The organism is Variovorax brevis, assembly GCF_030317105.1.
GTDB lineage: Bacteria > Pseudomonadota > Gammaproteobacteria > Burkholderiales > Burkholderiaceae_C > Variovorax > Variovorax brevis.
In genome coordinates, this window is record NZ_JASZYG010000003.1 from 510,361 (window position 1) to 566,197 (window position 55,837).

At 66.0% G+C, this 55,837-nt stretch carries 51 protein-coding genes, 1 tRNA gene and 1 pseudogene (2 of these 53 running past the window's edge); 25 read left to right on the top strand and 28 right to left on the bottom strand.

Features of this window, described 5'->3' with window-relative positions:
- Both QTI66_RS11170 and QTI66_RS11175 read left to right on the top strand, forming a co-directional pair.
- Positions 1-475, top strand: the 3' end of a protein-coding gene (locus QTI66_RS11170) for a sensor histidine kinase (RefSeq protein WP_286559574.1). 1,061 nt of this gene lie to the left of the window's left edge; 475 of the gene's 1,536 nt are visible here — the last part of the coding sequence; its start codon lies beyond the left edge, outside the window; its stop codon occupies positions 473-475.
- A gap of 66 nt (positions 476-541) precedes the next feature.
- Complete coding sequence (locus QTI66_RS11175; protein ID WP_286559575.1) at positions 542-937, top strand: lysozyme inhibitor LprI family protein; 396 nt, start codon at positions 542-544, stop codon at positions 935-937.
- A 27-nt stretch (positions 938-964) separates the two neighbouring features.
- Here QTI66_RS11175 and QTI66_RS11180 read toward each other — a convergent pair whose 3' ends face one another.
- Genes QTI66_RS11180 through QTI66_RS11190 form a run of 3 tightly spaced genes read right to left on the bottom strand, consistent with a single transcriptional unit; the run spans position 965 to position 3,936 of the window.
- Positions 965-2,458: a tripartite tricarboxylate transporter permease gene (locus QTI66_RS11180; RefSeq protein ID WP_286559576.1), complete on the bottom strand. Its 1,494-nt coding sequence runs from the start codon at positions 2,456-2,458 to the stop codon at positions 965-967.
- 4 nt (positions 2,459-2,462) lie between these two features.
- Positions 2,463-2,936: a tripartite tricarboxylate transporter TctB family protein gene (locus tag QTI66_RS11185; RefSeq protein ID WP_286559577.1), complete on the bottom strand. Its 474-nt coding sequence runs from the start codon at positions 2,934-2,936 to the stop codon at positions 2,463-2,465.
- A 7-nt stretch (positions 2,937-2,943) separates the two neighbouring features.
- Complete coding sequence (locus tag QTI66_RS11190) at positions 2,944-3,936, bottom strand: tripartite tricarboxylate transporter substrate binding protein (protein ID WP_286559578.1); 993 nt, start codon at positions 3,934-3,936, stop codon at positions 2,944-2,946.
- A gap of 227 nt (positions 3,937-4,163) precedes the next feature.
- On the opposite strand from QTI66_RS11190, the pseudogene QTI66_RS11195 reads away from it, so the two are divergent.
- A pseudogene (locus QTI66_RS11195) lies at positions 4,164-5,472 on the top strand (MFS transporter).
- 117 nt (positions 5,473-5,589) lie between these two features.
- Here QTI66_RS11195 and QTI66_RS11200 read toward each other — a convergent pair.
- Entirely contained in the window at positions 5,590-6,222 is a 633-nt protein-coding gene (locus QTI66_RS11200; RefSeq protein ID WP_353506191.1) for a response regulator, read from the bottom strand.
- Between the two features lie 8 nt (positions 6,223-6,230).
- A complete protein-coding gene (locus QTI66_RS11205) occupies positions 6,231-7,583 on the bottom strand; it encodes a cache domain-containing protein (protein WP_286559580.1) in 1,353 nt (450 codons plus the stop codon).
- Between the two features lie 265 nt (positions 7,584-7,848).
- Between QTI66_RS11205 and QTI66_RS11210 the strand changes: the two genes are divergently transcribed.
- From QTI66_RS11210 to QTI66_RS11230, 5 genes are all read left to right on the top strand, one after another.
- The gene (locus QTI66_RS11210; RefSeq protein WP_286559974.1) at positions 7,849-9,015 is read left to right on the top strand and encodes an ABC transporter substrate-binding protein; all 1,167 of its coding nucleotides are present in this window, start codon (positions 7,849-7,851) and stop codon (positions 9,013-9,015) included.
- A 119-nt stretch (positions 9,016-9,134) separates the two neighbouring features.
- The gene (locus QTI66_RS11215) at positions 9,135-10,010 is read left to right on the top strand and encodes a branched-chain amino acid ABC transporter permease (RefSeq protein ID WP_286559581.1); all 876 of its coding nucleotides are present in this window, start codon (positions 9,135-9,137) and stop codon (positions 10,008-10,010) included.
- 25 nt (positions 10,011-10,035) lie between these two features.
- Positions 10,036-11,985 carry a branched-chain amino acid ABC transporter ATP-binding protein/permease gene (locus QTI66_RS11220; RefSeq protein ID WP_286559976.1) on the top strand — a complete coding sequence of 650 codons (1,950 nt, stop codon included), beginning with the start codon at positions 10,036-10,038 and terminating at the stop codon, positions 11,983-11,985.
- An 8-nt stretch (positions 11,986-11,993) separates the two neighbouring features.
- Entirely contained in the window at positions 11,994-12,719 is a 726-nt protein-coding gene (locus QTI66_RS11225; RefSeq protein ID WP_286559582.1) for an ABC transporter ATP-binding protein, read from the top strand.
- A gap of 242 nt (positions 12,720-12,961) precedes the next feature.
- A complete protein-coding gene (locus QTI66_RS11230) occupies positions 12,962-13,867 on the top strand; it encodes a hypothetical protein (protein ID WP_286559977.1) in 906 nt (301 codons plus the stop codon).
- Positions 13,868-14,032: 165 nt separating this feature from the next.
- Here QTI66_RS11230 and QTI66_RS11235 read toward each other — a convergent pair whose 3' ends face one another.
- The 5 genes from QTI66_RS11235 to asd are packed head-to-tail and all read right to left on the bottom strand — an operon-like array spanning position 14,033 to position 17,442.
- Entirely contained in the window at positions 14,033-14,653 is a 621-nt protein-coding gene (locus QTI66_RS11235; protein WP_286559583.1) for an SRPBCC family protein, read from the bottom strand.
- 1 nt (position 14,654) lies between these two features.
- Positions 14,655-15,383 (bottom strand): YceI family protein, encoded by a 729-nt coding sequence (locus tag QTI66_RS11240; RefSeq protein ID WP_286559584.1) that lies wholly within the window; start codon positions 15,381-15,383, stop codon positions 14,655-14,657.
- 1 nt (position 15,384) lies between these two features.
- A complete protein-coding gene (locus tag QTI66_RS11245; protein WP_286559585.1) occupies positions 15,385-15,945 on the bottom strand; it encodes a YceI family protein in 561 nt (186 codons plus the stop codon).
- Complete coding sequence (locus QTI66_RS11250; protein ID WP_286559586.1) at positions 15,942-16,478, bottom strand: cytochrome b; 537 nt, start codon at positions 16,476-16,478, stop codon at positions 15,942-15,944. Before QTI66_RS11250 ends, QTI66_RS11245 begins: the two co-directional genes overlap by 4 nt.
- A 43-nt stretch (positions 16,479-16,521) precedes the next feature.
- On the bottom strand, positions 16,522-17,442 hold the full coding sequence (gene asd / locus QTI66_RS11255; RefSeq protein ID WP_286559587.1) for an archaetidylserine decarboxylase: 921 nt from the start codon (positions 17,440-17,442) through the stop codon (positions 16,522-16,524).
- A 53-nt stretch (positions 17,443-17,495) separates the two neighbouring features.
- On the opposite strand from asd, the gene QTI66_RS11260 reads away from it, so the two are divergent.
- The gene (locus QTI66_RS11260; protein ID WP_286559588.1) at positions 17,496-19,151 is read left to right on the top strand and encodes an aminotransferase class III-fold pyridoxal phosphate-dependent enzyme; all 1,656 of its coding nucleotides are present in this window, start codon (positions 17,496-17,498) and stop codon (positions 19,149-19,151) included.
- A gap of 32 nt (positions 19,152-19,183) precedes the next feature.
- Here QTI66_RS11260 and QTI66_RS11265 read toward each other — a convergent pair whose 3' ends face one another.
- Positions 19,184-19,792, bottom strand: a complete 609-nt coding sequence (locus QTI66_RS11265; RefSeq protein WP_286559589.1) for a hypothetical protein — start codon at positions 19,790-19,792, stop codon at positions 19,184-19,186.
- 159 nt (positions 19,793-19,951) lie between these two features.
- On the opposite strand from QTI66_RS11265, the gene QTI66_RS11270 reads away from it, so the two are divergent.
- The gene (locus QTI66_RS11270; RefSeq protein WP_286559590.1) at positions 19,952-21,199 is read left to right on the top strand and encodes a glycosyltransferase family 4 protein; all 1,248 of its coding nucleotides are present in this window, start codon (positions 19,952-19,954) and stop codon (positions 21,197-21,199) included.
- Positions 21,200-21,219: 20 nt separating this feature from the next.
- Here the strand turns inward: QTI66_RS11270 and lplT are convergent, their stop codons facing one another.
- Positions 21,220-22,512, bottom strand: a complete 1,293-nt coding sequence (lplT, locus tag QTI66_RS11275) for a lysophospholipid transporter LplT (protein WP_286559591.1) — start codon at positions 22,510-22,512, stop codon at positions 21,220-21,222.
- Between the two features lie 93 nt (positions 22,513-22,605).
- On the opposite strand from lplT, the gene QTI66_RS11280 reads away from it, so the two are divergent.
- Together QTI66_RS11280 and QTI66_RS11285 are read left to right on the top strand one after the other, a co-directional pair.
- Positions 22,606-23,490, top strand: a complete 885-nt coding sequence (locus QTI66_RS11280) for a UDP-2,3-diacylglucosamine diphosphatase (protein ID WP_286559592.1) — start codon at positions 22,606-22,608, stop codon at positions 23,488-23,490.
- Positions 23,487-24,701: a glycosyltransferase gene (locus QTI66_RS11285; RefSeq protein ID WP_286559593.1), complete on the top strand. Its 1,215-nt coding sequence runs from the start codon at positions 23,487-23,489 to the stop codon at positions 24,699-24,701. The genes QTI66_RS11280 and QTI66_RS11285 overlap by 4 nt, the downstream gene beginning before the upstream one ends.
- 16 nt (positions 24,702-24,717) lie before the next feature.
- Here the strand turns inward: QTI66_RS11285 and QTI66_RS11290 are convergent, their stop codons facing one another.
- On the bottom strand, positions 24,718-25,077 hold the full coding sequence (locus tag QTI66_RS11290) for a c-type cytochrome (protein WP_286559594.1): 360 nt from the start codon (positions 25,075-25,077) through the stop codon (positions 24,718-24,720).
- Between the two features lie 131 nt (positions 25,078-25,208).
- Positions 25,209-25,652, bottom strand: a complete 444-nt coding sequence (locus tag QTI66_RS11295; RefSeq protein ID WP_286559595.1) for a hypothetical protein — start codon at positions 25,650-25,652, stop codon at positions 25,209-25,211.
- Between the two features lie 315 nt (positions 25,653-25,967).
- Between QTI66_RS11295 and QTI66_RS11300 the strand changes: the two genes are divergently transcribed.
- Together QTI66_RS11300 and gnd are read left to right on the top strand one after the other, a co-directional pair.
- Entirely contained in the window at positions 25,968-26,942 is a 975-nt protein-coding gene (locus QTI66_RS11300; RefSeq protein ID WP_286559596.1) for a tripartite tricarboxylate transporter substrate binding protein, read from the top strand.
- 190 nt (positions 26,943-27,132) lie between these two features.
- Entirely contained in the window at positions 27,133-28,575 is a 1,443-nt protein-coding gene (gene gnd, locus QTI66_RS11305; protein ID WP_286559597.1) for a decarboxylating NADP(+)-dependent phosphogluconate dehydrogenase, read from the top strand.
- 22 nt (positions 28,576-28,597) lie between these two features.
- Here gnd and QTI66_RS11310 read toward each other — a convergent pair whose 3' ends face one another.
- Entirely contained in the window at positions 28,598-28,981 is a 384-nt protein-coding gene (locus tag QTI66_RS11310; RefSeq protein ID WP_286559598.1) for an AraC family ligand binding domain-containing protein, read from the bottom strand.
- 107 nt (positions 28,982-29,088) lie between these two features.
- On the opposite strand from QTI66_RS11310, the gene QTI66_RS11315 reads away from it, so the two are divergent.
- Both QTI66_RS11315 and QTI66_RS11320 read left to right on the top strand, forming a co-directional pair.
- Positions 29,089-31,155: a carbon starvation CstA family protein gene (locus QTI66_RS11315; protein ID WP_286559599.1), complete on the top strand. Its 2,067-nt coding sequence runs from the start codon at positions 29,089-29,091 to the stop codon at positions 31,153-31,155.
- On the top strand, positions 31,152-31,370 hold the full coding sequence (locus QTI66_RS11320) for a YbdD/YjiX family protein (protein WP_444814983.1): 219 nt from the start codon (positions 31,152-31,154) through the stop codon (positions 31,368-31,370). The genes QTI66_RS11315 and QTI66_RS11320 overlap by 4 nt, the downstream gene beginning before the upstream one ends.
- Positions 31,371-31,403: 33 nt before the next feature.
- Here QTI66_RS11320 and QTI66_RS11325 read toward each other — a convergent pair whose 3' ends face one another.
- The gene (locus QTI66_RS11325; RefSeq protein WP_286559600.1) at positions 31,404-32,228 is read right to left on the bottom strand and encodes a transglutaminase-like domain-containing protein; all 825 of its coding nucleotides are present in this window, start codon (positions 32,226-32,228) and stop codon (positions 31,404-31,406) included.
- Positions 32,229-32,376: 148 nt separating this feature from the next.
- Between QTI66_RS11325 and QTI66_RS11330 the strand changes: the two genes are divergently transcribed.
- From QTI66_RS11330 to QTI66_RS11355, 6 genes are all read left to right on the top strand, one after another.
- Positions 32,377-33,588 (top strand): helix-turn-helix domain-containing protein, encoded by a 1,212-nt coding sequence (locus QTI66_RS11330; protein WP_286559601.1) that lies wholly within the window; start codon positions 32,377-32,379, stop codon positions 33,586-33,588.
- A 57-nt stretch (positions 33,589-33,645) separates the two neighbouring features.
- Positions 33,646-34,326, top strand: a complete 681-nt coding sequence (locus QTI66_RS11335) for a Vgb family protein (RefSeq protein ID WP_286559602.1) — start codon at positions 33,646-33,648, stop codon at positions 34,324-34,326.
- 17 nt (positions 34,327-34,343) lie between these two features.
- Positions 34,344-35,111: a DUF899 domain-containing protein gene (locus tag QTI66_RS11340; RefSeq protein WP_286559603.1), complete on the top strand. Its 768-nt coding sequence runs from the start codon at positions 34,344-34,346 to the stop codon at positions 35,109-35,111.
- A 33-nt stretch (positions 35,112-35,144) separates the two neighbouring features.
- Entirely contained in the window at positions 35,145-35,780 is a 636-nt protein-coding gene (locus tag QTI66_RS11345; protein WP_286559604.1) for a hypothetical protein, read from the top strand.
- 291 nt (positions 35,781-36,071) lie between these two features.
- Positions 36,072-36,857, top strand: coding sequence for an aldo/keto reductase (locus QTI66_RS11350; RefSeq protein WP_286559605.1), 786 nt, complete (start codon positions 36,072-36,074; stop codon positions 36,855-36,857).
- Positions 36,854-38,392 carry a GMC oxidoreductase gene (locus QTI66_RS11355; RefSeq protein ID WP_286559606.1) on the top strand — a complete coding sequence of 513 codons (1,539 nt, stop codon included), beginning with the start codon at positions 36,854-36,856 and terminating at the stop codon, positions 38,390-38,392. The genes QTI66_RS11350 and QTI66_RS11355 overlap by 4 nt, the downstream gene beginning before the upstream one ends.
- 44 nt (positions 38,393-38,436) lie before the next feature.
- Here the strand turns inward: QTI66_RS11355 and QTI66_RS11360 are convergent, their stop codons facing one another.
- Positions 38,437-40,713: a Kelch repeat-containing protein gene (locus QTI66_RS11360; protein ID WP_286559607.1), complete on the bottom strand. Its 2,277-nt coding sequence runs from the start codon at positions 40,711-40,713 to the stop codon at positions 38,437-38,439.
- 201 nt (positions 40,714-40,914) lie between these two features.
- Positions 40,915-41,445, bottom strand: coding sequence for an RNA 2',3'-cyclic phosphodiesterase (gene thpR, locus QTI66_RS11365; protein WP_286559608.1), 531 nt, complete (start codon positions 41,443-41,445; stop codon positions 40,915-40,917).
- A 258-nt stretch (positions 41,446-41,703) separates the two neighbouring features.
- Between thpR and QTI66_RS11370 the strand changes: the two genes are divergently transcribed.
- Positions 41,704-41,777, top strand: a tRNA-Gly gene (locus tag QTI66_RS11370).
- A 71-nt stretch (positions 41,778-41,848) separates the two neighbouring features.
- Here the strand turns inward: QTI66_RS11370 and QTI66_RS11375 are convergent.
- Positions 41,849-43,678 carry a histidine kinase gene (locus QTI66_RS11375; protein WP_286559609.1) on the bottom strand — a complete coding sequence of 610 codons (1,830 nt, stop codon included), beginning with the start codon at positions 43,676-43,678 and terminating at the stop codon, positions 41,849-41,851.
- A 281-nt stretch (positions 43,679-43,959) separates the two neighbouring features.
- On the opposite strand from QTI66_RS11375, the gene oxlT reads away from it, so the two are divergent.
- A complete protein-coding gene (gene oxlT, locus QTI66_RS11380) occupies positions 43,960-45,288 on the top strand; it encodes an oxalate/formate MFS antiporter (RefSeq protein WP_286559610.1) in 1,329 nt (442 codons plus the stop codon).
- A gap of 61 nt (positions 45,289-45,349) precedes the next feature.
- Here the strand turns inward: oxlT and QTI66_RS11385 are convergent, their stop codons facing one another.
- The 3 genes from QTI66_RS11385 to QTI66_RS11395 all read right to left on the bottom strand — a co-directional run bounded on the left by QTI66_RS11385 (position 45,350) and on the right by QTI66_RS11395 (position 48,769).
- On the bottom strand, positions 45,350-46,093 hold the full coding sequence (locus tag QTI66_RS11385; protein WP_286559611.1) for a response regulator transcription factor: 744 nt from the start codon (positions 46,091-46,093) through the stop codon (positions 45,350-45,352).
- Between the two features lie 109 nt (positions 46,094-46,202).
- Positions 46,203-47,537 carry an MFS transporter gene (locus QTI66_RS11390; RefSeq protein WP_286559612.1) on the bottom strand — a complete coding sequence of 445 codons (1,335 nt, stop codon included), beginning with the start codon at positions 47,535-47,537 and terminating at the stop codon, positions 46,203-46,205.
- Between the two features lie 56 nt (positions 47,538-47,593).
- Entirely contained in the window at positions 47,594-48,769 is a 1,176-nt protein-coding gene (locus tag QTI66_RS11395) for a M20 aminoacylase family protein (protein WP_286559613.1), read from the bottom strand.
- A 172-nt stretch (positions 48,770-48,941) separates the two neighbouring features.
- Here QTI66_RS11395 and QTI66_RS11400 point away from each other — a divergent pair, with 172 nt between their 5' ends.
- Positions 48,942-49,826 carry a LysR family transcriptional regulator gene (locus QTI66_RS11400; protein ID WP_286559614.1) on the top strand — a complete coding sequence of 295 codons (885 nt, stop codon included), beginning with the start codon at positions 48,942-48,944 and terminating at the stop codon, positions 49,824-49,826.
- A 7-nt stretch (positions 49,827-49,833) separates the two neighbouring features.
- Here the strand turns inward: QTI66_RS11400 and QTI66_RS11405 are convergent, their stop codons facing one another.
- The 6 genes from QTI66_RS11405 to QTI66_RS11430 form a co-directional block, all read right to left on the bottom strand.
- Positions 49,834-50,370 (bottom strand): OsmC family protein, encoded by a 537-nt coding sequence (locus tag QTI66_RS11405; protein ID WP_286559615.1) that lies wholly within the window; start codon positions 50,368-50,370, stop codon positions 49,834-49,836.
- A 12-nt stretch (positions 50,371-50,382) separates the two neighbouring features.
- A complete protein-coding gene (locus tag QTI66_RS11410; protein ID WP_286559981.1) occupies positions 50,383-50,850 on the bottom strand; it encodes a nuclear transport factor 2 family protein in 468 nt (155 codons plus the stop codon).
- 34 nt (positions 50,851-50,884) lie between these two features.
- On the bottom strand, positions 50,885-51,448 hold the full coding sequence (locus tag QTI66_RS11415) for an NADPH-dependent FMN reductase (protein ID WP_286559616.1): 564 nt from the start codon (positions 51,446-51,448) through the stop codon (positions 50,885-50,887).
- A gap of 111 nt (positions 51,449-51,559) precedes the next feature.
- Positions 51,560-51,745: a hypothetical protein gene (locus QTI66_RS11420; protein ID WP_286559617.1), complete on the bottom strand. Its 186-nt coding sequence runs from the start codon at positions 51,743-51,745 to the stop codon at positions 51,560-51,562.
- Between the two features lie 40 nt (positions 51,746-51,785).
- A complete protein-coding gene (locus QTI66_RS11425; RefSeq protein ID WP_286559618.1) occupies positions 51,786-52,568 on the bottom strand; it encodes a hypothetical protein in 783 nt (260 codons plus the stop codon).
- A 53-nt stretch (positions 52,569-52,621) separates the two neighbouring features.
- Positions 52,622-55,837, bottom strand: the 3' portion of a protein-coding gene (locus tag QTI66_RS11430; protein ID WP_286559619.1) for an error-prone DNA polymerase. 135 nt of this gene lie beyond the right edge of the window; the window shows 3,216 of its 3,351 coding nt (coding positions 136-3,351); its start codon lies beyond the right edge, outside the window; it ends in the stop codon at positions 52,622-52,624.

The window sequence follows — 55,837 nt, forward strand, 5'->3', positions numbered from 1 at the left end:
AGACCTCGGATGGGTCGACGCACGTGGCGACACGCAGGACGATGAAGCCGAAGGCGACATCGAGGACCCGGTGGCCCCCGTGGCGGCCGACGCTGCCGAATTGCATGAAGCGCTCTCGAACCTGGTGCACAACGCCATCAAGTACACGCCCGAGGGTGGCCGCGTCACCGTGACGGTCCGTCTCGCGGATGACGCTGCCGAAGCGGAAGTCTGCGACACCGGCCCCGGCATTGCACAGGGCCGCCGCGACGCGGTCTTCGAGCGCTTTGCGCAGGGCGCTGCGAGCGACGCAGACGACGCTCGCGGTGCAGGATTGGGACTTGCCATCGCCCGGGCGTATGCGCGGCGCCATGGCGGCGACATCACGCTCGATGACGCGCCCGGCATCGACGGTGTGCGCGGCGGCCTGCGCGCCACCCTGCGCATCCCGCGCGATGCCACACGCCCCATGGCACCGACACGGCGCAACGGGTAGTCTTGAGAGTTGCAAAAGCCAGTTCGGGAATGCCTGCCGCACCCACGACAACCCCGGGAATCCACCATGCGCCTGATCGTCCTGCCCCTCTTGCTGCTATCGCTTGCAACACCCGCCCTTGCGCAGATGTTCGGACCGGAGTACGCCACTTGCAGCAACGGAAACACCGCGCAGATCGTCGACTGCGTCGGCAAGCTGACCAAGACCTGGGACCGGCGGCTCAACACCGCCTACCAGGCGCTGATGCAACGTGTCGACCCGGGCCAGAAAGACCCGTTGAAGGCGGCCCAGCGCCTGTGGATCCAGTACCGCGACGCGAACTGCAAGGTCTACGCTTCGGGCGAAGGAAGCATCCATCAAGTCGAGGCGGCCGAGTGCCTGCACGCGATGACGCAGCAACGCACTTGCGAGTTGGAGGCCACCAGCCTCGGCGAAGGCAAGCCCGGCGCGGGCTGCAAATAGCGCGCCAACAACGCGGCAAGGAAGCGCCTACGCCGGCTGAGGCGATCGTCGCAGCATCCGCCGTATCAGGGGCGCGGTCCACACCAGCACCGACACCAACGCCAGCCCCGCCGCAATCGGCCGCGACACGAAACCCATCAGGTTGCCGTCGGACTTGATCATCGAGGTGATGAAGTTCTCCTCCAGCATGCCGCCCAGCACCACGCCGAGGATGGCCGGCGCAATGGGGAACTTGTTCTCCTCCAGCACGTAGGCGATCACGCCCGCCACCAGCATCACGACAATGTCGAACAGCGAGTTGTTGATGGCAAAGGCCCCGACGATGCAGAACATCAGGATCAGCGGCATCAGCACGTTGCGCGGCACCAGCAGGATGCGCTTGGATGCCTTGATGCACAGGATGCCCAGCGGAATCATGATGATGTTGGCAATGATGAACAGCATGAACACCGCGTAGATGTTCTGCGGATTCGTGGTGAACAGCGTCGGCCCCGGGTTCAGGTTCTTCATGTAGAGCACGCCGATCACGATGGCCGTGATCGAGTCGCCCGGAATGCCGAACACCAGCGCCGGAATCCACGCGCCGGCCAGCGCGCTGTTGTTGGCCGAGCCCGATTCGACGATGCCTTCGACATGGCCGGTGCCGAACTTCTCCGGCTCCTTCGAGAACTTCTTGCTCATCGCGTACGACATCCACGCCGCGATGTCCGCGCCCGCGCCCGGCAGCGCACCGACCGCCGTGCCGAGCACGCTGCCGCGCAGGATCTGCACCGGGTACTTCTTCGCCAGCGCCCATTGCCCTGCAAGCACGCTGCCCACCTTCGACACGACGAGTTCGGGCGGCGGCAGCGTGTCGACCGCATAGCGGATCACTTCGGAGATCGCGAACATGCCGATCATCATCGGGATCATGCCGATGCCGCCCGTCATGTCGGCATTGCCGAAGCTGAAGCGCGGAAAGCCCGCTGGATTGCCCAGCCCCACGCAGGCCACGAGCAGCCCCAGCAGCAGCGTGACCAGCCCCTTGAGCGGACGGTCCGAGGTGATGAACACCGCGCACGTGAGTCCGAGCAACACCAGCCAGAAATACTCGTACGAACTGAAGTTGAGCGCGAAGTCCGCCAGTGCCGGCGCGGCCACGATCAGCACCACCGTGCCGAACAGGCCACCGACGGCAGAGAACACCAATCCCGCGCCCAGAGCCTGTTCAGCCATCCCCTTGCGCGTCATCGCAAAGGCCTCGTCCGTGTAGGCAGCCGATGCGGGCGTTCCCGGAATGCGCAGCAGGCAACCCGGAATGTCGCCCGAGAAGATCGCCATCGCCGTCGACGTGACCATCGCCGCGATGGCCGGAATCGGCGGCATGAAGAAGGTGATGGGCACCAGCAGCGCCACCGCCATCGTCGCCGAGAGTCCCGGCACCGCGCCCACGAACAGGCCGTAGAGCGAAGCAGCCACCATCACCACCAGCGTGTACGGGTCGAACACCATCGAGAAGGCTTGCGCCAGCGCAGAGGACATGGGGCTACCAGGCGTAGGGAGTGAACACGCCCCAAGGCAGCGGCACGCGCAGCAGCTTGTAGAACGCGACATGGATGACGAAGGTGGCGATCACCGCGATCAGCACCGAGCGTCCCGGCGGGACCGCCAGCGCCCACATGAGTGCGGCCAGCACCAACGTCGACGTGATGAAGAAGCCGAGCTTGTCGGCCGCGAGCACATAGAACGCGATGCCGGCGACGACCAGCACCGCGGCGGCCACGTGCCGGGGCGATCGCACCCACGCGTCGAAGTGCAGCCACGGCATCACCGAGCGGTCGCGCCAGCCGCGGATCATCAGCAGCAAGCCGCAGACGCACAGGCCGAATGCGATCAACCCCGGAAAGATCGCCGGCCCGACCTGCTGCCCGGGAATCTTCGGATAGCCCTGCACCACCCACAGGACGGCGCTGCCGAGCAGCAGCAACAGCAGTCCGAAGACTGCGTCGTTGATCTTCATCGTCCGCTTACTTGGCGATGCCCACGGCCTTCATCGTCGCGCCCAGCTCGGCGTCCGACTTGGCCATGAACTTGCCGAAGTCATCCGGCCCGGCGTAGACCACGCCGAAGCCGCGCGACGCCATGAACTCGGTGTACTCCTTGCTCGCAGCCACCTTCTGGACGGCGGCGCTCAGCTTGTCGCGTGCGTCCGCGGGAATGCCCTTGGGCGCCACGATGCCGCGCCATGCCGCCATGGTCCAGTCGCTGCCGATGGCGGCCTTGAGCGTGGGCACGTTGGGATACAGCGCCGCAGGCTTGTCGTTCATGATCGCCAGGCTCTTGACCTTGCCCGCGTCGATGAGCGAGCGCGCCTCGGGCAGCGACACCGGCGCGATCTCGATGCCACCGGCCACCATGTCCTGCAGGCCCGGCGCGGCGCCGTTGCTCGGGACCCAGGGCACCGCGGCGGGATCGATCTTCTGGTCACGCAGCAGCCCGGCGATGGCCAGGTGCCAGATGCCGCCCTGCCCCGTGCCCGAGGCCTTGAGCTTGCCGGGGTTCGCCTTGATGGCGGCGAGCAGGTCGTTCACCGTCTTGTAGGGTGCGTCCGCCCGAACCTGCACGCCGGCCGGGTCGGCGTTGACCAGGCCGATGGGCGTGTAAGAGGCGCCGGTCAGCTCCGTCAGGCCCTGCCAGTGCATCATGCCGATCTCGACCGTCGCCAGGCCAATGGTGTAGCCGTCGGGCGCTGCCGAAGCGATGGCCGCGTGGCCGACGACACCACTGCCGCCGGTGCGGTTCACCACGGTGAAGGGTTGGCCCATTTCCTTTTCGAGCAGGCTCGCGATGATGCGAGCGGTGGCGTCGGTGCCGCCGCCGGCGCCCCAGGGCACGATCAGGGTCACGGGGCGGGCTGGATAGCCTTGCGCGGCCGCGGGAAGCGCCGTCGCCAACAAGGCCAGGCTGCCCAGCGCGGCACCCACGTGGTTGATGAAGGAACGGCGTGAACGGACGCGCATGCTTGTCTCCTGTCGATGTGTTGTGAAGCCGAAGTGGTCAGACCACCTGCTTTTTTCGCACGGTTCACGTTCGGAGACATTAGGGCGAACCAAGGGTTGCGGCCGCGTGCCGGCTGTGTTCGGGAAGCGGGCGCGCCCCAATCGGCGCACAATGCCTTCGCCCGGCGTGCATGAACGTGACGCCGGCTTGAGCCATCAGTCCGCGCACATCCTCTACTGGAGACAGCATGAGTACAACAACCATTGCGACTGGCGGCCCGACACCTTCTGCCGATACGTCCAGGATCGGCGCTGTGCTTCGGGTCACGAGCGGCAACTTCCTCGAGCAGTTCGACTTCTTCCTGTTCGGTTTCTACGCAACCTACATCTCCAAGGCCTTCTTCCCTGCGAGCAGCGAGTTCGCCTCGCTGATGCTGACTTTCGCGGTCTTTGGCGCAGGCTTCCTGATGCGGCCACTGGGCGCGATCATCCTGGGGGCGTACATCGACGAGGTGGGCCGCCGCAAGGGTCTCATCGTCACGCTGGGCATCATGGCCTGCGGCACGGTGCTCATCGCCTTCGTGCCCGGCTACGCCAGCATCGGGCTGATTGCGCCTGCGCTGGTGCTGCTGGGGCGACTGCTGCAGGGCTTTTCGGCGGGGGCTGAACTGGGCGGCGTCTCGGTGTATCTCTCGGAGATGGCGACGCCGGGCCACAAGGGGTTCTACACCTCGTGGCAATCGGCCAGCCAGCAGGTCGCCATCGTGCTGGCCGCAGCGCTCGGCTTTGCGCTCAACGAGATGATGGCACCCGACGCACTGGCCGACTGGGGCTGGCGCATTCCGTTCTTCGTGGGCTGCATGATCATTCCGTGCATCTTCGTGCTGCGCCGCTCGCTGCAGGAAAACCGACGCCTTCAAGGCGCGGGCGCACCACCCGAGCACGCGCGAGGTGTTCCAGTCCATGACGCGCAACTGGCGCGTCGTGCTGGCCGGGATGCTGCTGGTCGCCATGACGACGACGACCTTCTACCTGATCACCGTCTACACGCCGACCTTCGGCAAATCGGTGCTGCACCTGAGCGCACGCGACAGCCTGATCGTGACATTGCTGGTCGCCGTCACCAACTTCATCTGGCTGCCCATCGGCGGAAGCATTTCGGACCGCATCGGCCGAAAGCCGGTGCTGCTCGCCATCACCGTGCTGGCGATCCTCACCGCTTACCCCACCATGCACTGGCTGGCGGCGGCGCCGAGCTTCGGCCGCATGCTCGACGTGCTGCTGTGGTTCTCGTTTCTGTTCGGCATGTACAACGGCGCCATGGTCGTGGCGCTGACCGAGGTGATGCCGGTCGAAGTGCGCGTGGTCAGCTTCTCGCTGGCCTACAGCCTGGCGACCGCCATCTTCGGCGGCTTCACGCCGGCGATCTCGACCTGGCTGATCGAGTCCAGCGGCGACAAGGCGGCACCGGCCTGGTGGATGAGCTTTGCCGCAGTCTGCGGGCTGATCGCGACGCTGACCCTGTACCGCAAAGGCCGCAAGCCTTCAACGGTTTGACTTTCTCCTTCCCCTCCCGGGGGAAGGTCGGGATGGGGGCACGGGGCCTTCCCAGCCGCCACAGCTTCTCAAATGCCCGGAGCCCCCATCCCTGCCTTCCCCCGGAGGGGGAAGGAGTCAGAGCGTGATCCAGCCGTTGGTCACGGCGATCTTCAGCAAATCGCTCGCCGTGTCCACGCCCAGCTTGCGACGCAGGCTGAAGCGGTGCGTCTCCACCGTGCGCACGCTGATGTCGAGTTCCCGGGCCACCAGCTTGTTGCTGCGGCCGTTGGCCAGCAGCACCAGCACCTCGTGCTCCCGCGCCGTGAGCTGGGGCGCAGGCGTCATGGCCTCCTTCAGCACATGCCGCACCTGCGGGCTGAAATATTCCCCGCCGGTGCACACCGAGCTGATGGCGTCCAGGATTTCCTCGGTGGGCGACTCCTTCAGCACATAGCCGCGCGCACCGGCGCGGATGGCGCTCAGCACGTACTCGCGGTTGTCGTACATGCTGAGCATCAGCACGCGAATCGAAGGGTGACGCGCGCGCAAGGTCGTGGCGAGCTCGATCCCGTTCATGCCGCGCATGCCGACGTCGATGAGCATGAGGTCCGGCGGATTGGCCTGCGCCAGCTCCAGCGCCTCGGCGCCGCTGGACGCCTCGCCGATGACCTCCAAGTGCGTCACCACGGCCAGGCGGGCGCGCAGGCCGTCGCGCACCAGCGAATGGTCGTCGACGATGGCCAGGCGAATGGGGGGAGGAAAAGACATATCCATGTTCAGGCGGTGCCGGTCAAGGGAAAGCTGGCCGTCAGCGACGTGAAGCCAGGGGTTGAAACCATGTGAAAACTGCCGGCGTTGCGCTCGACACGCTCGCGCATGTTGGTCAGGCCGATGCCCCGGTCCTTGCTGTGTTCAACGCGCTGCACGTCGAAGCCGCGGCCGTTGTCGATGACACGCAGTTCCAGCCTCTCGCCCGAACTGCCCAGGTAGATCTCGACCCGGCTGGCATCGGCATGGCGCTCCACGTTGCGAAGCGCCTCCTGCGCCACGCGGAACAGGCTCACGGCCTGGAGTTCGGGCAGGTCTTTCTGCACGTTGGCTGACACGCTCACCTTCAGGCCCTTGCGCTGCGCGAGTTCGTTGCCGATGTGCTCGAGCGCCGCCGGCAGGCCCAGGTCGTCCAGCAGTGCCGGCCGCAGATCGTGCGAGATGCGCCGCACCTCGCCGATGGCTTGCGACAGCGCACTGATCTCTCGGTCGATGGCCGTCACCGGCGTCGGGCCCGGATGCGCCAGGCGGTGGCCGACCAGTTCGAACTGGTACTTGATGGAGACCAACAGTTGGCAGATGTGGTCGTGCAACTCACGCGAGACGCGCGTGCGCTCTTCTTCCTGCGAGGTCACGACGCGGTGCGCCAGTGCCTTGAGCTTGCGGTCGGCCTGCCGCTGCTCCGTGATGTTGAGGGCAAGGCCGCCCGCAAACACCCCCAGCACTGCAACGACCGCAACGCCCGCCATTCCCAGCAGCGTCATGCGCACGCTCTTGAGCAGCGTGCCGCGCAACCTGGCCGCCGCAGCGTCGACGTCGTCCAGGTAGATGCCGGTGCCCAGCATCCAGCCCCAGCGCGGCAACTCGACCGAATAGCCGAGCTTCCGCTCCGTGCGCCCGGTCGAGGGCTTGGGCCACTGGTAGCGCGTGAATCCGCCACCCTCGTGCGCACGGGCAATCAGTTCGCGGATCATGTAGACGCCATCTGAATCCTTGCGGTTCCAGAGGTTCTGGCCGACGAGGTCGGGCTGGCGCGGATGCACCAGGGTCTGGCCTTCCTTGTCATACACGAAGAAGTAGCCGTCGTCCCCGAAGTTCATGTCCGCCAGGATGGCCTTGGCCTGCTCCTTGGCCGCCTCATCGTCGCGCCCGGCCCGGTACAGGTTGTCGATCGACGTCAGCGCCAGTGCGACGTAGTTGCGCAGTTCCTCGCGCTTGGTGTTGAGCAGCACTTCTTCCAGCACCTCGGCCTGGCGCCGCTCGAGGTGGTCGGTCTCCACGGCCAGCAACGCGCCGATGGTGGCAATGGCCAACAGCAGTGGCGCCACTGCGAGCAACAGGATCTTGGCCTTCGGTTTCATGGCCGCGATTGTGATGTGGCGCGCAAGAAATCGCTGGACGCGACACGAATCCGCGTTTTCCCGTATGCAGTACTACGCAGTCGCGCCTGGCACTGATGCGAATGGGCGAGCACTGCCGTGCCACACACAATCATTGCGACGTCCCGGTCGGCATTCACTCAGGCCATGGCGTCTCGAGTTCCATCACCGCAGGAGACAACCCTTGACAAGTTTCACCCAAAAGATTTCCACCGCTGTCGTCCTGGTAGCCCTCAGCACCCTGGCCATGGCAGCCGATCCCATCAAGATCGGCGTCGACGGCCCCTTCACCGGCGGCTCGTCTTCCATGGGCGTGAGCATGCGCGACGGCGTGCGCCTGGCCACCGAGGAAATCAACAAGTCGGGCGGCGTGCTCGGCCGCCAGATCCAGCTCGTTGAACGCGACGACGAAGCCAAGAACGAACGCGGCGTGCAGATCGCCCAGGAATTCATCAACAAGGAAAAGGTGGTCGCCACCGTCGGCTACATCAACACCGGCGTAGCCCTGGCTTCGCAACGTTTCTTCCAGGAAGCGAAGATCCCGGTGATGAACAACGTGGCGACGGGCTCCATCGTCACGCACCAGTTCGACAAGGACCCGGACAACTACATCTTCCGCAACGCCGCGCATGACAGCATCCAGGCGCCGATGATCGTGCAGGAAGCCGTGACGCGCCGGGGCTACAAGAAGGTCGCCATCCTGGCCGACTCCACCAACTACGGCCAGCTCGGCCGCGAAGACCTGGAGAAGGCGCTGAAGAACAAGGGCATCACCGCGGTGGCGGTCGAGAAGTTCAACATCAAGGACGTCGACATGACGCCCCAGTTGCTCAAGGCCAAGGAAGCCGGCGCCGAAGTGGTGCTCACCTACGGCATCGGCCCCGAGCTGGCGCAGATCGCCAACGGCATGACCAAGCTGGGCTGGAAGGTGCCGATGGTGGGCAGCTGGACGCTGGCCATGGCCAACTTCATCGACAACGCCGGCCCGGGCGGTGAAGGCGCGAGCATGCCGCAGACCTTCATCCAGGAGCCGACCACTCCCAAGCGCAAGGAGTTCATCGACAACTACCTGAAGACCTTCAAGCCGAAGAACAACCGCATGGATTCGCCGGTGTCGGCTGCGCAAGGCTACGACTCGGTGTACCTGCTGGCCGCGGCGATCAAGCAGGCCGGCAGCACGGACGGCCCGAAGATCAAGGCCGCACTGGAAGACCTGAAGACGCCCGTGGACGGCGTGGTGACGACCTACAACAAGCCCTTCTCCAAGGACGACCATGACGCCATCACCGCGAACATTCCGGTGTTCGGCGTGGTGAAGGACTCACGCGTCGTGTTCGCCAACGCCACCGACCAGAAGGATGCGTCGAAGGTCCGCGTGAAGGATTCGGCGGCCAACGCTGCCCTGATGAAGTAACAGCACTTCCGCACAAGAGCGCCAATACAGCGCCCTGATGGCGCCGCCCCGGCAAGGAATCCCTCCCCTTGTTCGCGGCGGCGCCTTTTATCGCCCACGCTTCGCGACCACGAGCTCCCATGCAAATCCTTACCCAACTCATCTTCAGCGGCATTGCGCTGGGCATGATCTACGCCGTCATCGCGTTCGGCTACCAGCTCACCTTTGCCACGTCGGACACCCTCAACTTCGGACAGGGCGACGCGCTCATGCTCGGCGCGCTGGTCGGCCTCACATTGGTCGGATTGGGCGTCAACTATTGGCTCATGATCCCGCTGGTGTGCCTGTTCGGCGCCTTCCAGGGCGCGGTGGTGGAACGCATCGGCGTGCGCCCCGCCATCAAGATCAAGTCGGAATTCGGCTGGATCATGTCAACGATTGCGCTGGGCATCATCTTCAAGAACGTGGCGGAAAACGTGTGGGGTCGCGACGACCTGAAGTTCCCCTCGCCGTTGCCCGAGTCGCCGCTCAAGTTTCTCAACGCCAACGTGCTGCCGATGGAAATCCTGGTGGTGGGCGGTGCGTTGCTGATGATGCTGGCCGTCGAGTTCTTCAACCGAAAGACGATCTACGGCAAGGCCGTGGTCGCAACCTTCAACGACCGCGATGCCGCCAAGCTCATGGGCATCAACACGGGGCTGGTCATCACCTTCTCCTACGCGCTCTCATCGGCGACGGCTGCTTTCGCGGGCGTGCTGATCGCGCCGCTGACGCTCACGGGCGCCACCATGGGCGCAGTGCTCGGCCTCAAGGCTTTCGCCGTCGCCATCATCGGCGGGCTGACCAGCGGCATGGGCATCGTGGTGGGCGGGATCATCCTGGGCATCGCCGAGACGACCACCGGCTTTTACCTGAGCACCGGCTACAAGGACGTGCCGGGCCTCGTGCTGCTGCTCATCGTGCTGGCCGTGCGCCCGCAGGGCCTGTTCGGCAAGACCGCAATCAAGAAGGTCTGAGCCCCCGGTCATGAATTCCCAAAAAATGAAGACGAGTCATCTCCTGTTGTCCATCGCGGGGCTGGCAGCGCTGCTGCTGTTCCCGGTCGGCGTCGACAACGCGTACTACATCCACCTGCTCGAGACCATCATGATCTACGCGATCCTGCTGTTTGGTCTCGACATCGTCGTGGGCTACACCGGCCAGGTGTCGCTGGGCCATGCCGGTCTGTTCGGCATCGGCGCGTACACGTCGGGCGTGCTGGTGTTCAAGCTGGGCGCGCCCTTGATGGTCGCGCTCATCGCGGCCATTGGCGTCACCGCCCTGTTCGGCGCACTGCTTGCGCTGCCCGCACTGCGCGTCACAGGTCCTTACCTTGCGATGGTCACGCTGGCCTTCGGCACCATCATCCAGATCCTCATCAACGAGATGAGCTTCCTCACGGAAGGACCGATGGGCATCAAGCTCACCAAGCCGCCGCTCTTCGGTCACAAGCTGGACGAGCGCGAGTTCTTCTGGCTGGTGGCCGTGCTGCTGGTCTTGTCGCTGGTGGTCGTGCACCGCGTGCTGCGCTCGCACCTGGGCCGCGCCTTCGAGGCGCTTCGCGGCAGCCCGGTGGCGTCGGACTGCATGGGCGTTTCGGTGTATCGCTACAAGGTCTACGCCTTCGTGATCAGTGCCGGATTTGCCGGGCTGGCGGGCAGCCTGTACGCGTACTCCGAGCAGTACATCTCGCCGAACACCTACAACTTCGAGCTCACGGTGCTCTTCCTGCTGGCCGTCATCATGGGCGGGCGCAAGAGCCGCATCGGCTCGATGCTCGGTGCCGCCATCATCGTGCTGCTGCCCAAGCTGCTGGACGACGTCGAGATGTTCCGCTACGTGTCGGTGGCACTTGCCGTGGTGGTGATGATCTCGGCCGTGGTCGCCATCAAGCGCCAACGTGCGACGCCTGCGCAGATGGCGATTCCGGTCGTCGGCAGCATCGCGCTGGCGGGCCTCTCCTTCTGGCTCAACACGATGACCGACTGGCGCCTGTCGATCTTCGGCGTGATCATGCTCTTCGTCGTCTACTACCTTCAGGATGGCGTCGTCGGCTTCGTGCGCAACGCCCTCAACTTCAAGCGGCCCAAGGCAGAGGTCGTGGTGACAAGCGACGCCATGGCGCCCTCGGCCGCCGTGTCGACCGCTGCCCACGCGGGCGCAGGCGGCGAAGTGCTGCAAGCCTCGGGCGTGCTGATGCAGTTTGGCGGCCTGAAGGCGCTGAACAACGTCGACCTGACGATCCAGCGCGGCACCATCCACGGGCTGATCGGGCCCAACGGCTCGGGCAAGAGCACGATGATGAACGTGCTCACCGGCATCTACGTGCCGACGGCCGGCTCGCTCACCTTTGCCGGCCGCTCGCTGGTCGGGCGCACGTCGTCGGACATCGCGTTGTCGGGCATCGCCCGCACCTTCCAGAACGTGCAGCTCTTCGGCGAAATGACGGCACTGCAGAACGTGCAGGTCGGCCTGCACCACACCTTCAACAGCAATCTCCTCGATGTGGCGGTGCACACGCCACGCTACAAGCGCGAGCGCGATGCGGCCGTCGCGCGTGGCATGGGCCTGCTGAAGTTCGTCGGCCTTGAAGAGTTCGCGGCGGAGGAAGCGCGCAACCTGCCCTACGGCAAGCAGCGCCTGCTGGAGATCGCCCGCGCCCTCGCGCTCGACCCGCAACTGCTCCTGCTCGATGAACCGGCTGCAGGCCTCACGGCGCCGGACATCAAGGAACTGATCGCGATCATCCGCAAGATCCGCGACCACGGCATCACCGTGATCCTGATCGAGCATCACATGGACGTGGTGATGAGCATGTGCGACACGGTCTCGGTGCTCGACTTCGGGCAGAAGATCGCCGAAGGCGAGCCGGCGAAGGTGCAGGCCGACGAGAAGGTCATCGAAGCCTATCTGGGTGGCCAGGAAGAAGGAGCGGTGGCGCAAGCCGCGTGAGAACAACGATGCTGACCATCCACAATCTATTCGCCGGCTACGGCAAGGTGCAGGTGCTGCACGGCATCTCGATCGACGTGCCCAAGGGCAAGGTCGTGACGCTGATCGGCTCCAACGGCGCCGGCAAGACGACGACCATGCGGGCCGTGTCGGGAATGATCGCGCCGACGGCCGGCGAGATCACGCTCAACGGCAAGCGCATCGACGGCCTCGAGTCGTATCACATTGCCAAGCAGGGCCTGGCCCATTCACCCGAAGGCCGCCGCGTGTTCGCGACCATGACGGTCACCGACAACCTCACGCTCGGGGCCTTTCCCCGCCTGACCGGCAGCCGACCGCGCGGCGATGTGGCGGCCGACCTCGAACGGGCGCTGGAGCTTTTTCCGCGGCTCAAGGAGCGCCGCACGCAGTTGGCCGGCACGCTCTCGGGCGGCGAGCAGCAGATGCTCGCCATGGCGCGCGCCGTCATGCTCAACCCCGAAGTGGTGCTGCTCGATGAACCATCGATGGGCCTTGCGCCCATTCTGGTGGCGGAAGTGTTCCGCATCATCGAACGGCTCAAGAGCGAAGGCGTGACGATGCTGCTGGTCGAGCAGTTCGCAGCCGCGGCGCTCGGCGTGGCCGACTACGGCTACGTGCTGGAGAACGGGCGCATCTCCTTGCATGGCCCGGCCGGAAAGCTGCGCAGCGACCCTGCGGTGAAGGCTGCCTACCTGGGCGGCAGCGGGCACTGAAGGCGCAGTTGTTGCGCTGACGGGCTGCCACGTCAGCCCGCAAGACGTTGGGGCTGGCAAGCTTGACCCCACCGATTGGTAGAAAATTCCAGTCGGCACGAAGCTTGCCAGTAGGATGCCTTTTTGCCATCCAACTCCCTCACACCACTCGAATGTCGGCAAGACCTTGGCCCGGGCCGGCGACGGTGATCCGTCGACGATTGATCGCACTTCTGGGCCCGGCGGCCTGCGCGCTGGCACCCATGGCCGCCACCGCCCAGGAGCAGGGAGGCGCTGGCTTGAACATCATCGGCCCGCGCGTGCGGGACCACGCCAACAGCGTGCTGTCGCTCATGGCGTATTCGGTGGTCCCTGACCTCGCGTCCAGCAGCTTGTCCATCACCAATGCCAACACGGACGACCCCGGCGTCGTGATGTCCCAACTGGGTGGCGGCTTCACGATCAGCAAGTCCTTTCCGCTCTACCTCGAAGGCGCGGTGGCGTGGAGCCGCTACGACCCCACCTTCGTCGCCACCAACGGAACCGAATCGCGCTCCATTCCCACGCGCTGGAATTCGTTGAGCGGAACGGCCGGCATCGGGTGGGATTTTCCGATTACCTCCGAACTCGCCTTTCGCCCGATCTTCGACTTTTCGCTGGGCAAGGTCGCCAGCGACCTGACGGTCGCCAAGGCCATCGTCGAGCGCATCACCGACCGCGATATCAACTTCCTCAACGGCGGCACGCTCAATGCTTATGGCCTGGGCGGCGCCGTGATGCTCGACTGGGAGCACTACCGCGAGGACTACGAGGTCGACGTGGAACTGCGCTACTCGGACATCGAGTTGCGCAGCTTTGGCGGCACGACGGATGCGGTGAAGGGGAAGGCCTCCGCGCGCACCGCCAACATCTGGGCACGCTATCGGGCACCCACCGGCATGTACGCACTGGACCGCCCGATTCGCTACGTTCTCGAGTTCTCGCATTCCAGGTACCTGGGCAGCGAGACCAACGTCCTGGGCTTCGACTACCTGACGACACTGGGCACCGGGCTGGAACTCGACACCAGCGCCCACAAGGTGTACGTGACGCGCCTGCGTGCCGTGGTGCGCTATGTCTTTGGCAACAACGTCTCGGGCTTTTCGCTCGGGCTGGCCGCGAGTTTCTAGTGTGCTGTCCCGCAAATAGCTGCGCTAAATGAAATCGATGCATTTCGTGTCAGGGCAAGGCGCAAACCACAGCGATACCAGCAGGTATCGCGAGGATTTGCAACGCCGCCATGGCGCGAAAGGCGCGATTTCATGCGCAGTTATTTGTGGGACAGCACACCAGCTTCAGGGATTGGGCGAACGCGCGGGCACGGGATCCACGCCCTTGGCCAGCGCATCGCGGCGCATGATTTCCGTGACCAGCGCCGTGAACTGCTTGGCCAGCATGTTGCGTACGACGATGGGCCCGATGACCGGCGGCACGGGAAAGTCCGGCACCAACCGCCCCGAATAGGTCAGCCTGACGCCACCGCCCGGCACATGCTCAAGGGCGTAGCGCCCTTCGAACTCCTTGAGGTTGCCACCCACCGCACGCGCCACGATGCGGCGCGGTGGCGTCTCCGTCACTTCCATCTTCACATCTACTGGCTGCCGGAAAAACAGGAAGCTGAACTGCCCTGCCTGGTCGACGAGCACCTTGTCACCCTCGCGCTGCACCACGCGCGAGCTGCTCATGTCGGGAATGAACTCGGCCAGGTGGTCGTAGTCGCTGATGGCGTTCCACGCCGTGAGCAGTTCGACCGCCATGTCGGCGGTGGCCGTGACGGTGATGAGTTCGCCCCGTCCGGCCGTCTCGATCTGGATCTGCTGCGCCGACGCGCCCACTGCGATCCAGGGCAGGCTTGCCAACGCAAGACTGCATGCGGCAGCCCGCAGGCAGCGCAGCAGGCCCGTGAGCTGCGTCATTTCAATCCGACAGCCGGCCCGCACGGATTGCGAAGCGCATGCCCAGCCGGTCCTGCACCTGCACCGCTCCACCCAGGATGGAGAAGGGCACGATGTCGAAATCGGACTGGTTGAGCTCGAACATGCCTGACACGCGCATGCCGTCTGGCTGCGAATCGACCTGCACTGGAACGTCGAGCGTGCGCCGCACGCCATGGAGCGTGATGGCCACTTTCAGCACCGAGCCGGCGGGCGCCGCTTCCATGCCGCTCACCTCGACAAGCGCAAACGGAAAGCGCTGAACCTCCAGCACCTTGTCGAGCATGTTGGAACGCGTGCCCTCGATGTCGTTGGCGCCCGGCTGGGTGTCGAAGCCCGCCTCGGCGCGCAGCGCGGGTTCGTCGACCGTGAGATCGGCCAGAGGCACGAACAGGTTCGCGCGCCCTTCACCCGGCGAAACATAGCCTTGCACTGCGCGGCTGGCCACGATGTGATCGTGCCCGAAGCGCGCGAGCGATCCGCCGCGACGTGCCGTGATGGTCACCAGCGACTGGGCCGGGTCGATGCGCAACACGGTCTTGCCTTGTGCGACTGCCTGCTGGTAGGCCTGCAGCGGAAAACCCTCGGGCACCTGGCTCGCGGCGAGGCGGGAAAAGCTGCCGCCCGCCCTCTCACCGCCCGGCTGCGCGCAACCCGCCAACACCATCGCCACAAGGAACGCAAGGCCTGCCCGGCGCAGCAGCGTGGCCATGTCAGCCGACCTTGCGCAAGCGCACGCGGAACTTCACCGTGACGTCGGGGCCGATGACATCCGTCGCCAGCCACTCGCCGGTGCCGATGCCAAAGGCCGTGCGCTTGACGACGAACTGCCCATCCATCGTCGCGCCGTCGCCGTCGGCCTTCCAGGTGAAGGGCACCTCGACCGCTTGCTGCACGCCCTTGAGCGCGAGCGTGCCGCGGGCGACATAGCCGGACGCAGCGGCGCGGATGTCCGTCGCATGAAACTCCGCCTGCGGATGCTTCGCGAAGTCGAACCACTCGGGGCCGGCAATCGCCTTGTTGATGTCCGCACTGGACATGTCCGCACTCGCTGTCCGGATCGTGACGTCCAGCCTGCCGCCGGCGGGCTTGTCCGGGTCAAAGCCGAGTTGCACGTTGAACTCCTTGAAGACGCCCGGTGCCGGCGCCTTTTCGAAGGTGGCCGCAAAGTCGAGGCGGCTGGCGGCAGCGTCCATCTTCCAGTCGGCCGCATGCGCGCTTTGCAGTGCGGCGGCGAGCGCGAGGAGGAGGCAGGAGAATTTCTTCATCATCATCGATGGGGTGCCCTGAACGGCAGCATGCGGACCAGCACATTGTCCCGCTGGATGAAGTGATGCCGCAGCGCGGCGCCCACGTGAACCACGAGCAGCAGCGCCAGCGCGATGCCCAGCGAGAGGTGCACCAGCGCCGCCACGTCGGCCGTGTGCTTGTCGGCGGCGACGATGGCCGGCAACGGAACCTGCCGGAAGATCCGGAACGGAATGCCGGCCGCAGAATTGATGACCCAACCGGCCACCGGAATGCCGATCATCAGGACATAGAGCAACACATGGCTGGCATGCGCCGCAGCGCGCTCCCAGGCGGGCATGCCCGCGGGCAGCGGCGGCGCGGGGTGCATCAGGCGCCAGGCCAATCGCGCAAGCACCAGCACCAGCACCACCATGCCGGTCGATTTGTGCCACATGAAAAGGTTGAGCTTGGTGGGAGACAGCGGCCAGGTGGACGCGAGCCAGCCAAGGCCGAACTGCACGAAGATCAGCAAGGCGACAAGCCAGTGAAAGAACTTCGCCGTCGCTCCCCAGGACAAATCCCCATCCGCCGGCCGGCCCGGCACGGGCGCGAGGGAATCGTCATGAGGGGATTGGAATCGCATCGGTGCGAGTGTTGCAGCTTGCTGCGGTCTTGCACAGAGGCGGCAGGTTCATCAGCGCCTGGCCCATGCGGATGGTCTGCCCGGGCGCAACGCCGTCGGCCAGCGTGAAGCCGGCAGGCGCGAACACGATGATCGTCGAGCCGTGCTCGAACCACCCCATCTCCTCGCCCTTGCGATAAGAGGCGTCGCAGTCGATGCGCTTCGGGCCGCGATAGCGCAGGTGCAGCAGAAGATCCAGGCAATGCAGCCGCAGGCTGGCCACGAGAATCGCGGCGACCGGCACCAGTGCGATCCGATGCCCGCCGGCCAGCAGACGCGTCTCGATCAACGCACGCTCGTTGCGGCAGAACAGGCGCTCGACGCGCTTGAGCGCGATGGGGTTGACGTTCCACGTGTCGCCCGAGATGTAGGTCACGCGCTCCACGCGGCTGTCGTGCGGCGCATGAAAGCGGTGGTACATGCTCGACGTCAGTCGCAGCGTGGCATAGCACCCGTCGCGAAAAGGCTCCATGGCCTTCTCATCGCCAAAGAGATCGGCCACCGCATACGGAAAGCCCTTGGCCTGGAACACCTGCGCACCGTCGACCTTGCCGCAGGCGCCGACGATGGCGTCGCAGGGACTGGCCAGCACGCCGGGGGTGTCGTCAATCGCCCGCGCGCCGGCCTTCAATTCGCGGGTGAAGCAGTCGTGCAGGCTGTCGAAGCGCGCCTTCTTCGCGTCGCTCAGGTCGAGTTCGGCGAACAGGCGCCAGACCGCTATCGACAGGTCGCGCACCAAGGGCTGGCGGATTTTGCTGAACCAGCCCATGAACCGGGTGAGCGCCATGCGCGGCACGCGGTTGGTGAGCAGGAAGTTCAGGTCTTCCTGCTGCAGCAGGGCATCTCGGAGTCGTTTCATCACATCGTCAAGGAAGGGGGTTACACACGGGCATCCTGAACGACACGAGTGCCATGCAAGAAGCCTTCACTTTTTCCGCCGTCGCGGTCGCTGCCGCGGCCACCCTCGCGGCACTGCCGCTCGGTCTGCGCCGTCTCGAACTCTCGCGCGCCAAGCATCCGTCGCTGACCGGTCACGCGCGCATTGCGAAGCGACTGGCCGCGCTGTTGCCGGGCTACGAATACAGCGAGGAGCGCTTCTTTGCATCCGACGGCGCACCTGCCGACGTGGTCGCGTGGCGGCGCGATGGCCTTGCATCCCTGGCGGCGCACGCACGGGCGCACTACCCGCAGTCGCTGGCTGCCAGCGCCTGCGCGCGCGAGGGCCTGCCGGACCTTGCCTTCACCAGCGCCTACCGCGTGCCCTTCCCCTACAGCCCTTACCTGCGCGCGCACCTGCAAACGGGCGCTTTCCTGCGTGCCTCGCGCGGCGTCATGGTCGAGGACCTCGATGGCAACGCCTTCTACGACCTCACCGGCTCGTACGGCGTCAACGTGTTCGGCTATGACTTCTACAAGGAATGCATCGCCGAGGGCGCAGCGCTGGTGCAGTCGCTCGGCCCCGTGCTGGGCGCCTACCATCCCTGCGTCCATTCGAACGTTGCGCGGCTGCGCGCCATTTCCAGCATGGACGCGGTGTCCTTCCACATGTCGGGCACCGAAGCCGTGATGCAGGCGGTGCGCCTGGCGCGCTATCACACGGGGCGCAGCCGGCTGGTGCGATTCAGCGGCGCCTACCACGGCTGGTGGGGCGACGTGCAGCCCGGCCCCGGCAACCCGGTGCCGGCACGCGACACCTTCACGCTGCGGGAGATGGACGAGCGCAGCCTGCGCGTGCTTCGCAAGCGCCGCGACATCGCCTGCGTGCTGGTCAATCCCCTGCAGGCACTGCACCCGAACGCTGGCGCGCCGGGCGATTCCTCGCTCACCGACAGCAGCCGCCGCGCCGCCTTCGACCGCGATGCCTACGTGCGCTGGCTGAAGGCATTGCGCGAGGTCTGTACCGCGCGTGGCATCGCGCTGATCTTCGACGAGGTCTTCGTGGGCTTCCGGCTCGCACCCGGCGGCGCGCAGGAATACTTCGGCGTGCGCGCCGACATGGTGACCTATGGCAAGACGCTCGGCGGCGGCCTGCCGGTGGGCGTGGTCTGCGGACGCGCCGACCTGATGAAGCGCTTTCGCGAGGACCGGCCGGCCGACATCTGCTTTGCACGCGGCACTTTCAATTCGCACCCCTATGTGATGGGCGCGATGCACGCTTTCCTGAACCGGATCGAGCGCCCCGAAGTGCTCGCGCTCTACGACGGCTTGGACGCTCGATGGAACGAGCGCGCCGAGCGGCTCAACCGGCGCCTGCGCGAGGCGGGCTTGCCGGTGCAGGTGGCGAATCTCTCGTCGATCTGGACGGTGCTCTACACCGCGCCTTCGCGCTACAACTGGATGCTCCAGTTCTACCTGCGGCGCGAAGGGCTGGCCCTGAGTTGGGTCGGCACCGGCCGGCTGATCTTCAGCCTCGACTACACGGACGCCGATTTCGATGCGGTGGTTGAACGCTTCGTGGCCGCCGCGCGCGCCATGCAGGCCGATGGCTGGTGGTGGCACGACGCCGCGCTGACCGACAAGGCGATCAGGCGCACCATGCTGCGCGAGATGATCGCGCAGCGCTGGTGAGGTGACGGTGCGGCGCAGTCGGTGTGCCGCCCTCATGCATGCAGGTCGCGGCCCGAGCGGTCGATGAGTTCGCCGCGCATCAGGTACAGAGGTGCGCGGTAGTACAGCAGGATGTCGTGGAACGGATCGGTCAGGATCTTGGTCATCCACACCAGGCCCGTCTGCACGTCCTTGAGCAGGAAGAGATGGATGGTGCGAAACAGCAGGCCGCCTGCACCGAGCACCAGCCACGCCATGCCGAGCTGCCGCACGTAGCCTTCGAAGTCGCTGGTCGGCGTCATCATGCCCAGCAGCGAACGGTCGAAGTACAGCACCAGCGGCACCGCCGCCCACAGCGCCATCAGCACCACCTTTCGCTGCAGGTTGTAGCCCACCTTGATTTCTTCCTTGTGCTCGTGCGTCGCCTTGTTGACGTGGTCGTAGCCCTTGGGCTCGAAGAAGAAGTGGCCTGCCTGGCGACTGGTCATCGACACCAGCCACCCGATCAACGCCGAGATGACCGGGTCGATGAAGAGAAATGCGTAGGCAACCACGAAACTGATCGCGCTCACGAGGTGCAGCGACTGGTTGATGCGGCTGTGGTGGTAGTAGCGATGGTCGTCCCAGCGCTGGACCTTCAGGGCATGGAAGAAATCTTTCACGTGGCTCTCCTTGACGCGCGGATGGCGGGCATGCGCCGCGCGTGACGGCATGGTGACGACGCGCCATGAAACGCCGGTGACATGGCGCGGGCGCAACGCCATCGAAGTGTCGCGGCGCTGTCACCGCGCTGCCGCAATGGCGCGTCAGCATCCCCGCCCATGGCCTCTTCGCCCTCGCCCATCGTGGTCCACGACATGCGTGCTGCGCGGCGCTCGCTGCGCATCGCCGTCGTGACCGAGACCTATCCGCCCGAAGTCAACGGCGTGGCAGTGACCCTGCAGCGCGTGGTCGAAGGCCTGCGTGCAAGGCAACACGACATCCAGTTGGTGCGCCCTTGCCAGTCCGGCGAGAACCTTTCGCCGCGGCTCGATAACCGGCTGGACCAGGACGTGCTGTTGCGCGGCTTTCCGATCCCGCGCTATCCGGAACTGAAGATGGGCGTGCCCTCCAAAAAGGCGCTGGTCTCGCTGTGGAGCCGCCAGCGGCCCGACCTGGTCTATGTCGCCACCGAAGGCCCGCTCGGATGGTCGGCGCTGCAGGCGGCGGCCCGGCTGAAGCTGCCGGTGTGCTCGGACTTCCGCACCAACTTTCACAGCTACAGCCAGCACTACGGCATCGGTTGGCTGCAAAAGCCCATCATGGCTTACCTGCGCAAGTTCCATAACCGCACGGCCTTCACCATGGTGCCGAGCGAACAGTTGCGCCAGGAACTCGCGGATGCCGGTTTTGCACGCGTGGTGCTGGTGGCGCGCGGCGTCGACACCGCGATTTTCGATCCGGTGCGGCGCTGCGAACCTTTGCGCGCCGCATGGGGCGCCGGGCACGACACGGTGGTCGCGCTGTTCGTGGGACGCCTTGCCCGCGAGAAGAACCTCGGCGCGCTGGCCGCCGCCTTCCTCGCGATGCGGCAGGCACGGCCGGACAGCCGGCTCGTGGTGGTCGGCGATGGACCGGCGCGCCAGGCGCTGGCCGCGCTCGTGCCGGATGCGATCTTCACCGGCACACGCTCGGGCGAGGACCTGGCCGCGCACTACGCGTCGGCCGACGCCTTCCTGTTCCCGAGCATGACCGAAACCTTCGGCAACGTGACCATCGAAGCCATGGCCAGCGGACTGGCCGTGGTGGCTTTTGACCATGCAGCAGCCGGCCAGTTGATCCGCAGCGGCGGCAACGGCCTGCTCGCTTCCTTTGGCGACGAGGCCGATTTCGTGCGGCAGGCTGTGCATGTCGCGACCGACCGGGAGCACGCGGCGCGCATGGCACGCCAGGCCAGGGCCACGGCGTGCGAGCTCGGCTGGGACCGCATCGTGTCGCAGGTCGAGTCGGTGTTCGCGGCAACGCTCGACGCCGGCATGCCCGTGCATGCGGGCGTCGTGCCGGAGCCTGTCGTGGCAGGCGTTCCTTAAGAGCCTGCCAAGTCGCAGGTTCAGGCATCGGGCGTCACCCCCGCCCGCCGCGGCTTGGCGCCCTCCAGCCGCATGAGCAGCGCCATGGCCGCTGCAATCGCCAAGCCGAATCCCCACATCAGCGCAACGATCGGCACGTCGCAGGCCGTCAAGACCGCATAGCCTCCCACCATCACGAGGATGCTGAGGTTTTCGTTGAACCCCTGGATCGCGATGGAGCGGCCTGCGCTCAGCAGCGCATGGCCGCGATGCTGCAGCAAGGCGTTCAACGGCACCACCAGCACGCCACCCACCGCGCCGACCAGCGCCAGCAGAGGCAGCGCCAGCACCAGCGAAGGCGTCGATGCAATGACCGGCATCAACAGGCCCAGCACGATGCCCGCAGGCAGCACGCGCTTGGCCCGCGAGAGGCGGATGCGCCGCCCGGCCCAGGTGGCACCCGCGATGACGCCGATGGCCACTGCCGCCTGCAGGTAAGCAGCGTGCTCCAGATCCAGCGCCAGCACTTCGGCGGCCCAGCGCAGCACGACAAATTGCAGGGTCGCGCCGACGCCCCAGAAGATGGTGGTCACCGCGAGCGACAGGCCGCCGTCGCGGTCGCGCCACAGCAGGCGATTGCCGCTGTCGAATTCGCGCAGGAGCGCCCGCACATCCAGGCGGGTCGCCGGATAGCGCGAGCCGCTGTCGGGCACGCCCAGGTTCATGAGTCCGGACAGCGCATAGACCAGCACCAGGACCACCATCGACAGCGTGAGATCCGTCGCGGCGCTTCCCAGGACGAGACACTCGAGCCAGGCCTGCAACGCAAGACTGGCACTCGAGGTGCGAAGACCATCGGCCACCAGCAGGCCGCCGAAGATCGTCCCCAGCAGCGCCGCACAAACGACCGACACCTCGATCCACGCATTGGCCGCAACGAGCCGATGCGCGCCCACCATCTCGGTGACGAGTCCGTACTTGGCCGGCGCGTAGGCCGCGGCGCCAAAGCCGATCACCGCGAACGCGGCGACGGGATGCAGCCCCGCCATCAACCCGGCCACGCCGCAGAGCTTGACGGTGTTCATCCACACCATGAGCCGTGCCTTTGGCATGGCGTCGGCCAGCGGGCCGATCAGCGGCGCAAGAAAGACGTATGACAGCGTGAACGCAAACTTGAGCAGGGGCGCCCACCAGCCCGGCAACCCGCGCGCCTGGAGCAGTGCGATGGCGACGATGAGCGATGCGTTGTCGGCCAGCGCCGAAGCCGCCTGGACGGCAATCAGCAGGCGAAAGCGTGGCGGCATGGGGCGAGGTGCATCGGCGCCGATGGTCATGACAAGCGATGACGCCTGTGTGACGCGCCATGTCACTCAAGCTTCATCGCAGCGCCACGCAGGCGTCACGCTCGCAACGGACCATGACAAGCCATGCAACGCGACGATGCTTTCCTGCGCGCATGGCGCGACACCGACGGCCCTCCTCCCGACGACATGGCCGAGGAGGACGCCGTCTCGCGCCCGCCTCAACGCTTTCGCACGCTGTGGATTTCGGACACGCACCTGGGCACGCCCGGATGCCAGGCCGTCGCGCTGCTCGACTTCCTCAAGCACACCGAGTGCGAGACGCTCTTTCTTGTCGGCGACGTGATCGACGGCTGGCAGCTTCGACGCCAGTGGTACTGGCCGCAGACCCACAACGACGTGGTGCAGAAGCTCCTGCGCAAGGCGCGCAAGGGAACGCGGGTCATCTTCGTGCCGGGCAACCACGACGAGTTTGCGCGCAAGTATCTCAACCACAACTTCGGCGGCATCGAAGTTGCCGAGGAATGGATCCACGCGCTGGCGGATGGCCGCAAGCTGTGGGTGATCCATGGCGACCTGTTCGACGGCGTGATCCAGTGCGCCAAGTGGCTGGCGCACGTGGGCGACTCGCTCTACGAGTTCACGCTCAAGCTGAACCGCCACCTGAACTCGCTGCGCGCCCGCATGGGCCTGCCCTATTGGTCCCTGTCGAACTACCTCAAGCTCAAGGTCAAGCGGGCCGTGAGCTACGTGGGCGATTTCGAGAACGCGGTGGCGCGCGAGGCGCGCAAGCGTGGCTTGCAGGGCGTGGTGTGCGGGCACATTCACCATGCGGAGCTGCGCGACATCGACGGCATCCTCTACGCCAACGATGGCGATTGGGTGGAAAGCCTCACCGCGCTGGCCGAACACGCCGACGGCACGCTGGAAATCCTGCACTGGGCACAGCACATGCCGGTGGCCACGCGCGCCGGACGCGCCGCGACGCAGCCCGCGCCGGTGGCCGCATGACGCGCGAAGCCGCCCGCCCTACGCCGCGCCCAACCCGTACCGTCGATCTCGTCTACTTCAATGCCGGTGGCGGGCATCGGGCGTCCGCGCTTGCGCTCGAAGCCGCCATACACCGCCACGGCTTGCCGTGGACCGTGCGCCTGGTCAACCTGCGCGAAGTGCTGGACCCTCGCGACGGCTTTCGCAAGCTGACGGGCATGGACCCGGAAGACGTCTACAACAAGCGCCTGGCGCGCGGATGGACGCTGGGACTTTCGCAGGAACTCAAGCTGCTCCAGCGCCTGATTCGCTGGAGCCACGCGCCGCTGCTGCGACAACTGCAGCAGCGCTGGCTGGCCACCGAGCCGGACATGGTGGTGTCGCTGATTCCCAACTTCAACCGCGCGCTGTGCGAGTCGCTGGCAACGACCCTGCCGGGCGTTCCCTTCGTGACGGTCCTGACCGACCTGGCGGACCATCCGCCGAACTTCTGGATCGAGCGCGAACAGGTGCAGCACTTTGTCTGCGGGACGGCGCGCGCCGTGCAGCAGGCGCGTGCCGCGGGCCATGACGACGACCACATCCATGCGACGTCCGGAATGTTGATCCGCACCGGCTTCTACGACCTGCCGCCTGTGGACCGGGCGGCCGAGCGTGTGCGGCTGGGGCTGGACCCGGAACGGCCCACCGGCCTGGTTCTCTTCGGCGGACAGGGCTCGCGGGCGATGCTGGGCATTGCACAACGCTTGCCCGACACGCCGCTGATCCTTGCGTGCGGCCACAACCAGAAGCTCGCCGAGGCCTTGCGCGCACTGCCCGCGCGCGCGCCTCGCCTGGTGCTGGGATTCACGCCCGAAGTGCCCCGCTACATGCAGTTGGCGGATTTCTTCATCGGCAAGCCCGGCCCCGGAAGCGTGAGCGAGGCGGTGCAGATGCAGTTGCCCGTGATCGTTGTGCGCAATCGCTACACGATGCCGCAGGAGCGCTACAACGCCGAGTGGGTGCGAGAGCACGGCGTGGGCGTGGTGTGCAGCAGCTTTACCCGCGTTGCCGCCGCGGCGCAGGACGTGATCGAGGGGCTGGACGGCTATCGCGCAGCCACCCGCAGGATCCACAACCGTGCGGTGTTTGAACTTCCCGGCATCCTCGAGGGCATCCTCGCCAGGGCGCAAGCACTCACCAGCGTGCAGGCGGCGATTGCGCTGCCTGCGCACGTCAATTTCGTGCCCTGACGGGCGAAGCGCCATCTCAAGGCGGCGGGGGCCGGTCACCCTGCGCGATCGACCCGTCGGCCCGCCCCGCAAAGTAGAGATGGATGCCTTCGATGTTCGCCTCGACCAGCGGATTGCCGCGATAGGGCGGCATGCCGCGCGGCGGATTGCCGTCGAGCACCATGCGCACGAAGGACTCGCGGCTTTGCGTTCGCGCGTAATCCACGATGGACGGCGCGGCATGGCCGTCGTGGCCGGCGCCGTGGCAGCGCTCGCAGTTGACGGTGCGCAGCGCCTGCCACGCGGCGGCGATTCGCGGGTCGTCCATGGGGCGCCGGGCGCTTTGCGCGGTCGCCATGTCGACGGTCGCGAACCCGCCGAGCAGCGCGACGATCAAGCTCGCCGCGCAAGCGTGCGTCGTGCGCCATCTGCTTGCTGCGCGGATGGCGCCGACTGCATCTGATCCTCCTCCCATCCTCCCCATTCTTTGATTCCTCCCATCCTCCCGCTCGCTCGGCCCCGCATCCGTCACTGGCGGTTCGCGTTGGCAATCTGGCCGACGAACTTCCAGCCTTCGTCGGAGCCATAGATGTAGGTGAACCCGGTCGGGCCATCGATGAACACGGTCAGGGGGCGCTCCACCGGCGCCTGCACTTCGGCGGGAATGGGAGGCGGCTTCAAGCCGGTCCTGATGAATCCCGTGCTTGTGCCCGCACTGGCGCTTTGCGCGCCTGGCGCAGCGGCGTCCCACCCTGCATGCAGGCGCCAGCCGCCGTCCTGCGAATAGACCAGCGCCGAGGGCTTGCCGCCAGGGCCGCTGAGCAACAAGGTGAGCGGCGCGCCCTGCGCCTGCGTCGGGGCGCCCGTCGTTTGCGCCAGGGCGGTGGAGGCACCACCCGCCAGCACGCCGGCAACAACCACGGCTGCCGGCACCTGCCAGAACGAGTGGAACGTCTTGGAAAACTTCATCATCGACTCCGATTGAATTGAATGGCTTGGGGATGTCCGACGGGCGTCGATCGGGGGTCATTCACATGGCGCCATCGATTCGCTTCGAACTGGGTTGAATCGTAGGCAGCAACACTTTTTACCGATGTGACATTGCGCACTCAAAAAATGTGAGCTGACGGTTTCTCTCCTCAAATGGGGGGAGTTTTTTTCGTGTCACGACCCTGCGAATCCGGCGGTCATATGGGTTTTCATCTGGAGGGAACAATGAATTGGTCACGTCTGGCCGTGCGACTCGCGTTTAAATGGCGACTTCACAAAAACTCCAGGAGGCAAGACATGACCCGGTTCAAAAAGCTCGGTGCGCTGCTCACCGCGTTGGTGCTCACGGCAGGCGCCGCGCACGCACAGATGGGCAAGCAGATCAACCTGATGGTCCCCTACCCCGCCGGCGGTCCGTCGGATTCCGCCGCACGCATCGTGAGCACGCCGCTGGGCACCGCGCTGAAGGAACAGGTCATCGTCGAGAACCTGGGCGGCGCGAGCGGCTCGATCGCGGCGCAAAAGGTGCTGGCTGCACCGGCGGACGGGCGCTACATCTTCCAGGGCAGTCCCAACGAGGTGATCCTCGCCGCGCTGGCCAACGCGGCCATCAAGATCAAGGCGGAAGACTTCCGCCTGGTGCACCCCATGACCGACGCCACGATGGTGTTCGTTGCGCGCAAGGACCTGCCCGCCAACAACGTCGACGAGTTGATCGCGCTGGCGCGCAAGTCCACCGACAAGCCGTTGAGTTACGGCAGCGTGGGCATCGGCTCGCTCTACCACTTCATCCTGGAAGACGTGCAGAAGCGCACCAACATCAAGCTGAGCCACGTGCCGTACAAGGGCAATGCGCCACTGCTGCAAGACTTGGGCGGCGGGCAGGTTGACTTCGCAGTGCTGGTCTACAGCTCGGCGATGGGCGCGCTGGCCGAGCAGGGGCGCCTGAAGATCATCGGCCAGCTCGGCGCCACGCGTTCGCCCTTCCTGAAGGACGTGGCCACGGCGGCTGAAGGCAAGGAACTCCCCAAGTTCGAATACAAGATCTGGAGCGGATTCTTCGTGCCCAAGGCGACACCGGACGCCATCGTCGACAAACTGCATGCGGGCATCCAGGCCACGCTGAAGGATGAATCCGTTCGCTCGCAGCTCGCCGTGCAGATGCAGACCGCTTCGCCGCAAATGTCCGTTGCGGAAGCAGCAAAGTTCTTCGAAGCCGAAGCCGCGCGCTATCGCGCGATCGCCAAGGCGATCAACCTGCAACCGCAGTAAGAAGAAGACGCGCCCGGCCACGCTGCTGGCCGGGCTGCGCGACCCCCGTCTGCAGGCGCGGCTGCCCGGCTTGGGGGCCGCGCCGCCTCCTCTCCCGGATTCCCTCCCGTGTGCGCCGCATAACGCGTTGCCGGCAAAATGCGCGCCTGTACGCAACAACGGGCCGATGGCCCACACGCCAAGGGACATCATGAGCACCAACAGCAGCACCGCTGAGAAGAAGAGCGACTTCGGCCTGATCGGCCTGGCCGTGATGGGCCAGAACCTGGTGCTGAACGTGGAAAGCCGCGGCTTCCAGGTCAGCGTCTACAACCGCACCACCGCCACCACCGACGCGTTCGTGGCGGCGCATCCCGGCAAGAAGCTGGTTGGCTGCGACACGCTCGAAAGCTTTGTTCAAAGCCTGGCCAAGCCACGCAAGATCCAGATCATGGTGAAGGCCGGCGCACCGGTCGACCAGGTCATCGAACAACTCATCCCGCTGCTGGAAAAAGACGACATCGTCATCGACGGCGGCAACAGCCTCTACACCGACACCGAGCGCCGCGACGCGTACATGACGAGCAAGGGCCTGCGCTTCATCGGCGCGGGCGTGTCGGGCGGCGAGGAAGGCGCACGCAAGGGGCCGGCCATCATGCCGGGCGGGCCGGCGTCGACGTGGGAAGTGATGAAGCCGATCTTCGAGAGCATCGCGGCCAAGGTCGACGGCCAGCCTTGCGTGATCCACATCGGACCGGGCGGCGCGGGCCACTACGTGAAGATGATCCACAACGGTATCGAGTACGGCGACATGCAGTTGATCTGCGAGGCCTACAGCCTGTTCAAGGCAGCGGGCTTCACGAAAGACGAGATGGCCGCGATCTTCAACGAGTGGAATGAAGGCGAACTGCAGAGCTACCTGATCCAGATCACCGGCAAGGCGCTGGAGCAGAAGGATCCGGAGACGGGCCAGCCGCTGGTCGAGCTGATCCTCGACAAGGCCGGGCAAAAGGGCACGGGCCAATGGACGCTGCTGAACGCCGCCGAGAACGCGGTGGTCATCAGCACCATCAACGCCGCCGTCGAGGCGCGCGTGCTCTCGTCGCAGAAGAAGCAGCGCGTGGCGGCGAGCACGCAGTTGCAGGGGCCGGTGCCCGCGCTCGACAAGGTGAAGAAGGAACTGGTCGCCAAGGTGCACGACGCGCTCTATGCGTCGAAGGTGGTCAGCTACACGCAGGGCTTCGACCTCATCAAGACAATGGGCGAGAAGAAGAACTGGGAGCTCGATTTCGGCGGCATCGCGTCGATCTGGCGCGGCGGCTGCATCATCCGCGCGCGCTTCCTGAATCGCATCACCGAGGCTTATCGCAGCGATCCGCAACTGGCCAATTTGATGCTGGCGCCGTATTTCAAGGACTTGCTGAATCGCACGCAGCAGAACTGGCGCGAGGTCGTGGCGCTGGCGGTGAGCAACGGCGTCCCCGTGCCGGCCTTCAGCGCGTCATTGGGTTACTACGACAGTTATCGCTCGGCGCGCCTGTCGGCGAACCTGCTGCAGGCGCAGCGCGATTTCTTCGGTGCGCATACTTACGAGCGCACGGACAAGCCCGAGGGGCAGTTCTTCCACACGGACTGGCCCGAAGTCATCGAATGACTTGGCTCGCCCCCAGGCTTGCTCACTTCGTGTAGCCTCCAACCCCCTGCCGGGGGCAACACCAGCGGCCCGGCAAAGCCGGTTCCGCGGTGTTTCTGGAATGGGGGCCTTTGGTAGCGCCCCAGGGCTCGGTCCGGCGGGCCGCCCAGTAGGTCGCTCCGCTGCTGCCGTAGCGTTCAGCATGCGGCATCTGGTGATCGAGCTTGAACGTGTCGCCGGGGACGAGATGCCGGGTGTCGTCTCCCACGGTGAGCCACATCTCTCCGCGTACCACCAGCGCCTCCACCGCGAAGGGATGCGAGTGGTTGGGAACCACCGTGTCGGCGGCCCCGTCGCGCACCAGCACTTCGGGGAAGCCCTTTGCCTGCATCGCCGCCTCATATTCCTCGAACGTCGTGGTCGTCAAGATGCGCCTCCGTCGGTAGTGCAACGAATGGTAAGCCCGCCGACCACTGCTTGTGAACCGGGAGTCGGCAGCGCAAACTCCGGCCGACTGAAACAGTGGAGAGCAGCATGCAAGTGATTCGGCGGCATCTGATCTGGCTCATCGTTGCAGTGGTCGGCGCGTGCGCGCTCGGCACCGTGGCGCTCTCGCGCGGCGAGAGCATCAACGCACTGTGGATCGTGGTGGCGGCCATCTGCGTCTACCTGATCGCCTACCGCTATTACAGCCTGTTCATCGCCAACACGGTGCTGGGCGTGGACCCGAAGCGCAAGACGCCAGCGCACCGGCACAACGACGGGCTGGACTACGTGCCCACCGACCGCAACGTGCTCTTCGGTCACCACTTCGCGGCCATCGCAGGCGCCGGCCCGCTGGTCGGCCCGGTGCTGGCGGCGCAGATGGGTTACCTGCCCGGACTGCTGTGGATCCTGGCGGGCGTGGTGTTCGCGGGCGCGGTGCAGGACTTCATCATCCTGTTCATTTCCACGCGGCGTGACGGGCGCTCGCTGGGCGACCTGATCAAGCAGGAGATGGGCATCGTGCCGGGCCTGATCGCCCTCTTCGGCACCTTCATGATCATGATCATCATCCTGGCGGTGCTGGCGCTCATCGTGGTCAAGGCGCTGGCCGAATCGCCTTGGGGCACGTTCACGGTGGCGGCGACGATTCCGGTTGCCATCTTCATGGGCGTGTACCTGCGCTTCATCCGGCCCGGCAAGATCGGCGAGATCTCGGTGATCGGCTTCGTGCTGCTGATGCTGGCCATCTACGGCGGCCAGGAAGTGAGCCACAGCGCGTATTGGGCACCGCTCTTCACCTTCGACGGCAAGATGCTCACGTGGATGCTGATCGGCTATGGCTTCATCGCCGCCACGCTCCCCGTGTGGCTGCTGCTGGCTCCGCGCGACTACCTGTCCACCTTTTTGAAGATCGGCACGATCGTGGCGCTGGCGATCGGCATCGTCTTCGTGGCGCCTTCGCTGCAGATGCCGGCCATCACGCAGTTTGCGCAAGGCAACGGGCCAGTGTGGTCGGGCAGCTTGTTCCCCTTCCTCTTCATCACCATCGCCTGCGGCGCGGTGTCGGGCTTCCATGCGCTGATCTCCTCGGGCACCACGCCCAAGATGGTCGACAACGAAAGCCACATGCGCCTCATCGGCTACGGCGGCATGCTGGCCGAATCTTTCGTGGCGGTGATGGCGCTGGTGGCGGCTTCGTGCATCGAGCCCGGCATCTACTTCGCGATGAACAGCCCGGCGGCGCTGGTGGGATCGACGCCGGAAGCCGTTGCGCAGGCCATTTCGTCATGGGGCTTCGCGCTGACGCCCGACATGATCGCGCAGACGGCCAAGGACGTCGGCGAGACGACGATCCTCGGACGCGCGGGCGGCGCGCCGACATTGGCCGTGGGCATGGCGCACATCCTTCACCAGGCACTCGGCGGGCCGGCGATGATGGCCTTCTGGTATCACTTCGCGATCCTGTTCGAGGCGCTGTTCATCCTGACGGCTGTGGACGCCGGCACGCGTGCGGGACGCTTCATGCTGCAAGACCTGCTCGGCAGTTTCGTGCCGGCGCTGGCACGCACCGAATCGCTGCCGGCCAACCTGGTGGCGACGGCCTTGACGGTGTCGGCCTGGGGCTACTTCCTGTACCAGGGCGTGGTGGATCCCCTGGGCGGCATCAACACCTTGTGGCCGCTGTTCGGCATTTCCAACCAGATGCTTGCTGCAGTCGCCCTGCTGCTGGCCACCGCGGTGCTGTTCCGCATGAAGCGCGAGCGCTATGCGTGGGTCGCGATGGTGCCGGCGGCGTGGCTGCTGGTGTGCACGTTGACGGCGGGATGGCAGAAGATCTTCTCCGCGGACCCGAAGGTGGGCTTCCTTTCGCATGCGACCCGGTACGCCGACGCACTGGCGCAAGACAAGCTGCTGGCGCCCGCGAAGACCGCCGGCGAAATGTCGCGCATCGTCTTCAACGACCGGCTCGACGCGGCGCTGTGCGGGCTGTTCATCTTCGTGGTGCTCAGCGTGCTGGTCTACAGCGTGAAGACCTCACTGGCGGCGCGCGCCGCCAGCCGGCCCACCACGCGCGAGACGCCTTTCGAGCCTGCGCCATCGGGAGCCACCTCATGATGGGCTCCCGCGTCGCGGCCTTGCCAGAGGCCGGGCGCTATCTTGCGCGCACGCTGGCGCAGTCGCTGCGACTGATGGTGGGTGTGCCGGACTACGACACCTACCTGGCGCACATGAAGGTGACGCATCCGGATCGTGAGCCCATGAGCTACGAGGCTTTCTTTCGGGAGCGGCAGCAGGCGCGGTATGGGGGTGGCAGCGGGCGCTGTTGCTAGAGGAGGCCGATTGAAGCGACAGCAGGCGCTGCTTCAGTGCGCCATCTCCGCAGGCACCACTTCATCCGTCCACACCCTGAACGCCTCCAGCGTGTTCGGCCCAAAGGTGGTCGATAGCGCCACGTCACACGCGTCGCGCCCGCGCGCAATCAGCACCCTTCCAATGCGCGGCGTGTTGTTGCGCGCGTCGAAGGTGTACCAGCGGTCGCCCAGGTAGGCCTCGAACCATCCCGCAAAATCCATCGTTCCCCAAGGCGGCGGCGTGCCCGTATCACCAAGGTAGCCGGTGCAGTAGCGCGCAGGAATGTTCATGCAGCGGCACAGCGCGATTGCCAGGTGGGCGTAGTCGCGGCAAACGCCCTTCCCCTCGTTGTAGGCTTGCAAAGCGGTGCGCGTGCGTCGCGCATGCTTGTAGCCGAACTCGATGTGCCGGTGCACGAAGTCGCAGATGGCCTGCACGCGGGCCCAGCCGGTGGGCCCCGATCCGAAGCGCTGCCATGCGATTTCGGAAAGCTCGTCCGTTTCGCAGTAGCGGCTGCCCAGCAGATAGAGCAAGGCTTCTTCCGGCAGGTATTCGACCGGCACCTGCACCGCCCAGGGCGCCACCACGTCCGGCTTGCCGCTGTCGTTGACCAGCGCATCCGTACTCAGCGTGAAGCGGCCTTGCGGCGCGACGATGCGGCTGCACCAGTTGCCAAAAAGGTCGCGGTACGCGGTGACGGGCACCGAAGGACTGGTCACCAGATAGTCCGGACGCACCAAATCGGACGCCCTCGAGTAATGGACGTTCAAGGTCAACACCATGGGCGTCGGCTGCTGGAGCTGATACGCCATTTCGAAACCGACGCGTATCTGCATGATCGCTCCTGTGGGGGTGGGCTGTGTGCACGCAAGCGACGTGCCACGGCAAGCACCCAGCATACAGTTCGCATATGCAAGTGTTCGTAATGTTTACTCTGATGCTCCTGAAAGCCTTCTTCGCTTTCGAGGCCTGTGCAAGGCGTCGATGGATTCACTGATCGCCGCCGCCGCACGTGCGTTGGCCCTCGGAGACGCGCTCGCCGCCCTCAAGCACGTCAGCCTGCGCGAAGATCCGCCTGCGCTGGCCGTTCGCGGCATCGCCATGGCGCAGTTGGGCGAACACCCGCGCGCCCGCGAACTCCTTCGACGCGCCGCACGCGGATTCGGCACGCACGAAGAGCTCTCCCGCGCCCGCTGTGTCGTCGCCGAGGCCGAAGTGGCCCTGGCCATGCGCGACCTCGGCGGCTCGCCGCGCACCTTGGCGGCCGCGGCGGCCACGCTGGAGGCGCACGCCGATCGTCCCAACGCCCTGCAGGCCCAGTTGATCGCCGTGCGCCGGCTGCTCCTGCTCGGCCGCCTAGAGGAGGCGGCGGCCGCCCTCGCTCATCTCGACGCGCGGGGCTTGCCGCCCGCATTGATGGCGGTCGCCGAACTGGCCACAGCCGAGGTGGCGGCGCGTACCCTGCGCACGGGCCCGGCCGAGGCGGCGCTTGCCCGCGCCCAGGATGCGGCCGAACGCGCGCGTGTGCCCGCGCTGCTGGCCGAGGTGGCCGAATCGCGCGCCGCGCTGGAGCGCCCCGCCGCACGGCGCGTGCACGCCGACCGCCAGCAGGCGCTGCGTCTCGCCGAGGTCGAGGAACTCATGGCTTCGGGCGCACTGGTGGTGGACGCCTGCCGTCACGGCCTGCGCGCCGGTGCCCAATGGCTGCCATTGGTTCGCCGTCCGGTGCTCTTCTCGCTGGCGTACGCGCTCGCCCAGGCGTGGCCCGGCGACGTCGATCGCGATGCGCTCATCGGGCACGCGTTCCGCACCCGCGACCCCGATGAGACGCATCGGGCGCGCCTGCGCGTCGAGATCGGCCGTTTGCGCGCACTCGCTGCGCCGCTGGCGCGCATCGAAGCGAGCGCGCGCGGCTTCATGCTGACGCCGCTCGGGAACGACGAGGTTGTCGTTCTGGTGCCGCCCTTCGACGGCGACCAGGCGTCGCTGCTGGCCCTCTTGGCCGACGGCGCGGCCTGGTCCACTTCGGCCCTTGCGCTGGCGTTGGGCGCCAGCCAGCGCACGGTCCAGCGCGCGCTCGTCGAATTGGAAGCCGGGGCACGGGTGCGCTCCATCGGGCGCGCACGTGCGCAGCGCTGGCTGGCACCGCCGCTGGCCGGATTCACGACGAACTTGTTACTCCCCACGGCGCTGTAGCTCGCGTAGATTGAGTCCCACGGCGCCAGATCCGGCGCGCCAACAGGAGCTCAATCGATGACCGCCACCAAGACAGACAAGCCGCCAACGGCACCGCGCGCACGCCCGGCCGAGATCGTGCGCGAATACGGTCCCTTCGCCGCCAACGCGCCCGTTGCCGGCGTGACCCACGACGGCCAGCGCGTGTGGGCCGCCACGGGTTCGAAGCTGATCGCCATCAACCCGGAAAGCGGCCAGGTGGAGCGCTCGCTCGACTGCGCCGGCGATGCAGGCACCGCCTTCGACGGCAAGCACCTCTATCAAATCGCCGAAGCGCGCATCGACAAGATCGACCCTGCCACCGGCCATGTGCTCGCGTCGATTCCGGCGCCTGGCAAAGGCAACGACTCGGGCATGGCCTGGGCCGACGGGAGCCTGTGGGTCGGCCAGCACCGCGACCGCAAGATCCACAAGATCGACCCCGAGACCGGTGCCATCCTCCGCACCATCGAATCGAACCGCTTCGTCACTGGCGTGACCTGGGTCGACGGCCAGCTCTGGCACGGCACCTGGGAAGGCAACGAGAGCGAAATCCGCCGCATCAACCCCGACGACGGCGCCGTGCTCGAACGTCTTGAGATGCCGCAGGGCGTGGGCGTCAGCGGCCTCGAATCCGACGGCGCCGATCTTTTCTATGCCGGTGGCGGCGACAGCGGCAAGGTCCGCGCCGTGCGCCGCTTCAAGGGAGAAAAGTCATGACCACCCAGGAGAACACCATGAACGCCACGAACCACACCGTCGTCTCCCAGGAACGATGGATCACCCAGCGCAAGTCGCTGCTGGCCAGGGAAAAGGAATTGACGCAGCTGCGCGACCAGGTCGCCCGCGAGCGCCGCGCGCTGCCGTGGACGTACATCGAGAAAGACTACGTCTTCGATGCGCCCGAAGGAAAGCGCACCCTCTCCGACTTGTTCGAAGGCCGCCACCAGTTGCTGGTGCAGCACTTCATGCTCGGGCGGGACTGGACGCAAGGATGTGCAAGCTGCTCCTTCATGGCCGACCACATCCAGGGAATGAAGGTGCACCTGGAGCACCGCGACGTGTCGGTGATGGCCGTCTCGCGCGGGCCGCTGGCTGCCATCGAGCGCTTTCGCGAGCGCATGGGCTGGCAGTTCAAGTGGGTGTCCTCGGCCGGCAACGACTTCAACTTCGACTTCGACGTGAGCTTCACACCGGAGGATCAGGCCGCCGGCGAGGTCTACTACAACTTCGACACGCGCCCCTACATGCACGAGGAATTGCCCGGCATCAGCGTCTTCTACAAGGACGACGCGGGCAGCATCTTCCACACCTATTCAACCTATGGCCGCGGCGTGGAAGTGATGATGGGCACCTACAACCTGCTGGACCTCATGCCCGAGGGCCGCGGCGAACGCGACGTGCCGCACAAGATGGAGTGGGTGCGGCATCACGACCGCTACGAGCCTGAGCCATTGGTGAAGGCCCAGCCTGCAGCCGCTTCGTGCTGCGCTGCGCAGGCCTGAACCTTCCCTGCTGCCGCACCGCGAGCCGTCGCCATGACGAACCTCTGGCCGTGGATCGCCGTCGCCGGGCTGGGGGCCTTTCATGGGCTCAGCCCGGCCAGCGGATGGATGTTCGCTGCGGCCTGGGGCGTGCGTGCACGGGATGGGGCGCAGGCCTTGCGGGCGCTGCTGCCCATTGCCGTTGGGCACGCGGCGTCGGTCGGGGTCGTGGCGTGTGCATTTGCGCAGGGCATGTCGATGGACCGCACGCTCGTGCAGTTGCTGGCCGGCGCGCTGCTCGTGGGTGCGGCGGCCTGGCGTTTTCTTCGACGCGGCGTCGTGCCGCGACACGCATGCATCAGCGCGCCGGCCGGCCACGCCGGCATCGCGCTGTGGTCCTTCCTGATGGCCACAGCGCACGGCGCCGGGATGATGCTCGTGCCGGCGCTGGTGCCGCTGTGTCTTTCCGACAATCCTGCGCGCGAGATCACGGCTTCGGGTTCGCTGACGCTGGCCTTGGCCGCGGTCGGCGTGCACACCGCCGCCATGTTGATCGTCACCGGCGCCATCGCCGCGGGCGTGTGCCGCGGCTTCACGATGCACCCGCGCCTTGGCAGCGCACCGGTGCTGCGCCGGGCGTGGACGGCGCTCTTGGCCGTGACGGGCGTGCTGTTGATGGCGCTTCGATAAGCCCCCTGCCTGCACCGCGGTCCTGAACGGCCGCCACTTCCGAATCCGCAGCACGCCCCCGCCCCAAGTGTGATGCATGCCACAGAGAGTGGCAACAAAGTAACCATAAAGGTTGCATTTGCCCCATTTGCTGCTACAAACAACAACAAATGTTTCCCATCGCGATCAGGGACGCGGCACGGGCAAAAGCGCCCCTCGTCCTTGAGCGCGGTGCACACGCAACAGCACTGCCGGCGAGTGAGTTGCGTGGACGACCGAGGGTAAAAAAGCTTGAGACAAGTATCCGTTCCCATGTCCGACATTCGCGTTTCGCGTTTCATCTTCGGCACGGCGAGCCTCTTCAATGCTGGCAATGCAATTCGGCGCCGCCGGATTCTGGAATCCGCGATCGACAACGGATTCACCCATTTCGACACCGCGCCCTATTACGGATTCGGCATGGCCGAGCGGGATCTGGCGCCCGTGCTGAAGACCCATCCGGGCGTCAGTTTCACGACAAAAGTCGGCCTGTATTCGCCCGGCGGAGAGAACCAGCCCTATTGGGCCGTTTTTGCGCGCAAGGCTGCCGGGCGGCTGGCGCCTTCTGTTTCGCGGCCTGCCCTCGATTTTTCAATTCGCCGCGCACAAACGGCGCTTGAAGGCAGCCTGCGCCGCACTGGTCGCAATGCCGTCGACATTTATCTCTTGCACGACCCGACATTCGAACTGGTCAATACAGACGAATGGCTGCGATGGCTCGAAGCCTGCACCCAAAGCGGCAAGGTGCGCCATTTCGGCCTGGCTCTGACGGCCGACATGCTCCGGCCCTTTCTCCAGGCGCACTCCGGGCTGTGCCGCATCTTGCAGGTGCTCGACAGCCTCGACGGGCGCGAGGCCGACATCCTGGGGCAATTCGGGAAGCCCCTGCAAATCACCTATGGCTATGTATCTGACGCCTTCAAACGAGGAGGAGACATGACCGTGACGCAAATCCTGAAAAAGGCAATGGCGCGCTGTCCGCACAGCGCCATCATCGTCAGCACCACCAGGCCGGAGCGCATGGCGCAGTACGCGAGCATTCCCGAAGCGACGGCATGATTGCGGACCTGGCCGGATCTGGAACCGTCGCCCGCAAGGCAGACATCGTCGTCGTGGGCGGCGGAACGGCAGGGCTCGCAACGAGCGCCCTGCTGGCTCGAAGCGGAAAGTTTTCCGTGATCTGCCTCGAGTCCGGCGGCATGAAGCAGGATGCGGAAGAGCATCCCCTGAACGAGGTCGTCCACACGCGGTCGCATTACCCGGGCGCTGTGCATGGACGCTTTCGATGCATTGGCGGAACCTCGACGCGCTGGGGCGGTGCGCTGATCCCTTTCCTCGGTGCCGATCTGGTGGACGGTGATTGGCCGATGACGTGGGAGGATCTCGCGCCCTTCGTTGACAAGGTCGAAAGCCTGTTCGGCCTGGAGTCAGGGCCCTATGTGCAATCGGACTTTCCGGTCGAGATCGGTGCGTCGCACGTGCCTCGCCTGGCCAAATGGCCTGCGTTCAAGAAGAGGAATGTCTTCAACCAGTTTGCCGCCGAATGCGAGAGCGATCGGGGGCCGGAAATCTGGCTCCACGCGACCGTCACGGAGATGTCGGTCGCGCAAGGAAAGCTTCAAAACATTCGAGCCCGGGCCGAAGACGGTTCGGTCATCACTGTCGAAGCCAATTCCTTCATCATCGCCGCGGGCGCAATTGAAACGACGCGCCTGGCCTTGCTGCTCGATCACCAGAACGAGCACATCATTTCAAAAGCAAGCCCGACGCTGGGCCGCTATTTCAGCGATCACCTCTCGGTGGAAGTTGCCGAGCTCAAGCCCATTGCGCTTCGCTCCCTGAACCGGATCGTGGGTTTCCGGTTCGAGAAGAACGGCACGATGCGCAACCTGCGGTTTGAATTGGCCGAGCAGAGTCCGGCCAGGGCCGATTTACCGCCCTGCTTTGCGCACATCGGATTTCGCACCGAGCAGAGCGGCGGCTTTGTTGCGCTGCGGGAATTCTTTCGGCATGTCCAGCGATTGAAGTTGCCACCGCCGCGTGTCTTTGCAAGGATGGCCGTTGCCATTCCCTGGCTTTCACGGGCTGTCTGGTGGCGCGTCGTGGAAAAGCGCTTGCTCTTTCCTTCGGCGGCGCCGCTGGTGGCGCACATGGTGATTGCGCAGGAGTCGCACATCCACAACCGGATCACCCTGTCTGGCGCGCACCGCGACGTGTTCGGCGTTCCGCGGGCGCAGGTCGAGTGGTCCGTGACTGAGAAGGACGTGGCCAACCTCACCAAGGCCGTCGATGCCTTCGAGGCGATGTGGAAGAACTCCGGCCTTGCGCATCTTGCGCACTGGGTGCGCAGACCCAGTGGCGACGCGGAAATGGATCTCGCCAAAGGCGGCGGCATCTACCACCCGACAGGCTCGACACGCATGGGCGCCACCGCATGCAAGGGCGTGGTCGATTGCGACCTCAGGGTGCATGCGGTGCCGAATGTGCAACTGCTGTCGACGTCGGTGTTGCCGACGGGCGGTGGCGCAAATCCGACGATGACGTTGATGCTGCTGGCAATGCGGTGCGTGGAAGGGTTCGAGAAGGGCGTGTGACACGTTGCATGGGATCGGCGCGGCGCGTGAAGCCTGGGCGCCACCTAACGCGACGCGTCGAACAACTCGGTGCTGGCGAGTGAACCATCTTCACCCTGGCCTCCGACGACCAGCAGCCGGCCATCAGGCAACAGCGTGGCCGTGTGCGCCCTGCGCCCCTCAGCCATGTCGGCCGCGGCCAGCCATTGCTTGCTGGCGGGGTCGAAGATTTCCACAGACGAGAGGGTCGTCGAATTCAGGCCCGTGCCGCCGGCCACCACCACCTGGCCGTTGGGCAGCGTCGTGGCTGTGTGCGAAGCGCGACGCTTCTTCATGACTTGCACCGGTTGCCAGCCCACAGCCTGTGAGACGAACAACTCGGCCTCATCGGTCGGGAACTGGGCAACTGCGCCGCCGCCGGCAACCAGTACAGACCCGTCCAGGAGCAAGGACGCCGTGTGGCCTCCGCGGGGTCGGCTCATGGGCGGCATGAGCGTCCATGTATCGGCAATCGGGTCATACACCTCCGCTGAGGCCAACACCCGATCCCTATCTTCTCCACCTGCTACAAGGACGCGACCGTCCTGAAGAAGGACTGCCGTGTGATCGGCCCTGGCCTCGTTCATCGAAGCAACACGAGCCCAGGTGCCGTCGCCTGGGTTATAGACCTCCGCAGTGGCGTTGGCCCCGCCCGCCACAAGAACCCGACCGTCGTTGAGCAAGGTTGCCGTGTGACCCGTTCGGGCCAGTGTCATGGGGGCGACCGGACTCCATTGCGTGTCAAAGACCTCGACCGAGTCCAGAACACTGCCGCTGTCTGCAACGCCACCCACGACGAGCACGCGGCCGTCCTGGAGCGTGGTGGACGTGTGAGCGAAACGGCGCACCGTCATTGACGCAGAGGCCGCCCAGATGCCTGCCAAGCCCCTGATTTCCACCAGGTTGAGAACGCTGTGGGGAAAAAGGAAGCCTCCTGCCACAAGCACCGTGCCGTCAGGGCGCAAGGACGCCGTGTGTACCGTTCGAGCCTGGTTCAGACTGCCTCCGGTCATCCACGTACCGACTTCCGTCACCGTCAGGGTCAGCGTGGTCTGGGCTTGCCCCGCCGCATTGGACGCCGTCACGGTGTACGCGGTTGCACGTTGTGGGGTCGTCGGCGCACCGGTGATGGCACCCGTGACGGGATCAAGGCCAAGGCCGTCAGGCAGGTCCGGGCTCACCGCGAACAGCGTCGGCGCCCCGCCCGTCAGCGTCGGCACGTTGGGAACGATCGGCTGCCCCACCACGTACACGGCGTCGTTGTACGCAACCGAGGCCGGAGGCACGACCGCGATGGGGGGCTCCGTTACGGAAGTTTGCTCAACCGCGATCGAGATGATCGTTTGAACGCTGCCGACGGAATTGGCGCCTGTCACCGCGTACTGCGTCGCTGGCTGAGCCGCGGCGGGGGTTCCGTCGATGACTCCCGTCCGGGGATCCAGGGACAGGCCGGCCGGGAGGCTTGGGACAACGGTGAACAGCGTGATTTCTCCGCCGCTGGTAACAGGTGCGTTGGGAGGGATCTCGAGGCCCACCTCGTAGGTCGCAGAGGCCTGGGAGTATTTCAGGCTTTCCGGGGCGAGGACGTGATCGGCCACCTCGATCTGGATGCGTCCGACCGTCGACCCCCTGGAATTCGTAGCCTTGACGGCATACACGGACGCGACAGACGGAGAAGCCGGCGTCCCGCTGATGACACCCGTTCGAGGGTCGAGAACGAGGCCAGCCGGAAGGGTGGGCTCGACAGTGTATGTATCCACTTGCCCCAGAACCCGGGGCTTGTTGGGGATGATGGCTTGGCCGACCACATACACCACGGAGTCGTTGGCATACCTGAGCGCCAGCGGGCGCCCGGTGATCACCGCAATCTGCAGGCTGGTCGAGGTGGAGCCGCACGCGCTGCTTCCCGTAACGGCGTGGACGACCGGCGCGGCCAGGACTTTCGGGGTGCCGCTGATGATCCCGGTCACCGGATCCATCGACAGGCCATCAGGCAGTGCTGGATCGACGGTGTAGCGGTCGATCGGGCCTGCGCTGTGTGTCGGCGCGTTGGGATCGACCTGCTGGCCGAGTTCGTAGACCACGGCGTCGCGCGTGTAGTGCAGCCCTGCGGGCGGCACAGGATTGGCGACGCCATGCCAACAGCCGGACGCTTTGCTTGCGTCGTTGTCTCCGCCGCAAGCTGCCAAGCCAACGAGCACGAGGATGCTCGAGGCCCGGGCCATCAGTCGCAGGGCCCCTGTCCAGGAGAACTCGTTCATGGCCTGCCTCGTTTTTTTGACGAAAGGGGGAGCAGTATGCATGTGTGCGAAGGCCAGGGAAACGCCGATCGCCCCATGCAGCTTCGTGGCGCCATGCCGCAATCGCCGAGGGAGAGGCGACTGACCCTGACCCGGTTTCCTCACCGCTTTCAAGCTGGATTTTCCGGCTCCTGGCCGCTCTGCCTCTGCATGGTGGCCCTGATCCTCTGGTTCAGAGCGATTCCCTGTGGGTTTTCCAGTCCATCAGCCGCGCGAGCCATGGCGCGCCAGGATTTCGTAGCGGACGGGGTTGGACATGTGCGAACAGACCAGCAGGAACTCGTTCACCGGCCATGGGATCGCCGGCGGTTCCGGCGGAGGGATGGCGCCGCGGCATCTTCGCGCCAAGGTCAGGTGCGGGATCCAGCGGCCGCGTTCCGGCGCGAGTCCCGCACGATCGATCGGGCGTTTCAGGCGCTCGTGCAATTCGCGCAGGACTTCGTTCTCGTCGGGCCGCAACACCGCAACCGGATTGCGCCAGACCTCACACGTTCGCAATGCCAGCGTCAGCGGGTGCATGGGCACTTCGGCGAGGCCTTCCTGCAACACGATTTGCTGCGCAGCCTCGACTTCTCCGAGGAAGTGCAGCGTCATGTGAATCCGCGCAAGTGCGGTCGGCCTGGCACCGCGCGGCCAACACCAATTCTTTCGACAGGCATCGATCGCCGATTGCACCGCGGGGTCCGGGAACAGGCCGAGAAAGAGACGAAGCTTGGGCACGGCTGCGGATGTCATGAATTCGACGTTACGCTTTCCGTCGCCGCGGGGAAACGGTGCTACAGGACTTGATCCGCAAGGATCTTTCGGCCGACACCCCCGGATTCGAACGCCGCTCCCGTAGCGATCCCATGTGTTCGATCGCTACTGAGCGCGGCAAGACCATCTCGACCACCCCCGATCGGATCCATCCCGGCAGTGGTACTGGAAGCCGCCCCAGGCTGGAAGATAGCCATCGCGTGACCATCAGGTGAGAAGCTAGAATCCCTCTCCATCGCGGGTGTAGTTCAATGGTAGAACGGCAGCTTCCCAAGCTTCATACGAGGGTTCGATTCCCTTCACCCGCTCCAGATCTGTGCGCCACGGCCCCTCGACACCAAGGGCCGTTTTCATTGGGGAATGCGCGATCGATGGGCGGCCATCAGCCGACAGCCACGACGGCGCCCTCCGCCCATCGCAATGACACGCGCGTACCCGCCCCGGGCCTGCTATCAATGTCCAGTTGCGCCCCTACCGCTTCGGCCTGCTCGCGCAACCCCACCAACCCGTAGTGCCCTGCAGCGACGGCCTGGCTGTCGAAGCCCAAGCCATCGTCGGCAATCTCCAGTTGCACGAGGCCTTGAGCGCCATGCTGCAGCCGCAGTCGCAAATGCTGCGCGCCCGCATGCCGCTCGACGTTGCGCAGCAACTCCTCGCACATGCGGTACACGGTCTCCGCCGGCTCGGCCGCCAGCGTCAGCAAGTCCGGGTCCACCTCGCAGTCCAACGCAATCCCCATGCGATCGATCAGCCCATGCGCCAGCTCGATCAGCGCCGCGCCCAGTCCAATGTCGCGCACCGGGTTGCTGCGCAGTTGATCGATGGCACGGCGCGCCTCGTCCAGACCTTCGCGCGCGGCCTGCTCCGCACGCATCAATTCATCGGGCAGCGCCTGCGGCCGCGTCGTTGCCATGCGCTTGAGCACGCGGATCTCGGTGAGCATGGCCATCATCGAATGCGCCAGCGTGTCGTGCAGTTCGCGCGCCATGCGCAAGCGTTCGCGCATGACGGCGGCCTCGCGCGACTCCTGCGCCAGCCGGCTGATCTCCGCGGTGCGCTGGCGCACGCGCTCGTCCAGTTCGGCATTGAGCAGGCGCAACTCGTCGCGCTCGCGCTGCAGGGTGTCGAGCAGCCGGTCGAGCGCCGTCCCCAGGCGCGCGGCTTCGTCGCCACCCTCGGGCACCTCGATGCGCGTGGCGCTGCCGGCAAGCACGGCGTCGGCTGATCGTGCGATCACGCTCACGCGGCGGGTCAGGCGGTGCGTCATTGCCACGCCGATGGCGGCGGCGCAGACGCCCAGCAGGGTCAGCACGAGCGTGATGCGCCATTCGATGGCGGTGGCGAATGCGGCGACGGACTCCACCGGTTCCACCACCACCACTCTCCATCCCAGACGGCGCAAGGTGCCGTCGCGCTCGGTGCCGGGCGCCGCCACCAGGTAGGGCTTGTTGTCGATCAGCCGCCGAACACGGATGCGTTCGGGCAGGTCGGAGCCGTCGGTTCCCAGGCCAGCCACCACGGGGTCGAAAGGTGTGGCCGCCTCGCCGACCTCGCGCCAACGCGTGCCGAGCATGGCGGCCGGACCGTGGCGCACCATGCCGTCGCGGTCGATCAGCAGCCACTCGCCCGGCGAGGCGCGGATGCCGGACACCATCTGATCCACCCACCGCCAGCTCAGCTGCGCCGCCACGACGCCGGCGATGGCGCCGTCGGCATTGCTCACCGGCGCACTGAGCTTGAGGAAGTGCTCGCCGGGCGAACGGCCTTCCTCGATCCACGCGTCCGACATGCCTTGCGAGATCCAGGCGTGCTGGTTGACGTTCTGGCCCATCACCTTTGGGTCGGTGGCCGCGACGATGAAGCCGTCGGCGTCGGTCACCGCGAGCCAGATCAGGTCCGGCACGCCCCGGTGCACCGCCTCGAGCGAGCGCTGCAGCCGCGCGTCCTCGTTTCGTTGCACGTCCTCCGACAGGATCGAGGCCACCACGCTCACCGATTGCAGGCGCAGCAGCATGGCGGTGTCGAGTTCGGCCGTGACGTGCTCGCCGGCGGTCTCCAGGCGCTGCGTGTGCAGTTCGAGCAGCGTCGAACGCACGAAGCTGCGCAGCCACAGGTTGGCCGTCAGTGCCAGGCAGATGGTGAGCGCGATCATCAGCCAGCCGATGGCCGCCGCCAGGCTGCGTCGGGGGTCGAGGCGCTGCAGGAGGCTCATCGGCAAGTCATCGCCAGAGAGACGGAAGTGGGGCACGCGTTCATGGGCGGCGCATTGTCGCAAAGGACCATCGGCACGTCAGCCCATGACTTTCGTCATGGGTACTTGCCCTGATCCCTCGGGGTTTGACTCGACTCGCGGTGTGACTTCCGGCAGGCGCGAGCGCAGGCGTTCAAGCAGACATTTGCATCCATCGCGAAGCGTGTCGAAAGGCGCGCCAAACCCACCCAGTTCGCCAGCGCCGAAACGCGATCGGCATGACCTTCAAGGAGACATTCGACATGAGCACCGCCCCACTCTCGCCTGCCGTCGGCGCCGCATCCGGCGCGCCGGCACGCTGGTACGCCAGCCGCTGGACGCAACTGGTCGTCGGCATCGTCTGCATGATCGCCACCGCGAACATCCAGTACGCATGGACGCTGTTCGTGCCCGAGATCCAGAAGTCCTTCGGCTGGGAGCGTGCGTCGATCCAGGTCGCCTTCACCATCTTCGTGCTGGTGCAGACCTGGCTGGCGCCGATCGAGGGCTACTTCATCGACAAGTTCGGGCCGCGTTTGATCGTGGCCTTCGGCGCGGTCTTCATCGGCGCGGCGTGGGTCATCAATTCGCAGGCGACGACGCTGATGGGCTTCTACCTCGGCGCGGCGATTGGCGGCATCGGCGTGGGTTCGATCTACGCAACCTGCATCAACAACGCGCTCAAGTGGTTTCCGGATCGCCGCGGACTGGCGGTGGGACTGACGGCCGGTGGCTATGGCGCAGGCTCGGCCGCGACCATCCTGCCGATCGCCGCGATGATCGAATCGTCCGGGTTCCAGGAAGCCTTCTTCTTCTTTGGCGTGATCCAGGGCTCGCTGGCCTTCCTGGCCGCCTGGTTCCTGCGCGCACCGAAGCCGACCGAAGTGCGTGCCTCCGCCAAGCTCACGCAAAGCCGCCGCGACTACACGCTGAAAGAAGCGCTGAACACGCGCCTCTTCTGGCTGATGATCCTCATGTTCTCCTGCGTCGTCACCGGCGGGATGATGGCGGTGGCGCAACTGGGCGTGATCGCGCAAGACCTGGGCGTCAAGAACTTCAAGGTCGACCTGCACTTTGCCGTCATGGCGGCCCTGCCACTGGCGCTGATGCTCGACCGCATCATGAACGGCATCTCGCGCCCGCTCTTCGGCTGGATCTCCGACCACATCGGCCGCGAGAAGACGATGGTGATCGCCTTCACGCTGGAAGGCATCGGCATCATCGCGCTGGGCTACTTCGGCCACAACCCGTGGGCCTTCCTGATCCTGTCGGGCGTCGTGTTCCTGGCATGGGGCGAGGTGTATTCGCTGTTCTCCGCACTGGCCGGCGATGCGTTCGGCACCAAGCACATCGGGAAGATCTACGGCGTGCTGTATTGCGCCAAGGGTGTGGGCGCACTGTTCGTGCCGGTCGGCAACCTCATGATGGAAGCGACCGGAACCTGGTCGACTGTGCTCTACACGGTGGCGGGGCTGGACCTGTTCGCCGCCTTCCTGGCCATCGTGGCGCTGCGGCCGATGCTCAAGGCGCATGTGGAAGCTTCGTCCGCGAAGCCGGCTGGCACGCATGGGCGCTTCGGTCTGAGCGAATAACGCGGATTGATTCAACAGGGCGGGCGGGCCGCAAGCGACCCTACCGCCCTGCCCCCGTTCTTCAGGATTGCTTTCTTCGCGCGAGCACCAGCACCGCCAGTTCGGTGCGGGTGTTCGCGTGAAGCTTTTGCATGATGCGGCTCACGTGATTCTTCACCGTGCCTTCGGCCAGATGCAAGGCGGTGGCAATCTGGCGGTTGCTCTGGCCCTTGGCGATCAGGTCGAGCACCACGGCCTCGCGTTCCGTCAATGGATCTGGCGCATCCTGCGATGCGGACGACGGGGCCACAGCAGGCGCTGGAAGCTCTTCCGGCGCCACGTCTTGCGCCACATGGTTGGCCAGCAGCCGGAACTGGTCCATCACCTTGCGCGCGATCTGCGGCGTCATGCGCGACTCACCGCGATGCACCGCGCGCACCGTGTCCAGCACCTCTTCCTCTGACGCATCCTTGAGCAGATAGGCCTGTGCGCCGGCGCGTACTGCGTCGAACACCAGATCGTCGCGATCGAAGGTGGTCAGCACCATCACGCGGGTGCGCGGCAACGCGGCGGTGATCTCGCGTGTGGCCAGCACGCCGCTTTGACGCGGCATGCGCAGGTCCATCAACACGACGTCCGGCAGCAGGCGGCGCGCGAGTTCCACGACCTCTACGCCATCGGCTGCCTGGCCAACGACCTGGATGTCGGATGCAGCGTCGAGCATCATGGCCATGCCGCGGCGGATCAGCGCCTGGTCATCGGCAATCAGGACACGGATCTGCGATGCAGCGGGCGAGTTGTGGGATGGGGCAATGGTTGCGCTCATGGGGGCTCGGCAAAGTAGCCTTGATTGTGCGCCCGCAAGCTGCAGCCCTCACATGCAAAAAAGCCTCGCAGTTGCGAGGCTTCTTCGTCCCGACTCAAGCGAATTCAAGTCAATCGCGCAGCGGCTTCTTCCCGCTTTCCGGCAGGGCCAGCATCGCCAGCACCGTGATGACGCTCGTCCCCGCCACGTACCACGCCGGCGCGGCCGGGTTGCCCGTCACGCCGATGAGCCAGGTCACGACGAACTGGGTCGTGCCGCCGAACAACGACACGCCGACGGCATACGCAATCGACAAGCCGGTGGCGCGGATGCTGCGCGGCAGCAGTTCCGGAATGGCCGTGAGCGATGCCGCGCCGGTGATCCCCATCAACGCGGAAAGAAAGGTCGTCACGGCCAGCAGCATGCCCAGCGACGGATAGTGGATGAGCAGCGTGAAGGCCGGCACCGTGAGCACGGCCAGTGCAACGCGCGGCCACAGCATGACGGGCTTGCGGCCGTAACGGTCGGACAGCCAGCCGCCGACCAGCGCAAACACCAGCGTGGCCAGTCCCACCATCACGGTCGCGCCCATGGCAACCAGTGGCGGAAACTTGAGCGTGGTGATGGCATAGGTCGTCATGTAGTTGCCGACGTAGTTGGACACCGTGCCGCCCAGCACCACCAGGATCGCCAGCAGGATGAGGCCGCGATGTCGCACCACGCCGCGCATGCCGACATTGGCCGCCTCTTGCGGCGCGTCGTGCAGCGTCTCGTGCATGTTGCGGCGCAGGTAGAAGGCCACCGGCAGCAGCAGCAGGCCCACGGCAAAAGGCACACGCCATCCCCAGGCCTGCAGTTGCGCAGGCGTCAGGGTGGCGATCAGCGCCACGCCGAAAATGCCGGCCACCAGCGTTGCCACGCCCTGGCTGGCCAGCTGCCAGCTCGCATACAGGCCGCGCTGATGCGCCGGCGCCGATTCAATCAGGAAGGCACTCGACGGCCCGACCTCGCCACCCAGCGCCAGGCCCTGGATCAAGCGGCACACCACCACGATGAAGGGCGCCGCCCAGCCGATGCTTTCATAGGAAGGCGTGAGCGCCAGCCCCAGCGTGCCGACGGTGATGAGCGCAATGGTCAGCAGCATGGCCGGCCGCCGCCCTGCGCGATCGGCAAATGCACCGATCAGCACGCCACCGAGCGGGCGCGAGACAAAGCCGACGCCGAACACCGCGACCGACAGCAGCAGGCTCCCCAGTGGCGTCGATGCCGGGAAGAACGCCTTCCCGATGTAGACCGCGAAGAACGCGTAGGTCACGAAGTCATAGAACTCCAGCGCGTTGCCGGCCACCGTGGCGGTCACGACCCGCCGGGAGACCCTGGCCGGCTGGGCTTGAACAGAATCGTGCCGAACGGCACCGCCATCCATCGTGGGAAGGCCGGCCGGGGGAAATGCAACGGTGCTCATGACGCTCCTTGAAAAAGGGTCTCGACGCGGGGACGTGGGGGTTTGGGGAGTCGAACTCAGTCGACCAGAAAGCGTTCGGTGAGCAGCGTCCAGTAGGTCGCGCCCACGGCGATGTTGTCGTCGTTGAAGTCGTAGCCCGAGTTGTGGACCATGCAGGCGCCGGCGTTGTCGCCGTCGCCGTTGCCCACGAGCAGGTAAGAGCCCGGCACGCGCTCCAGCATGAAGGCAAAGTCTTCGCTGCCCGGCAGCGCCGCGCCCTGCAGCGTGACGTTGGACTCACCGCGCAGTTCCAGGCCGACCTTGCGGGCGAACTCGGTTTCGGCGGGCGTGTTCACCAGCACCGAATAACCCGCACGCCAATCGATCTGTGCCGTCACGCCAAAGCTCTCGGCCTGCGCATGGATGAGCGCCTTGATGCGACGCTCCAGCGTGGCGCGCACTTCGCGGTCCAGCGCACGCACGCTGATCTCCAGCGTGGCCGTGCCGGGAATCACGTTGTTCGCCTTGCCGGCATGCAGCGCGCCGACGGTCACGACCGACATCTGCATCGGATCGATGTTGCGCGACACCACCGTCTGCAGCGCCATCACGACGCTGGCGGCGGCCACCAGCGGATCGGTCGCGCGATGCGGCAAGGCGCCGTGTCCGCCGACACCGGTGAGCGTGACGGTGGCGTAGTCGCTCGACGCCATCGCCGCGCCTTCGCGAAACACCAGGTGGCCTTGCGGCGTGCCGGGCATGTTGTGCATGGCAAACACGGCGTCGCAGGGATAGCGCTCGAAAAGGCCGTCTTCGATCATGCGCAGCGCGCCGCCACCGCCCTCTTCCGCCGGTTGGAAGATGAGCTGGAGGGTGCCACTGAATGAACCGTTCTCGGCCAGTTCGCGTGCTGCCGCCAGCAGCATCGCGGTGTGTCCGTCATGGCCGCAGGCGTGCATGACACCCGGGCGCTTGCTGGCCCACGCATTGCCATTGGTTTCCTGGATAGGCAACGCATCCATGTCGGCGCGCAGCCCCAGCCGCTTTTTGCCCGTGCCCCGAACGAGCGTGCCCACGACACCGGTGCCGCCAATGCCCCGCTCCACCTTGTAGCCCCAGCCCTCCAGCTTGTCAGCCACCAGCGCAGCCGTGCGATGCTCTTCGAAGGCCAGCTCCGGCTCGCTGTGAATGTCGCGGCGCAGCTGTACGAATTCGCCCACGCGTGCGGTCAGGGCTTGTCGCAGGTAGGTCATGCGCGCGCTCCGTGGGGGATGGTGGCCGATGGGGTGGTGCAGTGCATTTGTGTTCCTTCTGGCTTCAGCCCTTGTTGGGCATGGCGAACTGTAGAAAATCGTGTCCTTAACGTCTAATGCATTGTTGGCCGCATGAAAATGCCCCGGCCGCATGCATCGAGTAGAAACCCTGATGACCCTTGTCCAGCTCCGGCACCTCATCGCCTTGGCCGAATCCGGATCGTTCACGCATGCGGCCGAATCGGTGTTCCTGACGCAGCCTGCGTTCAGCCGGAGCATCCGGGCGCTGGAAGACGAACTGGGCCACCCGCTCTTCGATCGCATCGGGCGCAAGGCCGAGCTGACGCCCTTTGGCCGCGAAGTGCTCCTGCGCGCCAAGCACCTGGTCTTCGACGCCGATGAACTGGCCGAAAGCGGCCAACGCACCGGCGCCAAGCGAGCCGGCACCCTGCGCATCGGCATGGGCTCCGGACCCGGCGCCATGCTGATGACGCCGCTGCTCGCCGAAATGGCGACGCGCCACCCCACCGTGCACATCACCATCGCGCGCGGCAAGACCGACATGCTGGTGCAGTCCCTGCGCGAACGGGATCTGGATGCCCTTGTCGTCGACGTGCGCTCGCTCATGCCCATGCCCGACCTGAAAGTGACGACCTCCATGGAGATGAGGGGCACATTCATGTGCCGCCCGGGGCACCCGCTCACGCGCTGGGACGGCCCCTTGCGCTTCGCCGCCCTGCAGCAGTACCCGCTGGCTTCAACGCCGCTGAGCGACGAAGTGGCGCGCGTACTCGTCGAGCGCTACGGCCCCGCGGCGCATCCGCAGCAATGCGTGACCATCCGCTGCGAGGAAATCGCCAGCCTCGTGGATGTCGTGCGCAAGAGCGACGCCATCCTGCTGGCCATTCGCGCGGCGGCGCCCGATCTGGTGGAGCTGGACTTGAAGCCGGCCGTCAATTCGACGGCCCGCTTCGGCATGGTGACGCTGGCCGGCCGCTCAGAGGCGCCCACGCTGCCCATCGTGCGTGCGCTGATGGAAAAGCTGCTGCACGACTGACTTCGGATCAAGCCGCGTCCACGACAACGTCAATCGCCAACGGCAGGGCCTGGCGCGCCGCGCTCGGAACCGGTGACTGGCTCACGCCCTTGTCGACGACAGCGCGCAGGCGTTCTTCCGATTCGCCTTTCGCGGCGATGCGCACGTGCAGTTGCACGTCGCGCGGGCTGCTGTTCACTCGCGCGCCATTGGCCTCCAACATGCCGAGCATGCCCCGCCCGTCCGTGCGGCTGGTGGCGCGCACTTCGAGCAGCGTCAGCTCGATGCCCTCGGCCGCGGCCGCCATCGCGATGCAGCTGGTGGCGCAGGTGGCGAGCCCGGCGCGAAAGAGCCAGCCCGGCGTGACGTGGTTGCCGTGGCCGCCAAACTCGCCGGGCATGTCGGTCGGCACCTTGATGCCGTTGGCGTGGCACGCGTCCACGCCCAGGCCGCCGGTCCATCGCGCCGTGGCGGGTGCATCGTCATGCAGGCCCGTTTCAGGGCGCCGCCGAAAGACGTCCTCCACGCGCTGCAAGGCAGCGGCAACTTCCTGTGTGGTCGACATTGCTCACCTCCTTCACAGGCCCAGGTCGCTCAGGCCGGGGTGGTCATCCGGCCGGCGCCCGAGCGGCCAGTGGAAGCGGCGCGCCTCGTCGGCAATCGGAAGGTCGTTGATGCTGGCAAAGCGGCGTTGCATCAGGCCCTGCGCATTGAATTCCCAGTTCTCGTTGCCGTAGCTGCGGAACCAGTTGCCCGAGTCGTCGTGCCATTCGTAGGCAAAGCGCACCGCGATGCGGTTGTCGGTGAAGGCCCACAGCTCCTTGATGAGTCGATAGTCCAGCTCGCGCGCCCACTTGCGCTGCAGGAACTGGCGTACCGCTTCGCGCCCGACCGGAAACTCGGCGCGGTTACGCCATTTCGTGTCTTCGGTGTAGACCTGCGCCACGCGGTCGGGGTCGCGGGAATTCCAAGCGTCTTCCGCGCCGCGCACTTTCTTGACCGCGCTTTCATGGGTGAAGGGGGGAACGGGTGGGCGTGTTTCCATCATCGGTCCTTCCATGGGTTGCGCACGGCCGCACTTAGGTTCCGGCGTGCTTCCGGACGTAGGCGTGGAACCCGGCCACGAAGGCGGCCAGGCGCTGGCGCGTCGCGTCGTCGGTGAGGCGGCCCTGCGCGTCCACCAGCGTGTGGGCGCGTGGCACCAGCAGGCGCCCCTTGGACCAGATGTCCAGTTCCAGCGCCCGCAGCACCGCCAGCCACGCGTTCTGGCTCAGCGCCGTGCCCCAGGGGCCCGGCGATGCGCCGCACAGCGCGACGGGCTTGCCGCCAAACACACGGCCCATGTCGGCGGCCGGACGGCTCAGCCAGTCGATGGCGTTCTTGAACACGCCGGGAATGCCGTTGTTGTATTCGGGGGTGAAGAGCATGAGGCCATCGGCACCGGCGATCAGGTCCTTCAGCTCGCTGACCACCTGCGGGATGCCTTCGCTGGCCTCCACGTCGCCGTCGTACAGCGGAATGCCGCGAATCGATCCGGCGATCACCTCGCAGCCCTCGGGCGCCAGTTCGACCGCGGCGTTGAGCAAGGCCGTGTTGTAGGAGGCCTTTCGCAGCGCGCCGGAAAGGGCGATCAATCGGGTCATGCGATGGATCCTTTTTCGCAAGGTGGGGAATGCGGGAAGGCTTTATCGCACAGATGGAACAAAGTCCGCAGCCGGCGCGCGGATGCCTGCGATGACAACCGGCGAGATGGATCAGGCCAGCAGGCGCCTGGCCAGCATCACCAGCAAGACGACGGCGCCGACCACGAAGATGATGCGGCCCCACGGCTTGACGGACGCGCGCGGCGCCCTGCTCTCATGCATGGGCATGCGCAGCGAACCGAACTCCGATCTGTCCGGTTTGTCTCTTGCCGAGTCGTAATAGGGGTCGCGATCCATGTAAGCAATTGTGCTTAATTCTTCTAATTGTGTCCATTCGTCATTCGCCGTTCGGCTCCCCCAAATGGCCGTTCAGCAGGCTTTGCACCTCATCGTCGAAACCGGGCACGGGTTGCGCTTTCGCCAGCGCCAGCCACACGGAGAAGGGCATGCGCGGCAGCGCCCGATGCACAGCCGCCCTGGCGACCACCAACCGGCCCGCCTCGGCCAACATCACGCCGCAGCCGGCGGGGATTTCGTCCGGCGCGCCGATCGGCCGGCCCCGCGCATCGCAACCCAGCACGTACCAGCACTCCCCTCCCAAGTCGAGGTAGGCCGCGCGCTTGTCGGGCTTGCGCAGGTCGGAGATGAGGTCGGCGCGCCGCACCTTGATCTCGTGGACGATGGGCTGGGCATAGGCTTCAACGCTGGTGTTGCGAATGGAAAAGACGTCCGGCTTCGCGATGCACCAGCGCGGCTTGTCGCCTTCCGCCGCGCCAGGAATCAGCGCGCGCAGGCTCAGGCCGCGCCAGGCGATGCGGCCCGAGCGCGTCATCTCGCGGGCCACCAGTTCCACCAGGGCCTCGTGCGCCGACATCACGGCGCGGTTGGTGCTGAGGGTCTCGGCGATGCGGGCGATGCCGGCATCGGTGACGCGCAGGGTCTCGTGGCCATGCGTCGACTGCACGCGCTGCAGCAGGCCGGCCGCCAGCAACTCGACCTCGATGGCATCGCAGCAGGGCCAGCCGGCCGAGCGATACACCTCGCGCAGGCGGCGCGCGTGCAGGCGGCCGAAGGGAATTTCGGGCGACGGCGGCAAGGGGCTTTCAGCGGAAGCAGGCATGTTCAAAGATTAGCGAAAAGCAGCGTGTGCCGGCAATCGGCTCGCCCGTTTGGTCAGTGGAAGTCCCGGCTGCGGTTGCTGTCCGCGAGCCGGCCCAGCAGCGGCGTCAGATCCTTGAAGCCCGTGGCCAGGATGTGGCGCACCTCGCCGCCGCTGTCCACGTCGCGCTGCCACGTGCCCTGCACCGCGAGCAGCTTCGACTTGAGCAGCGGCTCGCGCCACGCATCGGCCACGTCGCTCCACACGATGACGTTGATGTTGCCCGTTTCGTCCTCGAGCGTGACGAACATGGTGTTCTTGGCGGTCTGCGGACGCTGGCGGCCCATGACGATGCCGCAGGCACGCACGGTGTGGCCGTTGGGGAGATGGCGCAGTTGCGCCGCGCTCGACAGCCGCATGCGCGCCAGGCGCGGGCGCAGCAGTTCGAGCGGATGGCGGCGCAGCGTGAAGCCGAGCGAGGCGTAGTCGCCGACGATCTCCTCGCCTTCGGGCGCTGCGGGCAGTTCCAGCGCCTCTTCGTTGATCGGCACGCCTTTCAGCAATGCGGGCGAGCGGCGCTGCGCGGTGGCGTCCCACACCTGCTGGCGGCGATGGCCCGAGAGCGAGAGCAGCGCATCGGCCGAGGCCAATGCCGCCATGTCGCGTGCGTCGAGTTCGGCGCGCAGGCAGAGGTCCTCGGTGCTGGTGAAAGGGGCTTGCGCACGGGCTTTCACGATGCGTTCCGCGCCCGCGTCGCTGAGGCTTCCCACGCGGCGCAGGCCCAGCCGCACCGCGGGCTGCCCTTCGTCACCGAGTCGATCCATGAAGCGTGCATCGGTGGTGGGCGATGGATTCGGCGCATCGGGCGCACGCGGCTGCAAGCTGCAATCCATCCCGCTTTCGGTGACGTCCACCGGCCGCACTTCGATGCCGTGCCGGCGCGCGTCCTGCACCAGTTGCGAGGGCGAATAAAAACCCATCGGCTGTGAATCAAGCAGCGCCGCCAGGAAGCAGGCCGGCTCGTGGTACTTGAGCCAGCAGCTCACATAGACCAGCAGCGCAAAACTGGCCGCGTGGCTTTCCGGAAAACCGTATTCGCCAAAGCCCAGGATCTGCTTGAAGATGTTCTCGGAGAAATCGGGGTCGTAGCCGCGTTCGATCATGCCGCTCACCAGCGGCTTGTAGAACTTCTCGATGCCACCCTTGCGCTTCCACGCGGCCATCGAGCGGCGCAGGCGATCGGCCTGGTCGGCGGTGAAGGCGGCCGCGATCATCGCGATCTGCATCACCTGCTCCTGGAAGATGGGCACGCCGAGTGTTCGCTCGAGCGCGGGCTTGAGCGCGGGGTACGGGTAATGAAGTTCGTCGCCCTTGCGGATCTTGTCGCGGTTCTTCAGATACGGATGCACCATGCCGCCCTGGATGGGCCCGGGCCGCACGATGGCGACTTCGATCACCAGGTCTTCATAGGTGCGCGGCTTGAAGCGCGGCAGCATCGACATCTGCGCGCGACTCTCGATCTGGAACACGCCAATGGTGTCGGCGTCGCAGATCATGTCGTAGACCTTCTCCTCGGCTTGCGGAATCTGGTGCATCTCCATCGGCACGCCGCGCCAGGTGCTGCGCATCGCCAGCGCGCGCCGGATGGCGCTGAGCATGCCCAGCGCCAGCACGTCGACCTTGAGCATGCCCATGGCTTCGAGGTCGTCTTTTTCCCACTGGATGATGGAGCGGTCTTTCATGGCCGCGTTCTCCACCGGCACGAGGCGCGTGAGCCGCGTCTGCGTGAGCACGAAGCCGCCCACGTGCTGGCTCAGGTGGCGCGGAAAGCCCTTGAGCGCGTGCGTGAGTTCGATCCACTGGCGCAGCTTGAATTCGTCTTCGTGCACGCCGCTTCGCTCGGCTGCTTCGAGCATGCGTTCTTCATGCACATCGTCGTCGAACCAGTAATGGTCCTTGGCGAATTCGTCGATCAGGCGCGGATCGACGCCCATCGCCTTGCCCACGTCGCGCAAGGCGCTGCGCGAGCGGTAGGTGATGACGACCGCCGCGATGGCCGCGCGCTCGCGGCCGTACTTCTGGTAGATGTACTGGATGACCTCTTCGCGCCGCTGGTGCTCGAAGTCCACGTCGATGTCCGGCGGCTCGCGGCGTTCGCGGCTCATGAAGCGCTCGAACAGCAAGGTGCCTTTCTCGGGATTGATCGCGGTGATGCCCAGGCAGTAGCACACCGCCGAATTGGCCGAGGAGCCGCGCCCCTGGCACAGGATGTTCTGGCTGCGCGCGAAATGAACGATGTCCTCCACCGTGAGGAAGAACATCTCGTAGTTCATCTCGAGGATGAGCTTGAGTTCATGCTTGATCTGCTTGCTCACCTTCCCGGGCACGCCGTTCGGATATCGGTCGCGAGCGCCTTCCCAGGTCTTGCGCTCCAGCGTCTGCGCGGGCGTCTCGCCGCCTGCGACGTTTTCGAGCGGGTACTTGTAGTGCTCGCGGATCACGTCGAGGTTGAAGTGGCAGCGGCTGGCAATCTCGACGGTGTTGGCAAGCAGTTCCGGCGGATACAGCTCCGCCAGGCGCATGCGCGGGCGCAGGTGGCGCTCGGCGTTGCGCTGCAGTGCAAAGCCGCATTCGCGCACGCTCTTGCCTTCGCGCACGGCGGTGATGACGTCCTGCAGGGCCTTGCGCGATCGCTTGTGCATGTGCACGTCGCCGCTGGCCACCAGGGGCACATGGGCCTGCTCGCCAGCACGCTGCAAGGTGACGAGCCAAAGGTCGTCGTCGAACTCGTTGAGCAGTTCGACGGCCAGCCACAGGTGCTTGCCGAAGAAGCCGGCGGCGCGTTGCAGGTCGGCAAGGAGCTGTTCGACATCGAGGTCGGGCACGCGGTGCGGCACGAAAAGAATCTCGCAGTGCTGCAACGAGGCGACGTCGCTTTCTTCCCAGTTCACGTGGTACTCGCCCTTGGGCGCCGACATGCGCGCCGCGGTGATGAACTCGCACAGGTTGCCCCAGCCTTCCAGGTCGTGGACGATGGCCACCAGGCTGAAGCGCTCGAAGCGGAATTCGCTGCCCGGCAGGAAGCGGAAAGCGTGGTTGCGCGCAAGAGGTGCTTCCTGCGGATTTTCTTTTTCCTCCTCGGCCAGGGCTTCGAGGTAGTCGCGCAGGCCCACATGCGCGCGCACCACGCCAGCCACCGAGCATTCGTCGGTGACGGCCAGCGCCTCGTAACCCAGCCGGTAGGCGCGCTCGATCAACTCCTCGGGGTTCGATGCGCCGCGCTGGAAGCT

Excerpts from the sequence above, each read along its gene's own strand:
- QTI66_RS11175 (WP_286559575.1), top strand. The coding sequence starts at position 542 with ATGCGCCTGATCGTCCTGCCCCTCTTGCTGCTATCGCTTGCAACACCC.
- QTI66_RS11180 (WP_286559576.1), bottom strand. The coding sequence starts at position 2,458 with ATGTCCTCTGCGCTGGCGCAAGCCTTCTCGATGGTGTTCGACCCGTAC.
- QTI66_RS11185 (WP_286559577.1), bottom strand. The coding sequence starts at position 2,936 with ATGAAGATCAACGACGCAGTCTTCGGACTGCTGTTGCTGCTGCTCGGC.
- QTI66_RS11190 (WP_286559578.1), bottom strand. The coding sequence starts at position 3,936 with ATGCGCGTCCGTTCACGCCGTTCCTTCATCAACCACGTGGGTGCCGCG.
- QTI66_RS11200 (WP_353506191.1), bottom strand. The coding sequence starts at position 6,222 with ATGTCTTTTCCTCCCCCCATTCGCCTGGCCATCGTCGACGACCATTCG.
- QTI66_RS11205 (WP_286559580.1), bottom strand. The coding sequence starts at position 7,583 with ATGAAACCGAAGGCCAAGATCCTGTTGCTCGCAGTGGCGCCACTGCTG.
- QTI66_RS11210 (WP_286559974.1), top strand. The coding sequence starts at position 7,849 with ATGGCAGCCGATCCCATCAAGATCGGCGTCGACGGCCCCTTCACCGGC.
- QTI66_RS11215 (WP_286559581.1), top strand. The coding sequence starts at position 9,135 with ATGCAAATCCTTACCCAACTCATCTTCAGCGGCATTGCGCTGGGCATG.
- QTI66_RS11220 (WP_286559976.1), top strand. The coding sequence starts at position 10,036 with ATGAAGACGAGTCATCTCCTGTTGTCCATCGCGGGGCTGGCAGCGCTG.
- QTI66_RS11225 (WP_286559582.1), top strand. The coding sequence starts at position 11,994 with ATGCTGACCATCCACAATCTATTCGCCGGCTACGGCAAGGTGCAGGTG.
- QTI66_RS11230 (WP_286559977.1), top strand. The coding sequence starts at position 12,962 with ATGGCCGCCACCGCCCAGGAGCAGGGAGGCGCTGGCTTGAACATCATC.
- QTI66_RS11235 (WP_286559583.1), bottom strand. The coding sequence starts at position 14,653 with ATGACGCAGCTCACGGGCCTGCTGCGCTGCCTGCGGGCTGCCGCATGC.
- QTI66_RS11240 (WP_286559584.1), bottom strand. The coding sequence starts at position 15,383 with ATGGCCACGCTGCTGCGCCGGGCAGGCCTTGCGTTCCTTGTGGCGATG.
- QTI66_RS11245 (WP_286559585.1), bottom strand. The coding sequence starts at position 15,945 with ATGATGATGAAGAAATTCTCCTGCCTCCTCCTCGCGCTCGCCGCCGCA.
- asd (WP_286559587.1), bottom strand. The coding sequence starts at position 17,442 with ATGAAACGACTCCGAGATGCCCTGCTGCAGCAGGAAGACCTGAACTTC.
- QTI66_RS11260 (WP_286559588.1), top strand. The coding sequence starts at position 17,496 with ATGCAAGAAGCCTTCACTTTTTCCGCCGTCGCGGTCGCTGCCGCGGCC.
- QTI66_RS11270 (WP_286559590.1), top strand. The coding sequence starts at position 19,952 with ATGGCCTCTTCGCCCTCGCCCATCGTGGTCCACGACATGCGTGCTGCG.
- lplT (WP_286559591.1), bottom strand. The coding sequence starts at position 22,512 with ATGACCATCGGCGCCGATGCACCTCGCCCCATGCCGCCACGCTTTCGC.
- QTI66_RS11280 (WP_286559592.1), top strand. The coding sequence starts at position 22,606 with ATGCAACGCGACGATGCTTTCCTGCGCGCATGGCGCGACACCGACGGC.
- QTI66_RS11285 (WP_286559593.1), top strand. The coding sequence starts at position 23,487 with ATGACGCGCGAAGCCGCCCGCCCTACGCCGCGCCCAACCCGTACCGTC.
- QTI66_RS11295 (WP_286559595.1), bottom strand. The coding sequence starts at position 25,652 with ATGATGAAGTTTTCCAAGACGTTCCACTCGTTCTGGCAGGTGCCGGCA.
- QTI66_RS11300 (WP_286559596.1), top strand. The coding sequence starts at position 25,968 with ATGACCCGGTTCAAAAAGCTCGGTGCGCTGCTCACCGCGTTGGTGCTC.
- gnd (WP_286559597.1), top strand. The coding sequence starts at position 27,133 with ATGAGCACCAACAGCAGCACCGCTGAGAAGAAGAGCGACTTCGGCCTG.
- QTI66_RS11315 (WP_286559599.1), top strand. The coding sequence starts at position 29,089 with ATGCAAGTGATTCGGCGGCATCTGATCTGGCTCATCGTTGCAGTGGTC.
- QTI66_RS11320 (WP_444814983.1), top strand. The coding sequence starts at position 31,152 with ATGATGGGCTCCCGCGTCGCGGCCTTGCCAGAGGCCGGGCGCTATCTT.
- QTI66_RS11325 (WP_286559600.1), bottom strand. The coding sequence starts at position 32,228 with ATGCAGATACGCGTCGGTTTCGAAATGGCGTATCAGCTCCAGCAGCCG.
- QTI66_RS11330 (WP_286559601.1), top strand. The coding sequence starts at position 32,377 with ATGGATTCACTGATCGCCGCCGCCGCACGTGCGTTGGCCCTCGGAGAC.
- QTI66_RS11335 (WP_286559602.1), top strand. The coding sequence starts at position 33,646 with ATGACCGCCACCAAGACAGACAAGCCGCCAACGGCACCGCGCGCACGC.
- QTI66_RS11340 (WP_286559603.1), top strand. The coding sequence starts at position 34,344 with ATGAACGCCACGAACCACACCGTCGTCTCCCAGGAACGATGGATCACC.
- QTI66_RS11345 (WP_286559604.1), top strand. The coding sequence starts at position 35,145 with ATGACGAACCTCTGGCCGTGGATCGCCGTCGCCGGGCTGGGGGCCTTT.
- QTI66_RS11350 (WP_286559605.1), top strand. The coding sequence starts at position 36,072 with ATGTCCGACATTCGCGTTTCGCGTTTCATCTTCGGCACGGCGAGCCTC.
- QTI66_RS11355 (WP_286559606.1), top strand. The coding sequence starts at position 36,854 with ATGATTGCGGACCTGGCCGGATCTGGAACCGTCGCCCGCAAGGCAGAC.
- QTI66_RS11360 (WP_286559607.1), bottom strand. The coding sequence starts at position 40,713 with ATGCATACTGCTCCCCCTTTCGTCAAAAAAACGAGGCAGGCCATGAAC.
- thpR (WP_286559608.1), bottom strand. The coding sequence starts at position 41,445 with ATGACATCCGCAGCCGTGCCCAAGCTTCGTCTCTTTCTCGGCCTGTTC.
- QTI66_RS11375 (WP_286559609.1), bottom strand. The coding sequence starts at position 43,678 with ATGAGCCTCCTGCAGCGCCTCGACCCCCGACGCAGCCTGGCGGCGGCC.
- oxlT (WP_286559610.1), top strand. The coding sequence starts at position 43,960 with ATGAGCACCGCCCCACTCTCGCCTGCCGTCGGCGCCGCATCCGGCGCG.
- QTI66_RS11385 (WP_286559611.1), bottom strand. The coding sequence starts at position 46,093 with ATGAGCGCAACCATTGCCCCATCCCACAACTCGCCCGCTGCATCGCAG.
- QTI66_RS11390 (WP_286559612.1), bottom strand. The coding sequence starts at position 47,537 with ATGAGCACCGTTGCATTTCCCCCGGCCGGCCTTCCCACGATGGATGGC.
- QTI66_RS11395 (WP_286559613.1), bottom strand. The coding sequence starts at position 48,769 with ATGACCTACCTGCGACAAGCCCTGACCGCACGCGTGGGCGAATTCGTA.
- QTI66_RS11400 (WP_286559614.1), top strand. The coding sequence starts at position 48,942 with ATGACCCTTGTCCAGCTCCGGCACCTCATCGCCTTGGCCGAATCCGGA.
- QTI66_RS11405 (WP_286559615.1), bottom strand. The coding sequence starts at position 50,370 with ATGTCGACCACACAGGAAGTTGCCGCTGCCTTGCAGCGCGTGGAGGAC.
- QTI66_RS11410 (WP_286559981.1), bottom strand. The coding sequence starts at position 50,850 with ATGGAAACACGCCCACCCGTTCCCCCCTTCACCCATGAAAGCGCGGTC.
- QTI66_RS11415 (WP_286559616.1), bottom strand. The coding sequence starts at position 51,448 with ATGACCCGATTGATCGCCCTTTCCGGCGCGCTGCGAAAGGCCTCCTAC.
- QTI66_RS11420 (WP_286559617.1), bottom strand. The coding sequence starts at position 51,745 with ATGGATCGCGACCCCTATTACGACTCGGCAAGAGACAAACCGGACAGA.
- QTI66_RS11425 (WP_286559618.1), bottom strand. The coding sequence starts at position 52,568 with ATGCCTGCTTCCGCTGAAAGCCCCTTGCCGCCGTCGCCCGAAATTCCC.